Origin of the sequence: Pseudomonas sp. 67(2021), from assembly GCF_017491835.1 — a bacterium.
Taxonomy (GTDB): domain Bacteria; phylum Pseudomonadota; class Gammaproteobacteria; order Pseudomonadales; family Pseudomonadaceae; genus Aquipseudomonas; species Aquipseudomonas atacamensis.
In genome coordinates this window covers 1-56,910 of record NZ_JAFGYL010000015.1, presented here as the reverse complement: position 1 = coordinate 56,910, position 56,910 = coordinate 1, and the positions used below count along the sequence as shown (strand labels likewise).

General features: G+C 61.1%; 50 protein-coding genes (1 of these 50 only partly in view). 26 read left to right on the top strand and 24 right to left on the bottom strand.

The window, feature by feature from the left end; genetic code table 11:
• The 7 genes from J5M66_RS18380 to J5M66_RS18350 form a co-directional block, all read right to left on the bottom strand.
• Positions 1-813: the 5' portion of a DUF692 domain-containing protein gene (locus J5M66_RS18380; RefSeq protein ID WP_207808274.1), read on the bottom strand. The gene continues 75 nt to the left of window position 1, outside the view; only the first 813 of its 888 coding nucleotides appear in the window; the start codon lies at positions 811-813; the stop codon falls past the left edge of the window.
• A gap of 25 nt (positions 814-838) precedes the next feature.
• Positions 839-1,144 (bottom strand): DUF2282 domain-containing protein, encoded by a 306-nt coding sequence (locus J5M66_RS18375; protein WP_130901036.1) that lies wholly within the window; start codon positions 1,142-1,144, stop codon positions 839-841.
• 290 nt (positions 1,145-1,434) lie between these two features.
• Complete coding sequence (locus tag J5M66_RS18370; RefSeq protein ID WP_003222380.1) at positions 1,435-2,136, bottom strand: ABC transporter ATP-binding protein; 702 nt, start codon at positions 2,134-2,136, stop codon at positions 1,435-1,437.
• Complete coding sequence (gene livG, locus J5M66_RS18365; RefSeq protein WP_016771357.1) at positions 2,137-2,904, bottom strand: high-affinity branched-chain amino acid ABC transporter ATP-binding protein LivG; 768 nt, start codon at positions 2,902-2,904, stop codon at positions 2,137-2,139.
• A complete protein-coding gene (locus J5M66_RS18360) occupies positions 2,901-4,157 on the bottom strand; it encodes a high-affinity branched-chain amino acid ABC transporter permease LivM (protein ID WP_016771356.1) in 1,257 nt (418 codons plus the stop codon). The genes livG and J5M66_RS18360 overlap by 4 nt, the downstream gene beginning before the upstream one ends.
• Complete coding sequence (gene livH, locus J5M66_RS18355; protein ID WP_207808275.1) at positions 4,154-5,077, bottom strand: high-affinity branched-chain amino acid ABC transporter permease LivH; 924 nt, start codon at positions 5,075-5,077, stop codon at positions 4,154-4,156. Before livH ends, J5M66_RS18360 begins: the two co-directional genes overlap by 4 nt.
• Positions 5,078-5,306: 229 nt before the next feature.
• Complete coding sequence (locus J5M66_RS18350; protein WP_016771354.1) at positions 5,307-6,434, bottom strand: branched-chain amino acid ABC transporter substrate-binding protein; 1,128 nt, start codon at positions 6,432-6,434, stop codon at positions 5,307-5,309.
• 351 nt (positions 6,435-6,785) lie between these two features.
• On the opposite strand from J5M66_RS18350, the gene J5M66_RS18345 reads away from it, so the two are divergent.
• Positions 6,786-7,091, top strand: a complete 306-nt coding sequence (locus tag J5M66_RS18345; protein WP_016771353.1) for a DUF2288 domain-containing protein — start codon at positions 6,786-6,788, stop codon at positions 7,089-7,091.
• Positions 7,092-7,374: 283 nt separating this feature from the next.
• On the opposite strand, the gene J5M66_RS18340 is transcribed toward J5M66_RS18345, so the two are convergent.
• Positions 7,375-9,573, bottom strand: a complete 2,199-nt coding sequence (locus tag J5M66_RS18340) for a hypothetical protein (RefSeq protein ID WP_076566290.1) — start codon at positions 9,571-9,573, stop codon at positions 7,375-7,377.
• A gap of 196 nt (positions 9,574-9,769) precedes the next feature.
• On the opposite strand from J5M66_RS18340, the gene J5M66_RS18335 reads away from it, so the two are divergent.
• On the top strand, positions 9,770-10,666 hold the full coding sequence (locus tag J5M66_RS18335) for an NAD(P)-dependent oxidoreductase (RefSeq protein ID WP_207808276.1): 897 nt from the start codon (positions 9,770-9,772) through the stop codon (positions 10,664-10,666).
• On the opposite strand, the gene J5M66_RS18330 is transcribed toward J5M66_RS18335, so the two are convergent.
• Complete coding sequence (locus J5M66_RS18330; protein WP_207808277.1) at positions 10,557-12,839, bottom strand: EAL domain-containing protein; 2,283 nt, start codon at positions 12,837-12,839, stop codon at positions 10,557-10,559. The genes J5M66_RS18335 and J5M66_RS18330 overlap by 110 nt on opposite strands.
• A gap of 150 nt (positions 12,840-12,989) precedes the next feature.
• The gene (locus J5M66_RS18325) at positions 12,990-13,358 is read right to left on the bottom strand and encodes a YkgJ family cysteine cluster protein (protein WP_125925258.1); all 369 of its coding nucleotides are present in this window, start codon (positions 13,356-13,358) and stop codon (positions 12,990-12,992) included.
• A gap of 301 nt (positions 13,359-13,659) precedes the next feature.
• On the opposite strand from J5M66_RS18325, the gene J5M66_RS18320 reads away from it, so the two are divergent.
• A complete protein-coding gene (locus J5M66_RS18320; protein ID WP_073475856.1) occupies positions 13,660-15,009 on the top strand; it encodes an MFS transporter in 1,350 nt (449 codons plus the stop codon).
• A gap of 191 nt (positions 15,010-15,200) precedes the next feature.
• Here J5M66_RS18320 and rapA read toward each other — a convergent pair whose 3' ends face one another.
• A complete protein-coding gene (gene rapA / locus J5M66_RS18315; protein ID WP_122698354.1) occupies positions 15,201-18,047 on the bottom strand; it encodes an RNA polymerase-associated protein RapA in 2,847 nt (948 codons plus the stop codon).
• A 239-nt stretch (positions 18,048-18,286) separates the two neighbouring features.
• On the opposite strand from rapA, the gene J5M66_RS18310 reads away from it, so the two are divergent.
• From J5M66_RS18310 to ccoM, 3 genes are all read left to right on the top strand, one after another.
• Positions 18,287-18,628: a hypothetical protein gene (locus tag J5M66_RS18310; RefSeq protein WP_024011931.1), complete on the top strand. Its 342-nt coding sequence runs from the start codon at positions 18,287-18,289 to the stop codon at positions 18,626-18,628.
• A gap of 94 nt (positions 18,629-18,722) precedes the next feature.
• On the top strand, positions 18,723-18,884 hold the full coding sequence (locus J5M66_RS18305; RefSeq protein ID WP_016771347.1) for a hypothetical protein: 162 nt from the start codon (positions 18,723-18,725) through the stop codon (positions 18,882-18,884).
• Positions 18,885-19,033: 149 nt separating this feature from the next.
• The gene (gene ccoM, locus J5M66_RS27180; protein WP_016771346.1) at positions 19,034-19,147 is read left to right on the top strand and encodes a cytochrome c oxidase subunit CcoM; all 114 of its coding nucleotides are present in this window, start codon (positions 19,034-19,036) and stop codon (positions 19,145-19,147) included.
• Positions 19,148-19,927: 780 nt separating this feature from the next.
• On the opposite strand, the gene J5M66_RS18300 is transcribed toward ccoM, so the two are convergent.
• Positions 19,928-21,403: an inorganic phosphate transporter gene (locus J5M66_RS18300; RefSeq protein ID WP_016771345.1), complete on the bottom strand. Its 1,476-nt coding sequence runs from the start codon at positions 21,401-21,403 to the stop codon at positions 19,928-19,930.
• Between the two features lie 370 nt (positions 21,404-21,773).
• Positions 21,774-21,974, bottom strand: a complete 201-nt coding sequence (locus tag J5M66_RS18295; RefSeq protein WP_008080067.1) for a hypothetical protein — start codon at positions 21,972-21,974, stop codon at positions 21,774-21,776.
• A 631-nt stretch (positions 21,975-22,605) separates the two neighbouring features.
• Here J5M66_RS18295 and pcaR point away from each other — a divergent pair.
• From pcaR to pcaC, 11 genes are all read left to right on the top strand, one after another.
• Entirely contained in the window at positions 22,606-23,448 is an 843-nt protein-coding gene (gene pcaR, locus J5M66_RS18290; protein WP_016771343.1) for a pca regulon transcriptional regulator PcaR, read from the top strand.
• 293 nt (positions 23,449-23,741) lie between these two features.
• Positions 23,742-25,088 carry an MFS transporter gene (locus tag J5M66_RS18285; RefSeq protein ID WP_071174621.1) on the top strand — a complete coding sequence of 449 codons (1,347 nt, stop codon included), beginning with the start codon at positions 23,742-23,744 and terminating at the stop codon, positions 25,086-25,088.
• Between the two features lie 274 nt (positions 25,089-25,362).
• Positions 25,363-26,220 carry a CoA transferase subunit A gene (locus tag J5M66_RS18280; protein ID WP_024011937.1) on the top strand — a complete coding sequence of 286 codons (858 nt, stop codon included), beginning with the start codon at positions 25,363-25,365 and terminating at the stop codon, positions 26,218-26,220.
• On the top strand, positions 26,220-26,999 hold the full coding sequence (locus tag J5M66_RS18275; RefSeq protein ID WP_016771341.1) for a CoA-transferase subunit beta: 780 nt from the start codon (positions 26,220-26,222) through the stop codon (positions 26,997-26,999). Before J5M66_RS18280 ends, J5M66_RS18275 begins: the two co-directional genes overlap by 1 nt.
• Positions 26,996-28,201 (top strand): 3-oxoadipyl-CoA thiolase, encoded by a 1,206-nt coding sequence (gene pcaF / locus J5M66_RS18270; RefSeq protein ID WP_207808278.1) that lies wholly within the window; start codon positions 26,996-26,998, stop codon positions 28,199-28,201. Before J5M66_RS18275 ends, pcaF begins: the two co-directional genes overlap by 4 nt.
• Before the next feature lie 36 nt (positions 28,202-28,237).
• Positions 28,238-28,942: a protocatechuate 3,4-dioxygenase subunit beta gene (pcaH, locus tag J5M66_RS18265; RefSeq protein WP_123442969.1), complete on the top strand. Its 705-nt coding sequence runs from the start codon at positions 28,238-28,240 to the stop codon at positions 28,940-28,942.
• Between the two features lies 1 nt (position 28,943).
• On the top strand, positions 28,944-29,510 hold the full coding sequence (gene pcaG / locus J5M66_RS18260; RefSeq protein WP_207808279.1) for a protocatechuate 3,4-dioxygenase subunit alpha: 567 nt from the start codon (positions 28,944-28,946) through the stop codon (positions 29,508-29,510).
• A 262-nt stretch (positions 29,511-29,772) separates the two neighbouring features.
• The gene (locus J5M66_RS18255) at positions 29,773-31,068 is read left to right on the top strand and encodes an MFS family transporter (protein WP_122612593.1); all 1,296 of its coding nucleotides are present in this window, start codon (positions 29,773-29,775) and stop codon (positions 31,066-31,068) included.
• Positions 31,069-31,114: 46 nt separating this feature from the next.
• Positions 31,115-32,479, top strand: coding sequence for a 3-carboxy-cis,cis-muconate cycloisomerase (locus tag J5M66_RS18250; protein ID WP_207808280.1), 1,365 nt, complete (start codon positions 31,115-31,117; stop codon positions 32,477-32,479).
• Positions 32,480-32,490: 11 nt separating this feature from the next.
• A complete protein-coding gene (pcaD, locus tag J5M66_RS18245) occupies positions 32,491-33,282 on the top strand; it encodes a 3-oxoadipate enol-lactonase (protein WP_125925263.1) in 792 nt (263 codons plus the stop codon).
• A 10-nt stretch (positions 33,283-33,292) separates the two neighbouring features.
• Positions 33,293-33,685, top strand: a complete 393-nt coding sequence (gene pcaC / locus J5M66_RS18240; protein WP_024011942.1) for a 4-carboxymuconolactone decarboxylase — start codon at positions 33,293-33,295, stop codon at positions 33,683-33,685.
• A 132-nt stretch (positions 33,686-33,817) separates the two neighbouring features.
• Here pcaC and J5M66_RS18235 read toward each other — a convergent pair whose 3' ends face one another.
• The 5 genes from J5M66_RS18235 to emhA form a co-directional block, all read right to left on the bottom strand.
• A complete protein-coding gene (locus J5M66_RS18235; RefSeq protein ID WP_207808281.1) occupies positions 33,818-34,618 on the bottom strand; it encodes a methyltransferase domain-containing protein in 801 nt (266 codons plus the stop codon).
• Positions 34,619-34,892: 274 nt separating this feature from the next.
• Positions 34,893-36,152, bottom strand: a complete 1,260-nt coding sequence (locus J5M66_RS18230) for an OprD family porin (protein ID WP_207808282.1) — start codon at positions 36,150-36,152, stop codon at positions 34,893-34,895.
• A 378-nt stretch (positions 36,153-36,530) separates the two neighbouring features.
• The gene (gene emhC / locus J5M66_RS18225) at positions 36,531-37,991 is read right to left on the bottom strand and encodes an efflux RND transporter outer membrane subunit EmhC (RefSeq protein WP_016771333.1); all 1,461 of its coding nucleotides are present in this window, start codon (positions 37,989-37,991) and stop codon (positions 36,531-36,533) included.
• Positions 37,988-41,152, bottom strand: coding sequence for an efflux RND transporter permease subunit EmhB (gene emhB, locus J5M66_RS18220; RefSeq protein WP_110600001.1), 3,165 nt, complete (start codon positions 41,150-41,152; stop codon positions 37,988-37,990). Before emhB ends, emhC begins: the two co-directional genes overlap by 4 nt.
• Before the next feature lie 3 nt (positions 41,153-41,155).
• Positions 41,156-42,313 carry an efflux RND transporter periplasmic adaptor subunit EmhA gene (gene emhA / locus J5M66_RS18215; protein WP_016771331.1) on the bottom strand — a complete coding sequence of 386 codons (1,158 nt, stop codon included), beginning with the start codon at positions 42,311-42,313 and terminating at the stop codon, positions 41,156-41,158.
• Positions 42,314-42,579: 266 nt separating this feature from the next.
• On the opposite strand from emhA, the gene emhR reads away from it, so the two are divergent.
• Positions 42,580-43,212 carry an efflux system transcriptional repressor EmhR gene (gene emhR / locus J5M66_RS18210; RefSeq protein WP_130927006.1) on the top strand — a complete coding sequence of 211 codons (633 nt, stop codon included), beginning with the start codon at positions 42,580-42,582 and terminating at the stop codon, positions 43,210-43,212.
• A gap of 211 nt (positions 43,213-43,423) precedes the next feature.
• On the opposite strand, the gene J5M66_RS18205 is transcribed toward emhR, so the two are convergent.
• From J5M66_RS18205 to J5M66_RS18195, 3 genes are read right to left on the bottom strand one after another with little or no spacing between them, the layout of a single operon-like run.
• Positions 43,424-44,473: an alkene reductase gene (locus J5M66_RS18205; RefSeq protein WP_016771329.1), complete on the bottom strand. Its 1,050-nt coding sequence runs from the start codon at positions 44,471-44,473 to the stop codon at positions 43,424-43,426.
• A gap of 28 nt (positions 44,474-44,501) precedes the next feature.
• The gene (locus J5M66_RS18200; protein WP_016771328.1) at positions 44,502-45,668 is read right to left on the bottom strand and encodes an MFS transporter; all 1,167 of its coding nucleotides are present in this window, start codon (positions 45,666-45,668) and stop codon (positions 44,502-44,504) included.
• A gap of 34 nt (positions 45,669-45,702) precedes the next feature.
• Positions 45,703-46,005: a metalloregulator ArsR/SmtB family transcription factor gene (locus tag J5M66_RS18195; protein WP_016771327.1), complete on the bottom strand. Its 303-nt coding sequence runs from the start codon at positions 46,003-46,005 to the stop codon at positions 45,703-45,705.
• A gap of 168 nt (positions 46,006-46,173) precedes the next feature.
• Here J5M66_RS18195 and J5M66_RS18190 point away from each other — a divergent pair, with 168 nt between their 5' ends.
• Positions 46,174-46,752: an ACP phosphodiesterase gene (locus J5M66_RS18190; RefSeq protein WP_024011949.1), complete on the top strand. Its 579-nt coding sequence runs from the start codon at positions 46,174-46,176 to the stop codon at positions 46,750-46,752.
• A gap of 125 nt (positions 46,753-46,877) precedes the next feature.
• On the opposite strand, the gene J5M66_RS18185 is transcribed toward J5M66_RS18190, so the two are convergent.
• Positions 46,878-47,669, bottom strand: coding sequence for a lysophospholipid acyltransferase family protein (locus tag J5M66_RS18185; protein WP_073475829.1), 792 nt, complete (start codon positions 47,667-47,669; stop codon positions 46,878-46,880).
• Complete coding sequence (gene olsB, locus J5M66_RS18180) at positions 47,669-48,424, bottom strand: L-ornithine N(alpha)-acyltransferase (RefSeq protein WP_016771324.1); 756 nt, start codon at positions 48,422-48,424, stop codon at positions 47,669-47,671. Before olsB ends, J5M66_RS18185 begins: the two co-directional genes overlap by 1 nt.
• 153 nt (positions 48,425-48,577) lie before the next feature.
• On the opposite strand from olsB, the gene J5M66_RS18175 reads away from it, so the two are divergent.
• From J5M66_RS18175 to J5M66_RS18155, 5 genes are all read left to right on the top strand, one after another.
• Positions 48,578-49,456 (top strand): acyl-CoA dehydrogenase family protein, encoded by an 879-nt coding sequence (locus J5M66_RS18175; protein WP_207808283.1) that lies wholly within the window; start codon positions 48,578-48,580, stop codon positions 49,454-49,456.
• A gap of 181 nt (positions 49,457-49,637) precedes the next feature.
• Entirely contained in the window at positions 49,638-50,717 is a 1,080-nt protein-coding gene (locus J5M66_RS18170) for a serine hydrolase (protein ID WP_207808284.1), read from the top strand.
• Positions 50,714-51,010 (top strand): amidase, encoded by a 297-nt coding sequence (locus J5M66_RS18165; RefSeq protein ID WP_125917729.1) that lies wholly within the window; start codon positions 50,714-50,716, stop codon positions 51,008-51,010. Before J5M66_RS18170 ends, J5M66_RS18165 begins: the two co-directional genes overlap by 4 nt.
• A 170-nt stretch (positions 51,011-51,180) precedes the next feature.
• Positions 51,181-51,771, top strand: a complete 591-nt coding sequence (locus tag J5M66_RS18160; RefSeq protein ID WP_039762684.1) for a YceI family protein — start codon at positions 51,181-51,183, stop codon at positions 51,769-51,771.
• 1 nt (position 51,772) lies between these two features.
• Complete coding sequence (locus J5M66_RS18155; RefSeq protein ID WP_122505781.1) at positions 51,773-52,930, top strand: phosphatidylserine/phosphatidylglycerophosphate/cardiolipin synthase family protein; 1,158 nt, start codon at positions 51,773-51,775, stop codon at positions 52,928-52,930.
• A gap of 132 nt (positions 52,931-53,062) precedes the next feature.
• Here the strand turns inward: J5M66_RS18155 and bglX are convergent, their stop codons facing one another.
• The gene (gene bglX, locus J5M66_RS18150; RefSeq protein WP_207808285.1) at positions 53,063-55,354 is read right to left on the bottom strand and encodes a beta-glucosidase BglX; all 2,292 of its coding nucleotides are present in this window, start codon (positions 55,352-55,354) and stop codon (positions 53,063-53,065) included.
• Between the two features lie 258 nt (positions 55,355-55,612).
• On the opposite strand from bglX, the gene J5M66_RS18145 reads away from it, so the two are divergent.
• Together J5M66_RS18145 and J5M66_RS18140 are read left to right on the top strand one after the other, a co-directional pair.
• Positions 55,613-56,221 carry a LemA family protein gene (locus J5M66_RS18145; RefSeq protein WP_024011957.1) on the top strand — a complete coding sequence of 203 codons (609 nt, stop codon included), beginning with the start codon at positions 55,613-55,615 and terminating at the stop codon, positions 56,219-56,221.
• Positions 56,222-56,234: 13 nt separating this feature from the next.
• Positions 56,235-56,910: TPM domain-containing protein (locus J5M66_RS18140; RefSeq protein WP_207817495.1), on the top strand; the 676-nt coding region annotated here is incomplete at its 3' end.

The window sequence follows — 56,910 nt, the reverse complement described above, 5'->3', positions numbered from 1 at the left end:
CACCTGGTTATCGCGTTCGATCAGCGTCGCTACCGGGCCGATACGTTGCAGCACTTGCCGGTACAGATCCCAGACGGACTGATCAATAGGCGCGCCGTGATCGTCAATCAGCAAGCGATCGCCGAGGTTGTCGCAATCTTCAGCGAAGCCGGCCAGATGAATCTCGCCGACCGCGTGCAGCGGTAACGCATCGAGGTAGGCCAAAGGATCGCGCTGATGATTGATGCACGACACGTAGACATTATTGACGTCGAGCAACAAGCCGCAGCCGCTGCGGCGGATCACTTCGGCGATGAACTCGGCCTCGTCGATCGTCGAGTGCGCAAATCCCAGATAGGTCGCCGGGTTCTCCAACAGCATCGGTCGTTTCAGAGTGTTCTGCACCTGGTCGATGTGCGCACACACGCGGTTCAGTGTCGGCGTGTCGTAAGCCAGTGGCAGCAGGTCATTGAGGAACACCGGGCCGTGGCTCGACCACGCCAGATGTTCGGAAAAAGCTTGCGGTTGATAGCGCTCGATCAGCTCGGCGAGGCGGTTGAGGTGCTGGCTGTCCAGCGGGCCTTCGCCACCGATCGACAGGCCCACGCCGTGCAATGACAGCGGGTACTGTTGGCGAATCAGACCGAGGAAATGATGAAACGGGCCGCCGGCCACCATGTAGTTTTCGGCGTGGACTTCGAAGAAACCGAGGTCCGGTACGGAGCCGAGCACTTCGAGGAAGTGCCCGGTCTTGAGCCCCAGCCCGGCGCGGGCAGGGAGCTCGGTGCGAGCTGCCTGAGTGCGCGGCAGGGACGGTTCGTGATGACTGAACATGGGCGTCACTCAGGCAGGCCGTGGATCAGGACTTGGCTTTGAAGGCTTCGAGCTGACCGAAGCCGGTCGGCGAGGTTTTGCTTTCGGTGGTGGCGCAGGTGCCTTTCGGAACGAGCTTCCAGGCGTTGGCCTGGTAGTCCATTTTCGCCGTGCCGGCGCAGGTAGTCCCGGCACCTGCGGCGCAATCGTTCTTACCCTTCATGGCCACGCCGAAGCATTTTTCCATGTTGGCATCGGCGGCATGGGCGGTGGAGACAGTGGCGATGCTCAGAGCGGAACCGAGGGCCAGAACCAGGGCGGTAGCGGACAGGGTACGGGTAGTCGCAGTCATGATGTTTCTCCAGTTTTTATCAGGGTTTCTGCAAGCGGTTTGCGCTTGCTTGTCCCTCTAGAGAACGGGTGGGGGGATGCGTTACAGGCGGGGCGAGAAATTTATAAAAAATTTCGGATTCAGCTGTATCCCTGTGGGAGCGAGCCTGCTCGCGAAGGCGGTTTGTCAGGCACCCATAATGTTGAATGACAGAGCGCTTCGCGAGCAGGCTCGCTCCCACAGGATTACCTTGGTGGTGCTCAGGAAACAAAAAACGGCCCGAAGGCCGTTTTTTTGTGCAGCGATAACACTCAACCGCCGAGGTACGCCTCGCGTACTTTCGGATCGGTCAGCAGCGCTTCACCGGTGCCTTGCATGACCACGCGGCCGTTCTCCAGAACGTAGGCGCGGTCAGCGATTTTCAGCGCCTGGTTGGCGTTCTGCTCGACCAGGAACACCGTCACACCGTCCTTGCGCAGCTGTTCGATGATGTCGAAGATCTGCTGGATGATGATCGGCGCCAGGCCCAGCGATGGCTCGTCGAGCAGCAGCAGCTTGGGCTTGCTCATCAGCGCGCGGCCGATGGCGAGCATTTGCTGTTCGCCGCCGGACATGGTGCCGCCGCGCTGGTTGAAGCGCTCTTTCAAGCGTGGGAAAAGTCCGAGAACCTTGTCCATCTGTTCCTGATAGTCGCCCTTGTCGGTGAAAAATCCGCCCATCGACAGGTTTTCTTCAACGGTCAGACGGGCAAACACCCGACGCCCTTCCGGGACCACGGCGATGCTCTTGCGCATGATCTGCGACGAGTCCTGGCCGACCAGTTCCTCACCCATGTAGCGGATGCTGCCGCTGTGGGCCTGCGGCGAACCGCACAGCGTCATCAGCAGCGTGGATTTGCCGGCACCGTTGGCGCCGATCAGCGTCACGATTTCGCCCTGACGGACTTCGACGTTGACGCTGTGCAAGGCCTGGATCTTGCCGTAGAAGGTGGAAACGTTTTCGAACTGCAGCATTTACGCTTCCCCCAGGTAGGCTTTGATCACTTCAGGATTGTCGCGGATCTGTTCCGGCGTGCCGTCGGCCAACGGTGTGCCCTGGTTGATCACGACGATGTGGTCGGAAATGCTCATGACCAGTTTCATGTCGTGTTCGATCAGCAGCACGGTGACGTTGTGCTCTTCGCGCAACACACCGATCAGCGCCTTGAGGTCTTCGGTTTCCTTCGGGTTCAGGCCGGCGGCTGGTTCGTCGAGCATGAGAATCCGCGGACGGGTCATCATGCAGCGGGCGATTTCCAGACGCCGTTGCTGGCCGTAGGCGAGGGTGCCGGCGGTGCGGTTGGCGAACTCTTTGAGGTTGACCTTTTCCAGCCAGTACTCGGCAAATTCCATCGCCTCGCGCTCGCTTTTGCGGAACGCCGGGGTCTTGAACAGGCCGGACAGGAAGTTGGTGTTCAAGTGACGGTGCTGGGCGATCAACAGGTTCTCGACGGCAGTCATGTCCTTGAACAAACGCACGTTCTGGAAGGTACGCACCACGCCTTTGAGGGCGATCTTGTGGCCCGGCAGGCCCTGGATCGGCTCGCCGTCGAGCAGGATGCTGCCGCCGGTAGGCTGATAGAAGCCGGTCAGGCAGTTGAACACGGTGGTCTTGCCGGCGCCGTTCGGGCCGATCAGTGCAACTACCTGTTTTTCCTTGACGGTCAGCGCCACGCCGTTGACCGCGAGCAAGCCGCCGAAGCGCATGCTCAGATTTTCGACTTTAAGGATCTCGCGGCTCATTTGCGCAACTCCATGTGTGGGCGTTGCATCGGCAGCAGACCTTGTGGACGCCAGATCATCATCAGCACCATCAGCGCACCGAACATCAACATGCGGTATTCGCTGAACTCACGCATCATTTCCGGCAACAGGATCATCACGATCGCCGCCAGAATCACGCCCAGTTGCGAGCCCATGCCACCCAATACGACGATGGCGAGGATGATCGCCGACTCGATGAAGGTGAACGACTCGGGCGTCACCAGGCCCTGACGCGCGGCGAAGAAGCTGCCGGCGAAACCGGCGAACGCAGCACCGAGGGTGAACGCGGAGAGCTTGATCACGGTCGGGTTCAGGCCCAGCGCACGGCAGGCGATTTCGTCTTCACGCAGTGCTTCCCACGCACGGCCGATCGGCATGCGCAGCAGACGGTTGATCACGAACAGCGCGGCCAGTGCGAGCAACAGCGCAACCAGGTAAAGGAAGATCACCTTGTTGATCGAGTTGTATTGCAGGCCGAAATACTCGTGGAACGTCTGCAGGCCTTCGGCGGCTTTGCGCTCGAAGGTCAGACCGAAGAACGTCGGTTTCTCGATGTTGCTGATGCCGTTCGGGCCACCGGTGATGTCGGTCAGGTTACGCAGGAACAGACGGATGATCTCGCCGAAACCCAAGGTCACGATCGCCAGATAGTCGCCGCGCAGACGCAACACCGGGAAGCCCAGCAGGAAGCCGAACGTCGCCGCCATCAGGCCGGCAATCGGCAGGCAGATCCAGAAGCTCAAGCCGTAGTAATGCGACAGCAGCGCGTAGCTGTAGGCGCCGACGGCGTAGAAACCGACGTACCCCAGATCAAGCAGACCGGCCAGACCGACAACGATGTTCAGGCCCAGGCCGAGCATCACGTAGATCAGGATCAGCGTTGCGATATCCACCGCGCCACGGGAGCCGAAGAACGGCCAGACCAGGGCGATCAGAATCAGCGCAATGATGAAATAGCGCTGGGTGGTTGGCAGGGTCAGGAAGTTGCTGGCCTTGGCCGGGATCAACGGCATGCCCGGCGAGGAGCGCCAGGCCTTGCTGATCTGCTGGTTGAACAGCACGCGCAGGAACATCAGCACCGAGCAGATCGCGATGGTCGCGAGTACCGCAGGGCTGGTGTTGTGCACTTCCAGATTGATGCCGACGATGGTCAGTTTCAGACCCAGTACCGGGTAGGCCACCGCCCACACCAGCAAGGCACTGAACAGTGCCTGTTTAAGATTCCTAGTCATACTTTCTCAACCTCCGGACGGCCCAGAATGCCGGTCGGACGGAACAACAGCACCAGAACCAGCAGGCCGAACGCAACGACGTCCTTGTACTGGTCGCCGAAGATATCGGCACCGAACGCTTCCGCTACACCGAGCACCAGGCCGCCGAGCATGGCCCCGGGGATGCTGCCGATGCCGCCCAGTACCGCAGCGGTGAAGGCCTTGAGGCCGACGAGGAAACCGGCGTTGGGGTTGATCACGCCGTATTGCATGCTCAGCAGCACTGCGGCAACGGCGGCCAGCGAAGCACCGATGACGAAGGTCAGGGCGATGATGTTGTTGGTGTTGATGCCGAGCAGGTTGGCCATCTTGATGTCCTCGGCACAGGCGCGGCAGGCGCGGCCCAGACGGGAACGGGAGATGAACAGGGTCAGGCCGAGCATGGCGATCAGGGTCACCACGAACACCACGATCTGCATGTAGGAAATCAGCACTTCTTGTGCGCCACCCGGACCGAAGGCGAAGTTGCCCGGGATCAGGTTGGGGATAGCTTTGTCCTTGGAGTCTTGCGCCAGCAGAACGGTGTTCTGCAGGAAGATCGACATACCGATGGCAGAAATCAGCGGGATCAGACGGTTGCTGCCGCGCAGGGGGCGGTAGGCGATCCGTTCGATGCTGTAACCGTAGGAACTGGTGACGACGATGCTGGCGATGAACGCCGCGGTCATCAACAGCGGGACACTGTCGAGTCCCATCATGGTCAGCCCGGCGATGGCGATGAAGGCCACGTAGGAACCGATCATGTACACCTCGCCGTGGGCGAAGTTGATCATTCCAATGATGCCGTAGACCATCGTGTAGCCGATGGCGATCAGGGCATACATGCTGCCAACGTTGAGGCCGTTAACCAGCTGTTGGAAGAAGTGATAGAGGTCAGGCATTACAGCGCTCCTAAAAACCTGTACGCATTTCACTGGTGGAGTCATTTTCCCGCCCGGCCCCGTGGATCTCTATCCACTTCGAATCCGGGTTTTGCCAGCGAACCGCTGATGACGGTTTTGAGATTTTCAGGTGGGTCGACTGGCGGATCACGCCAGCGCGGCCCATACATTCGCAAAACAAAGCCCACGGCACGCCGTGGGCTTTATTGGCAGTCAGTCGGGCAAGGCCTTACTGAGGCGAAACTTCGGTTTTAGGTTTGCCGTTGTGCCACTCGTACACGACAAATTTGAAGTCCTTCAGGTCGCCCTTGTCGTCGAAGCTCAGGTCGCCGGTCGGGGTCTTGAACGAACCGGCGTGGATGGCTTCAGCCACTTTGGTAGCGTCTTCGGACTTGGCCGCCTTGATGCCTTCGGCAATCACGGTCACTGCCGAGTAGGACGGGAACACGAACGGACCGCTCGGATCTTCCTTCTTGGCTTTGAACGCGTCAGCCAGGGCAACGTTGGCCGGATCCTGGTCGAAGGATTTCGGCAGGGTCACCAGCAGGCCTTCGGACGCGTCCTTGGCGATCTGGGTGATCGAGTCGTTACCCACGCCTTCCGGACCCATGAAGCGGGCTTTCAGGCCTTTTTCCTGAGCCTGGCGCAGGATCAGGCCCAGCTCCGGGTGGTAGCCGCCGTAGTAGACGAAGTCGACGCCGGCTTGCTTGAGCTTGGCGATGATGGCGGAGAAGTCCTTGTCGCCGGCGTTGACGCCTTCGAAGACAGCAACCTTGGTGCCTTTCTTCTCGAGGGTCGATTTCACCGCGGTGGCGATGCCTTCACCGTACTGCTGTTTGTCGTGCAGCACGCCAACCACTTTCGGTTTCACGTGATCGGCGATGTAGTTGCCGGCGGCAGGGCCCTGGGCGCTGTCGAGACCGATGGTGCGGAAGATCATTTTGTAGCCACGGGCGGTGATGTCCGGGCTGGTGGCAGCCGGGGTGATCATGATCACGCCTTCGTCTTCGTAGATGTCCGAAGCTGGCTGGGTGGAGCTGGAGCACAGGTGACCGACCACGAACTTGACGCCGTCGTTGACGACCTTGTTCGCTACCGCTACCGCTTGTTTTGGATCGCAGGCATCGTCGTATTCAACGGCTTCGAGTTTCTTGCCGTCGACGCCGCCCTTGGCGTTGATCTGCTCGATGGCCATTTTCGCGCCACTGAACTGCATGTCGCCGTACTGGGCTACTGGACCGGTTTTTGGACCGGCGATACCGATTTTGATGGTGTCAGCTGCGAACGAATGGCTGGCAACCCCGGCCAGAACCATAGCGGCAAACAGTTTGGAAATCTGCTTAGTAGCCTTAGTCATAGTGCTCCACTCTTACTGTTGTATTTTTTAGAGTTCTGGCGCCGTAGCAGCAGAACCGGGTCAGATATCTTTGCGATACCCTCCGGAAAATGCCCCGGCAACTGTACCGGTACAGTGTAGAGCGCCGCTTGATCAACTGGGAAGCGGGCGCCACGGGGCAAAACTTGGGGGTGTCGCATTTTTGAATGAAAGAGACAGAATTGCGGCGGGGCAATCGGGGGCATATATCCCAAAAGGCAGCATTCCCTGGCGTTCCTGCTCTTTTCGTTCGGTGAAGCGATTTGCAACCGGGTTTTTCTGACGGACCACCGACGTTATCATTCGCGTCGATTTCTTTTCCGGACAGCTCCCATGAATCAAGAACCTAGCACCCTCTATGCCAAGCTGCTTGGTGAAACGGCATCTATTACCTGGAAAGAGCTGGAGCCGTTCTTCGCCAAGGGTGCCCTATTGTGGGTCGACCCTGACCTCGATTTGATCGCCGCCGCCGAGGCCGTGGCTTCGGATGAAGGCGAGAAAGTCGCGGCCTGGCTGGCCGACGACAAGGTCGCCAAGCTGTCTGAAACGCGGGCACTGGATATTTTCGAACGTGATCCGCAGCTGTGGGCCGTGGTGGTTTCGCCGTGGATTCTGATCCAGGAAAGGGCGGCCGTTTAATTGCTCGCACTCTTTTGGTGCCTCGACTGCCGCGCCGCAAGCGTGTAGCGGAGTAGCGTGATGGCACCTTGCCGTGGAGAAATGCCACGCCTCACGGTGACGTAAACGTAACGGGAACAGCTTCTAGAGCGGCCTGAGGGTCGCTTAATTGTTTCTGGATGTTGGGAGGCCTGAGATTTTCGGCGAATTAGCCGGCCCCTTCGCGAGCAAGCTCGCTCCCACAGGGCAATGTATTCCAAATGTGGGAGCGAGCTTGCTCGCGAAGGGGGTTACTCGGTTTTGATCAGACCGAGTAAGTCTTCCCGGTATGGTTATTCAGCGAAATCACCTTGGTCTTGCCAATCCGGTGGCGGTAGATCTCGCGCAGGTACTTGATCGACTTCTTCACGCAATCACGCGACAGGCGAATGTCATTGATCGAGACGAACTTGTCCTTGTCGTTGATCAGCTCACGGTATTTCTTTTCGTACATCGGTTTGATCGCGTACCAGTTGGTATCGAGGATCTTCGCCGGGTTTTCGAATTCGTTGAGCAGGTCGTCGATCCGCTCTTCGTCGAAGTCTTCCTGAATGATGAAGTCGAGAATCGAGTTATCCAGCGTCTCGTCGAAACGGTACGGATTCTTCGCAAAGCAGCGCTTGATGAACGCCACGATCAAGGTCAGGAAATCGTCCGACAGGCACGGGCTTTTGGCGATCAGGGTGGTCAGCGACAGGTTGGCCGAAGCGCCGATCACCAGCGCGTAGCGCTTGAGTGTGGTGTTGGGGAACAGGCTGTTGAGGTGGGTCTTCAACCGGTTCAGGTCCATGTACGACAGCTTGTAGTCTTTCGGCAGCGAGACGATCGACACCACCGACGAGCAGTTCTTGAAGAAGTGCAGGTCGTGCAGCGCTGCCGCGTCGTAACCGGAGTTCTTGTACTGCTCCAGCGAAGCGCGATAACGCTTGGATTCGATCGGCAGCAGGCTGATGCCTTCGATGGCCTGAGTGACCTTGTTGAAGTGCGGCAGGTCGATCGAGCGGAAGAACAGGTCATCGATGTTCAGGCGCTGCGGCTCTTTATCGAAGACCTTGAACTTGTCGCTGCTCGGCGGCGGGGTTTCCGGTACCACCGATTCGGCGTAGGCAATCGCCACCGGCCCGGCCAGACTCATGAACAGGTCGTTGGCGTCCAGGCGGATGGTTTCGCCGATGTCGATGCCGGCGCGGCGGAAGTAGTTCTGGTCGTAGTCAGTAGTGACTGCCTGCGCCGTCAGAATGTTGAAGATCTGCTGCGAGATGTACTGGTTAGCGTGCTTCTCCATGGCATTGACATCAATGTTCTGGATATTGCCGTCATCGCTCTCTTCGGCGTAACGCATGATGTCGTTGGAGATCAGCATCATCGCGTTCCACGGGCGAATACGCCCCATCACGCTGGCTTCGCTGCTGTCTTCGTTGGCGAAGTTGTAGGAGAAATCCCACTCCTCCGACAGGTATTTGCACAGCAAGCGCCCGGCGTTGATGTGCAGCGCCTCGGACATTTCGCTGCGGTGGTCGGAAATGTTCGGCAGCACGCAGATGCCGCTGGTGAAGATCGGCTCGAACACAAACGAATGGCCGCTCTTGCCGTCATGCTCGTCCATCGGCTTGGTGTCGAAGGTCTTGTTCATGTACGAGTGCTGCTGCGCCAGACCAAACTCCGAGGCCATGCCCGAACCGGTACCGCCGCCGGCACTGAAGATCGAGAAATACAGGCGCGACTGGTTGGCCTTGATCCCGCAGCTGTCGATCAGGTACGAGTGGATCATTTTCCAGTCGGGGCTGGAGAAGCGCTGGGTGTCCTTGTTGAGGATGATCTTCGCCAGGTACTGGCCGAGGATCGGCGCGTTACCGGCGCCACCGGCGTGGACTTCGGACAAGTCCATGATCTTCATTTTGCTGTAGTCGCGCAGGAAGCCGCTTTTCTCGCCCTTGCGCGAGAAACGGATGCGCCCGGCGATGTCCTTGTCGAGGTCGCCGAGCATCACCAGCGGTTCGACCAGAAACACCGGTTTGGTCGATTTGCTGGTGCCGATGCGCAGATTGTTCTTGATCCACTGCGCCGGGCTGTAGCCCTTGTCGGCCAGACGCCGGTCGGTCGGGCGATCTTCGTTGTTGAATTCGTTGAGGTAGAACTTGCGCGCGTTGTACACCAGCTCCGCCACGTCGAGGGCGATGTTGGAGCCGCAGCGACCGAGGCCGATCAGGCACACCGAGGGAAATTCCTGATCGTTGTGCTGCTCGTTGTCGCCTTCCTGATGCGCCGGGCGCGGGAACACCGAATCGCGCAGGCCGTCGAGGTTATCGAGGATGCGGTCGGTGTTGGTTTCGGTGAAGTACAGATATTGCTGCGTCGACAGCGGACGCGAAGGCGGCGTCGGTCTGGATAATGACGCGCTGTTCGCGGCGGGGCTCAGGGTCAGATCGGCTGTTGCACTGGCGGGGTTGTTTTTAGAGGTCATGGTGCGCCATTTACCTGGACTGGGTTGGCCCGCCGAACAGTGCCGGCGAACCTCACGGAATAAGATCTCGCGTCTTGTGTGCGCGAATACGGCCCGGGCGTCGTAGTGCTGGCTGGTCTGATCGCCGGGCGGAATCCTTTCCTGATCGTTGATGAATCGGCCATGATTCGGTGATCTTTAATCGAAAAGAGGCGAAATGATGTCAACGCTACCTTCGTTGGGGTTTGCCGGAATCGGCCTGATGGGCCTGCCGATGTGCCGGCGTCTGCTGGCGGCGGGTTACCCGCTGACAGTGTGGAACCGCAACCCGGACAAGTGTGCACCGCTGGTTGCGGCCGGCGCCCGCCAGGTATCGAGCCCGGCTGACCTGTGCGCACACGCCGACATCGTCATGCTGTGTCTGGCCGACACTGCCGTGGTGCGTGAGGTGGTGTTTGGCGCTGGCGGCGTTGCCGAAGGTGCGAAAAACGGCCAGCTTTTGGTGGATTTCTCCAGTCTTCAACCGACCGCGACTCGCGAGATGGCCGCAGATCTGGCCGAGAAAAGCGGCATGGGCTGGCTTGACTCCCCGGTGTCCGGCGGTGTGGCCGGCGCCGAGGCTGGCAGTCTGGCGATCATGGTCGGTGGTGCAGCGGCAGATCTTGAGCGCGTGCGCCCGGTACTGCTCAGCCTCGGTCAGCGCGTCACGCACATGGGCGGCATCGGTGCCGGCCAGGTGACCAAGGCCTGCAACCAGATGATCGTCGCCTGCAATGCGCTGGTGATTGCCGAAGTGGTGGCGCTGGCCGAGCAGGCCGGGGTTGATGCCAGTCTGATCGCCGAGGCGCTGGCCGGTGGCTTTGCCGATTCCAAGCCCTTGCAAATCCTTGCCCCGCAAATGGCCGAGAGCCGTTTCGAACCGATCAAGTGGCACGTGCGCACGCTGCTCAAGGATCTCGACACGGCGGTGAAATTTTCCCGCGAGCAGGGCTCGGCGACGCCAATCAGCGGATTGGCCGCACAATTGATGCGCCTGCATGGGGCGCAAGGCTTTTTAGCGAAGGATCCAGCGACACTGGTGCAAATGTATCGCGCGCCAGACTCAACGGATTGACCCCGAGCACGGGTTTGCGCTGATTGATTTCATCGAGCACCGCGCGCAATTCGTCCAGCGGCACCGGGCGGCTGAGCAGATAACCCTGAATGAAGTCGCAGCCCGAACGCTCGAGAAACTCGTATTGCTCCAGGCTCTCGACGCCTTCGGTGACCACCTGCAGATGTAGGGTGTGCGCCATGACGATGATCGCCTGGACGATCTCCATGTCCGCCGTGGCGGTGGGGATGTCGAGGATGAACGAGCGGTCGATTTTCAGGGTGTTCAGCGGCAGACGCTTGAGGTAGGCCAGCGACGAATAGCCGGTGCCGAAATCATCGATCGACAGCGACACACCGAGGGCGCGGATCTGCCGCAACAGCACCAGAGTGTTGGCGATGTTGCCCATCAAGGCGTTTTCGGTGACCTCCAGTTCCAGGCGTTCCGGGGCAACGCCCGCCGTGTGCAAGGCGTGCTCAATCTCCTCGGCGAGCTCTTCCCGCGCCAGATTCAGCGGCGAGCAGTTCCAGGCGATTTTCAATTCGGCACAACCATGCCGCGACAGCTCGCCGAGATCCTTGCAGGCGCGGCGCAGCACCCAGTTGTCCAGTTCGGCGATCAGCCCGTTGTTCTCGGCGATACCGATGAAGCGATCCGGTGTGAGCAAACCGTGAACCGGATGCTGCCAGCGAATCAGCGCCTCGAGCTTGGTCACGCGTCCGGTTTTCACTTCGAAGATCGGCTGGTAGTAGAGCATCAGCGCGTTGTCTTGCCGCAGCGCACTGCGCAGTTCCTCTTCCAGTTGCAGCTCGAAACTGGCGCGGGTCTTCAGGCTGGAATTGAAGAAGTGCAGACCGTTGCGCCCGGCGCCCTTGGATTGGTACAAGGCCAGGTCGGCGTGTTTGAGCAGCTCTTCGCAAGTGGTGCCGTCTTCGGGAAACAGGCTGATGCCGATGCTGGTGGTCATCACCATGCGCCGGCCGGCCAGTTCGATCGGCTCTTTCATCTTGTGCATGATGCGCTGCGCCATACCGCGCGCCTCTTCGCGGTCACGCAGGCTGATAAGGATGCAAAACTCGTCGCCGCCGAACCGCGCGACCACGTCTTCATGGCTGCGTACCGAGCTTTTGATGTGCTGGGCGATGACTTTGAGCAGCGCGTCACCGGCGTCATGGCCGAGGCTGTCGTTGATGCGCTTGAAGTGGTCGATGTCGAGAAACATCACCGCGAGCATGCCGCCCTCGCTGGTTTTCTGGCTGAGTTTTTCGGCGAACATCTGGTTGAAACCACGGCGGTTGATCAGGTTGGTCAGCGCGTCGTAATTGGCCGCTTGCTGCAAGGACATGCGCGCCTGATCGAGTTGACTGAGCAAGGCGTTGACCCGGCGCAGGTCGTTTTCCTTGTTCTGCAGTTTCTTGTCGGCGAGGGCGGCGCTGATCGCACTGCCGAGAATCAACAGGATGATCAGCGCCACGGTCAGGCCAAGTTGCAAATGGCCGGTTTCACTGCCGCTCGCTGCCAGGGCACCTTCGGGAAGCACCAGATCCAGCGCAGCCATGCCGGTGAAGTGCATGCTGATGATGCCGGCGCCGAGAATCAGCGCCGCGCTGTACTTGAGCAATTGATGCGCCACGCCACTGCCTTCGCTCAAATAGCGCGCCACCCACAGCGCGGTGAAACTGGCGCCGATGGCAATCAGCACCGACAGCGCGAACAGCCCTGGCTGATAGTAGGCGGTGGCGCTCGACTTCATCGCGGCCATGCCGACGTAATGCATGCCAGCGATGCCCAAACCGATGACACATGCGGTCTTGAGGCAATGCAACGCGCTCGGCTGCACCTCACTGAGGGTATGCATGGCCAGCCAAGAGGCGAGCAGGGCGATCAGCAACGACAAGAGGGTAATGCCGAGGTCGTACTGAATATCGATGGGGGTCTGGAAGGCCAGCATGCCGATGAAGTGCATGGCCCAGATGCCGCCGGCCAGGCAGGTCGCGCCGATCCAGCGCCAGATTCGCCGCGACCCCGGGTCTTCGGCATGCACCAGGCGCTCTGCCATGTCCAGGGTGGCGAAACTCGCAGCGCAGGCGACCAGATAGGCCACCATCACCAGCAAAGGATTGTGGCTGCAATCGAGGAGAATCTGCCCGCTCGCCGGCAGCTCGGCAACAAACTGCAAACCAAGCCACTCCATAGCATGCCCCGTCTCGGATTCATCTGGCCCGTGCGTCAATCAACGCAGGCGAATGAAAGCAGTATAGAGGCGGTTTTCCGGCTGCAAGCCGTAGTGGCACATTGGTGGTAATGATTTTGCCATTAGTCTCATAGCGATTCGCGCTAAGGCTCAGGCAATGCGCTCCAGGGGCAGGTCGTTCCAGTGTGGCGGCAAGGGTGGCAGGCCGTGGGCGGCGCGGGCCTTGTCGCAGTCCGGGTTGTGCTCTCCGTTCTCCCACGACGCCTCGAACTCGCGGCAGGTGCTCGAGCGCTTGTCGTAGATCGTGCAGGCCACAGCGCTGCCGACCTCACCCGCCAGCGACATGCAACGCGCCGGTTTGCGATCGGTGCCGATCATTGCCACCCGGCTCGGAGTGATCTGCGCGACCAGTTCATCGGGCACCGTCCCACCAGCGGATGAGCACTCACCCCAGAAAAAAGACACGCGAAAGTGGGAACAGCAGGCACCGCAATTCAGACACGGACTGGCTTCGGACATGGGCGGGGGTATCAAAGGGGTTGATCGGAAGATCCGGACGGATCCGGCGGCCATTCTAGGCTTTGCCATGCCGTTGGGAAGGGGGGCGCGAAACTATTTTTTTGTCGCCGGATTTTGCCGCAAAAGCCCCGTACGGCGGGGGATTCCAGACTTATCAAGGGCTTACGTTTCGTTACAGTGCGATGGGTCGATATCAGGCTGACGAATGATGACAGACAGCCCCCGCGCGGCTGACTAGATTGCAGGTTCCGGGCTCGACGCGCTGGCAGTGAAGCCCTCATAACAATAAAGAGACGGACCCATGCAGAACTCGACCCAAGCGGCGAATGCCTGGCGCATTCTGTTCCTGCTGTTCCTCGCCAACCTGTTCAATTTCTTCGACCGCACCATCCCGGCGATCATCATCGAACCGATCCGCATGGAATGGCACCTCAGCGACTTTCAGCTGGGCATCATCGGCACTGCGTTCACCATCGTTTACGCGATTGCCGGCCTGCCACTCGGGCGCATGGCTGACACCGGTTCACGCAGCAAACTGATGGGCTGGGGCCTGGCGACCTGGAGTGCGCTGACTGCGGTCAACGGCATGGTCGGCAGTTTCTGGAGTTTCCTCATCGTGCGCATGGGCATCGGCATCGGCGAAGCCAGTTACGCACCAGCGGCCAACTCGCTGATCGGCGATCTGTTCCCGGCGCACCGTCGGGCGCGGGCGATGGGTATTTTCATGCTTGGCCTGCCGCTGGGGCTGCTGCTGGCGTTCTTCACCATCGGCGCAATGGTCAAGGCGTTCGACAGCTGGCGCGCGCCGTTCTTCATCGCTGCCGTGCCGGGGCTGATCCTCGCGGTGTTCATGTTCTTCATCAAAGAGCCGAAACGCGGCGCAGCGGAAACCGTGCAGGTCTCGCAAGAGAAAGTCGACAAACCGATCCGCCGCGTCCTCGCCGTGCCGACCTTCCTGTGGCTGGTGATGGCCGGGCTGTGCTTCAACTTCGCGACCTATGCCTGCAACTCGTTCCTGGTGCCGATGCTGCAGCGCTATTTCCTCATGCCGTTGCAGGAGGCGGCGGTGGCCACCGGCGTGATCGTCGGCGTCACCGGACTGGTCGGGCTGACCCTCGGCGGCTGGATTGCCGACAAGATTCATCAGCGTTTCGCCAGTGGGCGGCTGCTGTTTGCCGCGTTCAGTCTGATCATTTCGACGTTGTGCACAGCCTGGGCGCTGCATGCCGGGCGCATCGAGATCGGTGTGTTCGTCGCGGTGTTCAGCGTCGGCTGGCTGTTCGCGTACAACTTCTATACCTGCGTGTACACGGCGATTCAGGATGTCGTCGAACCACGCCTGCGGGCCACCGCGATGGCGTTGTTTTTCGCCGGTCTGTATTTGCTCGGCGGCGGGTTGGGGCCGGTGGTCGTGGGTGGTCTGTCGGATCACTTCGCGCATACGGCAATGCTGGCCGCAGGGGCTGAGCAGATGACCGAAGCGTTCAAGGCTGTCGGCCTGCACGACGCGATGTACCTGATCCCGGTGGCGCTGTTCCTGACGATGGTCTTTCTGTTTCTGGCATCGCGGTGTTTTGTTCGCGATGCGCAGCGGATGAAGGAGGGATTGGTGGCGGTGGTTGAGCCAGAAATTTCTGCGGCGACTGCCTGACCGTTTTCGCGAGCAGGCTCGCTCCCACATGATCGTTCCCACGCTCTGCGTGGGAATGCCTCAAGGGACGCTCTGCGTTCCAGCTTCGGTAGGGACGCGGAGCGTCCCGGGCTGCATTCCCACGCAGAGCGTGGGAACGATCGGCCCGCATCACTGCGGGCCTCTTGGTTTTCAGCGGTGAAGCGGGGCGGTTAGCCCGCCACCAGCACCCGAATCGCTTCCAGGCGCAGCGCCGCTTTGTCGAGCATCGCCAGACCCTGCTCACGCTGAGTGCGCAACGCCTCCAGTTCGCTGTCGCGCACGGTCGGGTTGACCGCTTGCAACGCGGTCAGGCGCGCCAGTTCTTCGTCGGTGTCGGCGGCCAGACGACGGCGCGCTTCGGCCACACGCTCGGCGTGCCGCGGGGCGATCTTTTCTTCGCCGGCGTTGATCCGTGGCGTCAGCTGATCGCGCTGGGCCTGGATGAACTTGTTGGCGCTGGCACGCGGCACGCTTTCCAGCTGATCGTTGAGGGTTTCGAACGACACCCGTGGCGACAGGTCATTGCCATTGGCATCGAGCAGGCAACGCAGCGCCGCCGGTGGCAGGTAGCGACCCAGCTGCAGCGAGCGCGGTGCGACCACTTCGCTGACGTAGAGCAGTTCCAGCAACACGGTGCCCGGTTTCAGCGCCTTGTTCTTGATCAGCGCGACGGCGGTGTTGCCCATCGAACCGGACAGCACCAGATCCATGCCGCCCTGCACCATCGGGTGTTCCCAAGTGATGAACTGCATATCTTCGCGCGACAGCGCCTGATTGCGGTCGTAGGTGATGGTCACGCCTTCGTCGTCGCCCAGCGGGAAACTGGCGTCGAGCATCTTCTCGCTCGGCTTGAGGATCAGGGCGTTTTCCGAATGGTCTTCGCTGTCGATGCCGAAGGCGTCGAACAGGGTTTCCATGTAGATCGGCAGGGCGAACTGGTCGTCCTGCTCGAGGATCGCTTCTACCAGTGCTTCACCTTCGCCAGCGCCGCCGGAATTCAATTCCAGCAGACGGTCGCGGCCGGTGTGCAGCTCGGCTTCGAGACGCTCACGCTCGGCGCGTGCTTCGTCGATCAGCGCTTGCCACTCGCCGTCATCGGCTTCTTCGAGCAGCGGCAGCAGGCGTGGGCCGAACTGATGCTGCAAGGCGTTGCCGGTCGGGCAGGTGTTGAGGAAGGCGTTGAGCGCTTCGTGGTACCACTGGAACAGGCGCTGTTGCGGGCTGGTTTCCAGGTACGGCACGTGCAGTTCGATGATGTGCTTCTGGCCGATCCGGTCGAGACGGCCGATGCGCTGCTCGAGCAGGTCCGGGTGCGACGGCAGATCGAACAGCACCAAGTGGTGAGCGAACTGGAAGTTGCGACCTTCACTGCCGATTTCCGAGCAGATCAGCACTTGCGCGCCGAACTCTTCATCAGCGAAGTAGGCGGCGGCGCGATCACGCTCGAGGATGTTCATGCCTTCGTGGAACACCGTGGCCGGGATGCCGGAACGCACGCGCAACGCGTCTTCCAGGTCCATCGCGGTTTCGGCGTGGGCGCAGATCACCAGCACTTTGGTGCGCTTGAGCATTTTCAGCTGATCGATCAGCCACTCGACGCGCGGATCGAATTTCCACCAGCGCTGTTCTTCGTCGGCGTCCGGCTGCGCCTGGAAGCTGACTTCCGGGTACAGCTCGGCGTGTTCGCCCAGCGGCAGTTCGAGGTATTCGTCGGGGCACGGCAGCGGATACGGATGCAGTTTGCGCTCCGGGAAACCCTGCACAGCGGCGCGGGTGTTGCGGAACAGCACGCGGCCGGTGCCGTGGCGATCGAGCAGTTCACGCACGAGGCGGGCGCTGGCTTCAGTATCGCCATCGTTGACGGCGGTGAGGAGGGCTTCGCCTTCGTTGCCGAGGAAACCGTGAATGGTCTTGTGCGCTTCGGCGGAGAGACGGCCCTTGTCGAGCAGTTCCTGCACCGCTTCGGCGACCGGGCGATAGTTGTCGCTCTCGGCGCGGAACGCGGCCAGGTCGTGGAAACGGTTCGGGTCGAGCAGGCGCAGACGGGCGAAGTGGCTGTCCTGACCGAGTTGTTCCGGGGTGGCGGTGAGCAGCAGCACGCCGGGGATGACTTCGGCCAGTTGCTCGACCAGCGAATATTCCGCGCTGGCCTTGTCTTCATGCCAGACCAGGTGGTGCGCTTCGTCGACCACCATCAGGTCCCAACCGGCAGCGAACAAGGCGTCCTGTGCCTTCTCGTCATCGACCAGCCACTCCAGCGCGACCAGCGCAAGTTGCGTGTCTTCGAACGGGTTGGTGGCATCGCTTTCGATAAAGCGTTCTTCGTCGAACAGCGCGACCTGCAGATTGAAGCGGCGGCGCATCTCCACCAGCCACTGATGCTGGAGGTTTTCCGGGACCAGGATCAGCACGCGGTTGGCGCGGCCCGAGAGCAGTTGGCGATGGATGACCAGACCGGCTTCGATGGTTTTACCCAGACCTACTTCGTCCGCCAGCAATACGCGCGGGGCGATACGGTCGGCGACTTCGCGGGCGATGTGCAACTGGTGCGCGATCGGTTGCGCACGCACGCCACCCAGGCCCCACAGCGAGGACTGCAACTGGCGGCTGGTGTGTTCAAGAGTGTTGTAGCGCAGGGAGAACCACGGCAGCGGGTCGATCTGCCCGGCGAACAGGCGGTCGCTGGCCAGACGGAACTGAATGAAGTTCGACAGCTGGGTTTCCGGCAGCGTGACGACTTCGTTCTGCCCGTTGAGGCCGTGATAGACCATCAGCCCGTCGACGTCGTCGACCTGCTGCACGGTCATCTTCCAGCCTTCGAAATGGGTGATGGAGTCGCCCGGCGAGAACCGCACGCGGGTCAGGGGCGCATTCCGTAGCGCGTACTGGCGGGTTTCGCCAGTGGCCGGGTAAAGCACGGTCAGCAAGCGGCCGTCCTGTGCCAGAACGGTGCCTAAACCAAGCTCTGCTTCGCTGTCACTGATCCAGCGTTGCCCCGGTTGATACTGCTGCGCCATGCTGCCTGACTCCCACCTTGAAAAAGCGGGCTATCTTAACGGAATGCAGGCTTCAGGGCCAAAGGAATAGGAGCAGCGGCAAGCTTTTAGCTTCGAGCTGCAAGCCGAAGCCGAGGCGTCATGTGTCGCTTTTTTCAAGCGGCAGGGCACCTGTCAGTGTCTACCAGGTCACAAGTTTGCGACAGGCGGCTCAAGGCGCCTGCACCCCAGCCGATAGCCTGCAGACAGGAGACCTTTATATGTTGCCACCGATGCTCCCCTTGAGCGCCGTGCCGATCACTTCCCAGCAGGATCCGATCCGCCAGCGGCCGGACATCCCGCCAGTGGTGCCGGTGCAGGAAAGCTCCAACGAAAGCACGATCGATCTGCAGAAGCGTGATCCGGAAGAGGATCGTCTGCTGGCGCGCGAAGAACAGCGTCGTCAACAGGAACGTGACCGCCGACGCCGCGAGGCGGATGAAGATCCTGAAGAGCATCTGGCCGTGCCGGGTACCGAGTTGAACGCCGACAACACCGTGCCGGTGGTGCCGTTGATAGACGATCAGCCGCGTCAGGGCTTGTGGGTCGATATCGAGATTTGAGCAGTGACTGGTCATCGCCAGCGCCAAGCGGCATGATTGGCGCAATCCTGTCGGTGACGGCAGCTGTGATCTCTTCTGCGATGTGCCGGACGCCATGAGCCAAGACGACAAACTGATCGACCTCAGCACTGAACGCGCCAAGCGTGTGCATGACCTCAACGAAAAGCGCCTGAACGAAGTGCGCCAGGCTTTCGAGCAGGCGATGCCGTTGGGAAAAGCCAAGAAAAAGTCGAAGAACAAGCCGAAAAAGCGTTGATCTCCCGCTGCATTGGTTGATGCAGATCAGTTATTTCCCCTCCTTTATTTCCCTTCGTTGCGGATATTGATCCTGGTCAATATGTGCGCCTGTGTGTTTGTTAATTTGAATCCATCGCAGCAAAGCAAAGCAGGGCCGGGAGGTCAGTCATGTTTTTCGATAACGTGGTGTTTGCCGGGGTTCTCACGGTGGGGCTCATGGTGCTGTTTTTTGCAGGGTTTGGATTTTTTATCTGGAAGGATGCGCATAAGCGGCGCAAGTGAGTTCTTCTGGATTTGATGGGCACGCAAGGCATTTTGGGGCGACTTCGGTTGCCCCTTTTTTTTGTGCCTTGGCGGCCTGTGGGCCGACCAGGCTCTGGTTGGTTTGGGTGAATATCCGGTTTTTGCGGTGCTGCGGCTGGCGGTTTCGCCCTTACGGCGAGGCACTTTTTCCAGACGCCGAAAAAGTACCCAAAAAGGCTTGCTCCTACGTTCGGCCCTCGCAGGCTCGGGTTCCTTCGCTCCGGGACTGATCCGGGCGCAGCGGCTCCGGTTTGCTTCGCTGCACCTCCTTCCGCTGTGTCTGGCTGCGCCAGACGGTCGCTGCGCTCCCACGCCCGGATCAATCCCTCCACTCAGCCTTCCGACGTCGCCGGTGGATCAAGATCAAAAGCGTTACTCGAGCTTGCGCTCATTGTTGAGTGGGGCGGCTTTGCCGCGGGCAGCTGCGCTGCTTTGCTTTTGCTTTTGCTTTTGCTCTTGTGGGAGCGAGCCTGCTCGCGAAGGCGGCCTGACAGCCGACCTGTTCTTGAAGTGGTACCCAATCCAACTGTAGGAGTTGCCGAAGGCTGCGATCTTTTGATCTGGCTTTTGCGTTGGCTTTTGATCTTTTTGCCAATTCGGCAGGCTTCGTTACGGGATCGGTCGACGTCTGAAAGAGTGAACGCTGTAAGAGCGAAAGCATAAGCAGCCGTTACGGTAGCAATGGATATGCTCCCATTCCCCAATAACAAAAAAGGCGTGATCCTCACGAATCACGCCTTTTCAATCAACAGCTAACGATCAACTACCCAAAGCCTTGGAAGCCAACCAGAACAATCCGGCCGACAGCGCCACGGTCGCTGGCAAGGTCAACACCCAGGCCAGCAAAATGGTCTTGACCGTGCCACCCTGCAGGCCGCTTTTGTTGGCAACCATGGTCCCGGCAACACCCGAAGACAACACGTGAGTGGTCGACACCGGCAGGCTGAAAATGTTGGCCATGCCGATCAGGCTGGCTGTGGTGATCTGCGCCGACATGCCCTGGGAATAGGTCATGCCCTGCTTGCCGATCTTCTCGCCAATGGTCAGCACCACACGCTTCCAGCCGACCATGGTGCCCAGGCCCAGTGCCAGGGCGACCGCCAGAATCACCCAGAACGGGGCGTATTCAGTGGTGGTGGTCAGGTCTTTGCGCAGCTTGTCGAGGTCAGCCTTTTCACGGGCTTCGAGGCCTGGCAGCTTGCCGACTTTCTTCGCCGTGTCGTCCAGGCAGAGCAGGTAGCGACGCACTTCGATGCGGCTGTCCGACGACAGCGAATGATAGTCCGCTACACCTTTGAGGGTGTGCAGCAGGGCGGTGATGGTCGGTTCGGTCTGCTGCGGGTTGCAGCGGAATTTCTCCGGCAGGTCGCCTTCCACGCTCTTGCCCAGGGCCAGGAACTCACCCAGCGAATCGGCGTTGCGCTGGTAGAACTGGCTCAGGTGCAGGGTCGCGTCGCGGGTGCGTTCGATCTGGTAGGTGGTGCTGTTCAGGTCGAGTACGAACTGTGCCGGGACGATACCGATCAGCACCAGCATGATCAGGCCGATGCCTTTCTGGCCGTCGTTGGAACCGTGCACGAAGCTGACGGCCATGGCCGAGATCACCAGGACCAGACGGTTCCAGAACGGTGGGTGCTTTTTGTCGTCGATCTTGCGGCGCTGTTCCGGCGTCTTGTGCATCTTCGACAGCGGGCGCCACCATTTCAGGCCGATCAGCACCAGCGCGGCGATGAGGAAGCCGGCCATCGGCGAGAACACCAGCGAGGCGCCGATGTCGATCGCTTTCTGCCAGTTCACGCCATCTCTCAACGGAATGTCGTTGATCAGCGCGTTGGCCAGGCCGACACCGAGGATCGAGCCGATCAGGGTGTGCGAGCTGGAAGCCGGGATACCGAAGTACCAGGTGCCCAGGTTCCAAGCGATTGCCGCGGCGAGCAACGAGAACACCATCGCCAGGCCATGGCCGGTGTTCACATTGATCAGCAGCTCAACCGGCAGCAAGTGGACGATGGCATACGCCACGCCCACGCCGCCCAGCAGCACGCCGAGGAAATTGAACACACCGGAAAAGAACACCGCCAGGTGTGGCGGCATGGCTTTGGTGTAGATAACAGTGGCTACCGCGTTAGCGGTGTCATGAAATCCATTGATGAACTCGAAGGCGAGGACAAACGTCAGGGCGAGCAAGAGGCTCACAAGCACCCAAGCATCCAGTCCGCTGAATAAATCGATCATGAAGGTTTTCTGACCCGGTCGTAAGGGGGCGCGATTATGCCAGAAAAGACAGGAAATCGATGCCCCGTCTGCTCACTGGTCACACCCTTCTTCGATTTAATTTGTTGCAGGGCGTGAAAACCAAGCAGCACGCAGGGTTTTTCAACCCTTTGATTTTATTGAATAAAGAAGATTTTTAAGCCAGTTTTTCTGATATATCAAAGGCTCAAACGCTTGTCTGAAATATCTCTGAATCCTGTGGGACGCTCGTTCATAAGCCGCAGAACAGCGATGCAGCCGCTGCCCGCGGTTAGCGGGCGCGCGAGGTGTCGTCTTCCACCGCGCTGTGGCTCGGGCGGACGTCGACTTTCGAATGCTCAACAACCGTGGCTCATGGCTCTTCGGCTTTGAGTTCCTTTTCGATCTTTTCGATTTCCTGCTTGAATACCTGATCCTGAACGGTAGGGCGCTTGCGCCATGCCTTGCGTTCCGGTTCCGGCTGAGCGGCGTAGGTGGTGACTTCCCCGCCGTAAACTTCCTTGTAACGTTGTTCCTGGCGCTCTAGTTCCGCGCGCAGTTCGTCTTTTGTCACGGTGCTACCTGTATGAGTTGAATTGAATATCCGGTGAAACACACTGCAACGAGTCAATTGCGCGCCCCCGCCAGTCATCCACAGCCCGATCGGGCGCGGAGACATTGCAGAGGCGATCAAGACTTCCGTGTTACAGGCGGCTACGGCACCAGATAAAAACTGACGCAGCATCAGTTTCCTGTTTCAGCGAGCGCTGGCGTTGCATGTGTGATGGGCGCCGGGCGCTGGCCGGAGCTGAGACGAAGGACCTCGTTTCAGCAAGTCGCGGGCTTTTGATTAAAGCGCCGCGACTAGGGTGCATTATAGCGGCCGATTCGGGAATGACTATCTTTGCCAAGTTAAAAACGGTTCTGAATGTGTGATGGTTTTGTTGCTGGCAACTTTTGCCGCTAGTTAGGTGTAAAGACAGCGTTATAGAACCGGCGTTCTGTTTTTGGCGCCATTAACTAGAACAACTAAGTTGCGAGCAGAATCGCTAAAGCTGCCTCAAGGATGAAGAGGAGGGCGGGAGTCTGGATTGCGATTATCGGTCAGCGGTTCGATAATCGCCCAATGTTGGCGCCCCGGTGCTTGTGCATCGCGCGGCGAGCCGTTTGACTAGGCATCGATGCGTGCCGGACAAGGACAAGAAATGAACGATCAAATGCGCAACTCCTTCACCTCGGTGGCGCCGCCCATTGTCGCCTCGCCGGCCAAGCGCATTCAGGCGCTGACCGGTGATCCGGATTTCATGACGTCCCTGGCCCGTGGTCTGGCCGTGGTGCAGGCGTTTCAGGAACGCAAACGCCACCTGACCATCGCGCAGATAAGTCATCGCACTGAAATCCCTCGCGCCGCCGTGCGCCGTTGCCTGCACACGCTGATCAAGCTCGGCTACGCCACCACCGACGGCCGCACCTATTCGCTGCTGCCGAAAGTGCTGACCCTCGGCCATGCCTATCTGTCCTCGACGCCGCTGGCGGTCTCGGCCCAACCGTATCTGGATCGCATGAGCGAGCAACTGCACGAGGCCTGCAACATGGCGACGCTAGAGGGCGATGACATTCTCTACATCGCGCGTTCGGCGACCACTCAGCGATTGATCTCGGTCGACCTTTCCGTCGGCGGGCGTCTCCCTGCCTATTGCACGTCGATGGGGCGCATTCTGTTGGCCGCGCTGGACGACACATCCCTGGGCGAATACCTGGACCACGCCGAACTGGTGGCCAAAACCAGCCGCACCATTCATACCCCCGACGCTTTGCTCGAATGTTTGCAGCAGGTGCGTCAGCAGGGCTGGTGCATTGTCGATCAGGAACTGGAACAGGGGCTGCGCTCGATCGCCGTGCCGGTGTACGACGCCTCCGGGCAAGTGGTCGCCGCGCTGAATGTCAGCACCCACGCCGGGCGGGTCAGTCGCGCCGAGCTGGAGCAGCGCTTCTTGCCCGGCCTGCTCAGCGCCAGTCGCGACCTCAGTGCGCAGCTGTTCGCCTGAGGAAGCTGTTCGATAAACGCACAGTGTTGCGTTTATCGAATTGACGCTAAAACCCTCGGATCATTAATGTCGCGGCAGCGTCATCCGGCGCTGATGTGAATGAGCTCGCCGGACTGTCGACCCCATAATAATGACAAGAGGCAACTCACCATGCGCTCGCTCCCCGACTGTCTGTATCCCACCCGTTGTTGCCGGGTTCACCGCAACGCCTGATTACAACCTTCTATTCTTGTGACCGTGCCTTCCTTTGGCCGGCCGCCGTTCGACTGCGTTTTTTGCGTGGAATAAAAATAATGAACCAGCCTCAGTCCGCTGTGGGTAACTGCCTCGATGTGCAGACCTTCATCAACGCCCAACCGATCTCGCGCTATCAGTGGCGGGTGGTGATCCTGTGTTTCCTGATCGTATTTCTCGACGGCCTAGACACCGCCGCCATGGGCTTCATCGCCCCGGCGCTGTCGCAAGACTGGGGCATTGATCGCGCCAGCCTAGGCCCGGTGATGAGTGCTGCGCTTATCGGCATGGTCTTTGGTGCGCTCGGCTCTGGCCCTTTGGCTGACCGCTTCGGGCGCAAAGTCGTACTCGTCGGCGCGGTGATTCTGTTCGGCGGCTTCAGCCTGGCCTCGGCGTACAGCACCAACGTCGAACAACTGCTGGTGTTGCGCTTCCTCACCGGCCTCGGTCTCGGTGCGGGCATGCCCAACGCGACGACGCTGCTCTCGGAATACACACCCGAGCGCAAGAAGTCGCTGCTGGTGACCAGCATGTTCTGCGGCTTCAACCTCGGCATGGCCGGCGGCGGTTTCATCTCCGCGAAGCTGATCCCGGCGTTCGGCTGGCACGCGCTGCTGCTGATCGGCGGGATCCTGCCGCTGATCCTCGCCGTGGTATTGGTGTTCTGGCTGCCGGAATCGGCGCGCTACCTGGTGGTGCGCAACCGTGGCACCGACAAAGTACGCAAGACCCTCGCGCCGATCGACCCGGTCACCGTCGCCCAGGCTGCGAGCTTCAGCGTGCCGGAGCAGAAAACCGTCAAGGCGCGCAACGTCTTTGCGGTGATTTTCTCCGGTACATACAGCACCGGCACGCTGCTGTTGTGGCTGACTTATTTCATGGGCCTGGTGATCGTGTACCTGCTGACCAGTTGGCTGCCGACGCTGATGCGCGACAGCGGCGCGAGCATGGAACAGGCCGCGTTCATCGGTGCGTTGTTCCAGTTTGGCGGCGTGTTGAGCGCGGTCGGGGTGGGCTGGGCGATGGATCGCTTCAATCCGCACAAGGTTATCGGCATTTTCTACCTGCTGGCCGGAGTGTTTGCCTACGCCGTGGGGCAGAGCCTGGGCAACATCACCTTGCTGGCGACGCTGGTGCTGGTGGCAGGCATGTGCGTTAACGGCGCGCAATCGGCGATGCCATCATTGGCCGCGCGGTTCTACCCGACTCAAGGCCGCGCGACCGGGGTGTCGTGGATGCTCGGCATCGGCCGCTTCGGCGCGATCCTCGGCGCGTGGATGGGCGCAACCTTGCTTGGCCTGGGCTGGAATTTCGAGCAGGTGCTGACCGCACTGGTGATCCCGGCCGGTTTGGCGACGGCGGCGGTGTTGATCAAAGGCATGGTCAGTCATGCGGATGCGACCTGACGCAGACCCACGATCGTTCCCACGCTCCGCGTGGGAATGCCTCAACGGACGCTCTGCGTTCGGCTGTACAGGGACGCGGAGCGTCCCCGGCTGCATTCCCACGCGGAGCGTGGGAACGATCATTAGGGAAGCAACAATCCGTTCGATAAACGAACACTCAGTCGATTATCGGATTGTTTGGCGAATTTCCCGAGCTTAATCTTCAGTGACTCCGGCGCTGAACCTCGCGCCTTTTTATCACTGGCGATTCCTTACAAGAACAGGAGCCCGCTCCATGGCTGAGATCCTTTCGCTGCACGACGCAGTGAAGCAATTCGTCAACGACGGCGATACCGTCGCCCTCGAAGGCTTCACTCACCTGATCCCTACGGCAGCGGGTCATGAAATCATTCGTCAAGGCAAGAAAGATCTGACGCTGGTGCGGATGACGCCTGACCTGATCTACGACCAACTGATCGGCGCCGGTTGCGCGCGCAAACTGATTTTCTCCTGGGGCGGCAACCCGGGTGTGGGCTCGCTGCACCGCCTGCGTGACGCGGTCGAGAAACAGTGGCCGCACGCGCTGGAAATTGAAGAACACAGCCACGCCGACCTCGCCAACGCCTACGTCGCCGGCGCGTCCGGTCTGCCGTTCGCGGTGCTGCGTGCCTACGCCGGCTCCGACCTGCCGAAGGTCAATCCGCTGATCAAAACCGTGACCTGCCCGTTCACCGGCGAAGTGCTGGCGGCAGTGCCATCGGTGCGTCCTGACGTTACCGTGATTCACGCACAAAAGGCCGACCGCAAAGGCAACGTGTTGCTCTGGGGCATTCTCGGTGTGCAGAAAGAAGCCGCGCTGGCCGCCAAGCGTTGCATCGTCACCGTGGAAGAAATCGTCGACGACCTCAACGCACCGATGAACGCTTGCGTACTGCCGACCTGGGCCTTGAGCGCGGTCTGCCATGTGCCGGGTGGCGCGCATCCGTCCTACGCTCACGGTTACACCGAGCGTGACAATCGTTTCTATCAGGCGTGGGACCCGATCGCTCGCGACCGTGAGACGTTTACCGCGTGGATCAACGAATACATCCATGGCTGCGCTGACTTCAGCGAATTCCAGGCCAAATTGGCCGCTGCTTCGGAGGCCAAGTAATGACTTACACCACCAATGAAATGATGACCGTCGCGGCGGCCCGGCGCCTGAAGAACGGCTCGGTATGCTTCGTCGGCATCGGCCTGCCATCGAAAGCCGCCAACCTCGCGCGGCTGACTTCATCGCCAGACGTGGTGCTGATCTACGAATCCGGCCCGATTGGCGCCAAGCCGAGTGTACTGCCTCTGTCGATCGGTGACGGTGAGCTGGCCGAGACCGCCGACACGGTGGTGCCGACCGGTGAGATTTTTCGCTACTGGCTGCAGGGCGGGCGCATCGACGTCGGTTTCCTCGGCGCCGCGCAGGTCGACCGTTTCGGCAACATCAACACCACCGTGGTCGGCGACTACCATGCGCCGAAAGTGCGTCTGCCGGGTGCCGGTGGCGCGCCGGAGATTGCCGGTTCGGCGAAAAGCGTGCTGATCATCCTTAAACAGTCTGCGCGTTCGTTTGTCGACAAGCTCGATTTCATCACCTCGGTCGGTCACGGCGAAGGTGGCGATTCGCGTAAACGTCTCGGCCTGCCGGGCGCCGGGCCGGTGGGCATCATCACCGACCTGTGCATCATGGAACCGGAGGAGGGCACCCACGAATTCGTGGTCACCGCGCTGCATCCGGGCGTGACCCGCGAGCAAGTGGTCGCCGCCACCGGTTGGGCGATTCGTTTTGCCGACTCCGTTGAAACCACCGCTGAGCCGACCGAAGTCGAGCTGACGGCGCTGCGTGATCTTGAAGCGCGCACCGCTGCCGCCCACGGTCAGGCACCGGGAGAAGCATGATGCGTGACGTGTATATCTGCGACGCGATTCGCACCCCTATCGGCCGCTTCGGTGGCGCACTGTCCGCCGTGCGCGCCGATGACCTCGCCGCCGTGCCGATCAAGGCCCTGATGGAGCGCAATCCATCGGTGGACTGGAACGCCGTCGATGAGGTGTTTCTCGGCTGCGCCAACCAGGCCGGCGAGGACAACCGCAACGTTGCGCGCATGGCGCTGCTGCTGGCGGGGCTGCCGGACAGCGTGCCCGGCGTTACGCTCAATCGCCTCTGCGCTTCGGGCATGGACGCGATCGGCACCGCATTCCGTGCGATTGCCAGCGGCGAGATGGAGCTGGCGATTGCCGGCGGCGTCGAGTCGATGTCCCGCGCGCCATTCGTGATGGGCAAGGCCGACGCGGCGTTCTCGCGCAACATGAAACTGGAAGACACCACCATCGGCTGGCGTTTCATCAACCCGCTGATGAAGGCGCAGTACGGCGTCGATGCCATGCCGCAGACCGCTGACAACGTTGCCGACGACTACAAGGTTTCGCGCGAAGATCAGGACGCCTTTGCCTTGCGCAGCCAGCAACGTACCGCCGCCGCTCAAGCCGCCGGTTACTTTGCTGAAGAAATCGTCGAAGTGCGCATCGCCCACAAAAAGGGCGAAACCGTGGTCAGCCAGGACGAACATCCGCGCGCCGGCACTACGATTGAAGCGCTGGCCAAACTGAAGCCAGTCAATGGCGCGGACAAAACCGTCACCGCCGGCAATGCCTCCGGGGTCAACGATGGTGCTGCTGCGCTGATTCTGGCGTCAGCCGAAGCGGTGAAAAAACACGGCCTGACGGCTCGCGCAAAAGTGCTCGGCATGGCCAGCGCCGGCGTCGCACCACGGGTGATGGGCATCGGCCCGGTGCCGGCGGTGCGCAAACTGACCGAGCGCCTCGGCGTGGCGGTCAGCGATTTCGACGTGATCGAACTCAACGAAGCGTTTGCCAGCCAAGGTCTGGCGGTACTGCGTGAACTGGGGCTGGCGGATGACGCGCCGCAGGTCAACCCGAATGGCGGCGCGATTGCCCTCGGTCATCCGTTGGGTATGAGCGGTGCGCGGCTGGTGCTGACCGCCCTGCATCATCTGGAAAAAACTGGCGGCAAGAAAGGTCTGGCGACCATGTGCGTCGGTGTTGGCCAGGGTCTGGCTCTGGCCATCGAACGTGTCTGACGCGCTGCGGCACTTACAAGAACTGAGGAAAGCGAAATGACTGACAAGCCTGGTTACCGTCGCCCACAGGCAGGCACTCAGCCTGACTACCTGCACCCGACGTATCAATCCACCAACCTGCGCTCGCCGTCCAAGCCGTTGGTGCAGCTGCCGCACTCGCTGTCGGAAATCACCGGGCCGACCATCGGCGCCGAACACGTTGCCGAGAAGGACAATGACCTGACCGCACAGCACGACGGCGAACCGTTGGGCGAGCGCATCATCATTCACGGCCGCGTGCTCGACGAAGACGGCCTGCCGGTGCCGGGGATTCTGGTGGAGATCTGGCAGGCCAATGCCGCCGGCCGCTACAACCATGCCCGCGACCTGCACGACGCGCCGCTGGACCCGAACTTCACCGGCACCGGCCGCACCGTCACCGATGCCGATGGCTGGTACCAGTTCCAGACCATCAAGCCCGGCGCCTATCCGTGGGGCAACCACCACAACGCCTGGCGCCCGGCGCACATCCACTTTTCCCTGTTCGGGCCGAGCATCCTTACGCGTCTGGTCACGCAGATGTACTTCCCCGGCGACCCGCTGCTGGCGTATGACCCGATCTACAACTGCGTGCCGGACACTTCGGCCAAGGAACGCCTGATCGCTGCTTTCGATCTGGAAAAAACCATTCCGTCCTACGCCCTCGGTTACCGCTGGGACATCGTGCTGCGCGGCCGTGAAGCCACGCCGATGGAGAAATAAGATGACGCTCTATGCGACCACTTCCCACACCGTCGGGCCGTATTACCACATCGGCCTGACCTGGCTGAACCGCGAAACCCTGGCCAGCGAGCTGACCCTCGGCGAGCGCGTGGCGATCACCGGCCAGGTGGTCGACGGCAACGGCGATGTCGTCAACGATGCCATGCTCGAAGTCTGGCAGGCCAACGCCGCTGGCAAGTACGACCACCCGGAAGATCAGCAGGACAAACCGCTCGACCCGAATTTCGAAGGCTTCGGCCGAGTGCCGGTGGATGCCGAAGGGCGCTTCCGTTTCACCACGATCAAACCGGGCACCGTGCCGGGGTTGAAAGGCTCGACTCAGGCGCCGCATCTGGTGGTGCTGGTGTTTGCTCGTGGTCTGGTCAAGCATTTGCTGACGCGGATTTATTTCGAGGGCGAACCGGCGAACGTTGCTGACCCGTTGCTCGAGTGCGTGCCGGCGGAGCGTCGCCAGACGTTGCTGGCCAAGGCGGATGCGTCGGGTGTGTACCAGTGGAATGTAGTTCTGCAGGGCACCGATGCCGAGACGGTGTTCTTCGATTATTGAGAGAACACCCCAAATCCCCTGCAGGACAGAGTCCCTGTGGTGAGGGGATTCATCCCCGCTGGGCTGCGAAGCAGCCCCAAAAACCAGTCGGCGCGGTATTCAGATGAACCGCGTGTATCTGATTTGCGAGTGCTTCGCACTCGAGCGGGGATTAATCCCCTCGCCACAAAGGCTGATCCAGACGTGGGTGATGATCCGATGCGGAACGGGACTGTTGCAAAGTATGTCTAGACTGTGACTGTCCCTATCGAGTGAAAAAACAATGACAACCACCACCTCCCACTACACCGGCGAAGAGCGCAGCAAGCGCATCTTTGCCATCGTCGGCGCTTCCTCCGGCAATCTAGTCGAGTGGTTCGACTTCTACGTCTACGCCTTCTGCGCGATCTATTTCGCCCCGGCGTTTTTCCCCTCCGATAACCCCACCGTGCAACTGGTCAACACCGCTGGCGTGTTCGCTGCCGGGTTCCTGATGCGGCCGATTGGTGGCTGGATTTTCGGCCGGGTCGCTGACAAGCACGGGCGCAAGAACTCGATGCTCATCTCGATTCTGATGATGTGCTTCGGCTCGTTGCTGATCGCCTGTCTGCCGACCTACAAGGACATCGGCGTCTGGGCGCCGGTGCTGTTGCTGTTCGCGCGTTTGCTGCAAGGTCTGTCGGTGGGCGGCGAGTACGGCACCACCGCGACCTACATGAGTGAAGTCGCGCTCAAGGGCCAACGCGGTTTCTTCGCCTCGTTCCAGTACGTGACGCTGATTGGCGGGCAGCTGCTGGCGGTGTCGCTGGTGGTGGTGTTGCAACAGTTCCTCACTGAAGAAGACCTGCGTGCCTACGGCTGGCGGATTCCGTTCGTGGTGGGTGCGGTGGCGGCGCTGATTTCGCTGTTCCTGCGTCGTTCGCTGAAGGAAACCACCAACGAGGAAACTCGCGCACACAAAGACGCCGGCAGCATCACTGCACTGTTCCGCGATCACAAAGCGGCGTTCATCACCGTGCTCGGCTACACCGCTGGCGGCTCGCTGATTTTCTACACCTTCACCACCTACATGCAGAAATACTTGGTGAACACCGCCGGGATGCACGCCAAGACCGCCAGCTACATCATGACCGGCGCGCTGTTCCTGTATATGTGCATGCAGCCGTTGTTCGGCATGCTCGCCGACAAGATCGGCCGACGTAACTCGATGCTCTGGTTCGGCGCGCTCGGTACGCTGTTCACTGTGCCGATTCTGCTCAGCCTGAAAAGCATCAGCAGCCCGTTCCTCGCCTTCGTGCTGATCACCCTGGCGCTGGCGATTGTCAGTTTCTACACCTCGATCAGCGGTCTGGTAAAAGCCGAGATGTTCCCGCCGGAAGTCCGCGCGCTTGGTGTCGGCCTGGCTTACGCGGTGGCCAATGCAATCTTCGGTGGCTCGGCAGAGTTTGTGGCCCTGAGCCTCAAGGCCGGCGGCATGGAAAACGCCTTCTACTGGTACGTCACGGCGATGATGGCGGTGGCTTTCCTGTTCAGCCTGCGGTTGCCCAAGCAGGCGAAGTATTTGCACCACGATCTGTAAACCCATGTGCGCGGGCTGCGAGGCCCGCGCCAGGCAAGGACTGTTTATGACTCAGCGACCGGGCAATCAATTGTTCGATGCCTACTTCACCGCCCACGATATGCGCGAAGTGTTCTGCGATCAGGGCCGGGTGCAGGCGATGCTTGATTTCGAAGCGGCGCTGGCCCGGGCCGAGGCGCGGGTCGGGCTGATTCCTTCATCGGCCGTGGCGCCGATTGCCGCAGCGTGCGAAGCCGGTCTGTATGACTTCGCAGCGCTGGGCGAGGCGATTGCCACAGCCGGCAATTCGGCGATTCCACTGGTCAAGGCTTTGGGCAAGCAGATCGCTTCGAGCGATGCCGAAGCCGAGCGCTATGTGCATCTGGGCGCGACCAGTCAGGACGTGATGGATTCCGGGCTGGTCCTGCAATTGCGCCAGGCGCTGGCGCTGATCGAAGACCAACTGGCGCAACTGGCCGACTCGCTGGCCGCTCAGGCGCAACGCTTCGCTACCACGCCACTGGCCGGGCGCACCTGGCTGCAACATGCCACGCCGGTGACTCTCGGTATGAAAATCGCCGGATGGCTGGGCGCCGTCACGCGCAGCCGACAGCGTCTACAGGAGCTGAAACCGCGTCTGCTGGTGCTGCAATTCGGTGGCGCCTCCGGCACGCTCGCGGCGCTGGGGGCACAGGCGTTGCCGATCGCCAAAGCATTGGCCGAAGAGCTGCAACTGACCCTGCCCGAGCAACCGTGGCACACCCAGCGTGATCGCATCGTCGAATTCGGCGCGGTGCTTGGCCTGATCGCCGGGAGCCTCGGCAAATTCGGCCGCGACATCAGCCTGTTGATGCAGACCGAAGCAGCGGAGGTTTTTGAGCCTGCGGCACCGGGCAAGGGCGGTTCGTCGACCATGCCGCACAAACGCAACCCGGTCGGCGCGGCGGTGCTGATCGGCGCGGCCACGCGGGTGCCGGGGCTGGTGTCGACGCTGTTCAGCGCGATGCCGCAGGAACATGAACGCAGCCTTGGTTTGTGGCATGCCGAATGGGAAACCCTGCCGGAAATCTGCTGCCTGGTGTCCGGTTCGCTGCAACAGGCGCGCTTGCTGGCCGACGGTCTGGAGGTCGACGCGGCGCGCATGGCCCGCAACCTCGAACTGACCCAAGGCCTGGTGCTGGCCGAAGCGGTGAGCATCGTGCTTGCCCAACGCGTCGGCCGCGACACCGCACATCATCTGCTCGAACAATGCTGCAAACGTGCAGTGGCCGAGCAACGCCATTTGCGTGCGGTGCTCGCTGACGAGCCGCAAGTCACCGCCGAACTCAGTGGCGCTGAACTCGATGATCTTCTGAACCCCGCGCATTACCTTGGCCAGGCGCGAGTCTGGGTCGAGCGCGCGGTGGCTGAACACAACGCTTTGACTGTCTGAAGGAGAGGGCTGTGGCTTTCGTTCAACTCGCCGATGGCGAACTGCACTATGAAATTGAGGGCCCGGCGGAGGCGCCGGTGCTGGTGCTGTCCAACTCGCTGGGCACCGACCTGCACATGTGGGACGCGCAAATGCCGGCGTTCACCGAGCATTTCCGCGTGCTGCGTTTCGACACGCGCGGCCATGGGCAATCGCTGGTCACCGAGGGGCCGTACAGCATCGAACAACTCGGTCGCGACGTGCTCGGTCTGCTCGATGCGCTGCATATCGAGCGCGCACATTTCTGCGGGTTGTCGATGGGCGGGCTGATCGGTCAGTGGCTTGGGATCAATGCCGGGCATCGTCTGCACAAACTGATCGTCTGCAACACGGCGGCAAAAATCGGCGATCCGTCGGTATGGAATCCACGCATCGAAACCGTGTTGCGCGACGGCCCGGCGGCGATGGTCGCACTGCGTGATGCCTCGATTGCGCGCTGGTTCACCCCGGACTTCTCGGCGGCCCATACCGAGGCGGCGAAGAAGATTACCGACATGCTTGCCGCAACCAATCCACAAGGCTATGCGGCCAACTGCGCGGCCGTGCGCGATGCCGATTTCCGTGAACAACTGGCTTCGATCAACGTGCCGTTGCTGGTGATTGCCGGCAGCGAAGATGCGGTGACGCCGCCGTCCGGCGGCCACTTCATCCGCGACCACGTGCGCGGTGCCGAGTACGCCGAGTTCCGTGCGGCGCATTTGTCCAACGTGCAGGCCGGTGCCGCTTTCAGCGACCGTGTGCTGGCGTTTTTGCAGGCTCAGTGAGGAAGAATTTGTGGACGAGAAACAACGTTACGACGAAGGCATGCAAGTCCGCCGCGCGGTGCTGGGCGATGCCCACGTCGATCGCAGCCTGACCACGCTGACCGAGTTCAACTCGGAATTCCAGGAGATGATCACCCGCCACGCCTGGGGCGACATCTGGACCCGCCCGGGCCTGCCCCGCCATACCCGCAGCCTGATCACCATCGCCATGCTGATCGGCATGAACCGCGAGGGCGAACTGAAACTGCACTTGCGCGCGGCAGCCAACAACGGCGTCAGCCGTGGCGAGATCAAGGAAGTGATAATGCAGAGCGCAATTTACTGCGGCATCCCGGCGGCGAACGCGACGTTTCATTTGGCGGAGTCGGTGTGGGATGAGCTAGGAGTCGAATCCCGGGATTGATGGCGCCCGAAATTACGCCTTCGCGAGCAAGCTCGCTCCCACATTGGAGTTGTGTCGATCACAAAACAAATGTGGGAGCGAGCCTGCTCGCGAAAGCGGCAGACGCCGTGATGTGTTAATCAGCACATGCACTCAAACCCTGGCGACAATAAATATCCGCTTGAACGCAAACAACGTATGCCCATCCTCCTCTTGCGGATAATGCTCATGCACCCGCATCAGGTAGTGATAGATGAATCGCGCCTGCTGCGCTGAATCCAGCGCCTGCATGACTGGTCTTAACGCCGAAACCTTGATCCAGTCATACACCGGCGATTTGCCGTCGACCACTTGCAGTTGTTCGGTCTCCCAAATGTCCAGCGACGCGGTCATTGGCGCGAGCAGACGGTAGTAGTCCTCCAGCGTCAGTAGCGGCCGCGCGGCCATGCGCCGGCGCAGTTTCGGCGTGCCCAATGGTGCGCCCCCGGGGCCGGCGTCATCCAACGTTTGCAGCATCAACCGATACCACAACGCATCGCGCCAATCCGGCATGTGCGCTGCGAGGCAGCCGCCAGGATTCAAATAGCCGAGCAGGCGCGGCAGCAAGGTTTCGTGGTCATCGAGAAAATGCAGCACAGCGGCGGCGAACAGCAGATCCGCCGGCTGCTCAGGCTGCCAGTCCAGCAGATCAGATTGTTTCCACAAGGCCTTGATCGGCAGGCCTCGGGCCTCGTCGAGCATCTGCGCCGAGCTGTCGATGCCCTGCAATCGCGCACGCGGCCAACGCTTGGCCAGCAACTGCGTAGCGATGCCGGTGCCGCAGCCCAGATCGTAAATGCGTTGGGGATTTTGCAGTTCGATACGGTCGAGCAATTCGTTGACCGGACGTTGTCTGAGACGGGAAAACTGTTGGTACGCCTTGGCGTCCCAATCGGTGGTGCGGCGCGTGATCATGAGGTGATCCTCCGGTGATCAAATGGTGTCTTCCGATGACAACCTGGTGCACAGCTGGAGACCGACTACTAAACGGAAGCGTGAAGGGTTGGAGCACCTGAGTCCTTCAGGTTTGCTCACTGTAACTGTCGCCCGCAAAAGCGCTACATGGCCTGACCAATGGCACAAATCCCTCATGTAGGAGCTGCCGCAGGCTGCGATCTTTTGATCTTGTGGTTAAGAAATCAAAATCAAAAGATCGCAGCCTTCGGCAGCTCCTACACATGATCGGTGGTTAGAGAAGGCTGATCGGGTAGCTGACGATCAGGCGATTTTCATCGAACTCGTTGTTGCTGAAGTCGCGGCGCATGGTCGAGTTGCGCCATCTGACGTTCAAATCCTTCAAAGTGCCGCTCTGCACCGTGTAACCGAGTTCCGATTCGCGACCCCATTCCTTGCCGTCGGTGATTGTCCCGGTGTGCACGTTGTCGCCGCTGATGTAGCGGTTCATCAGGGTCAGGCCGGGGATGCCCATGGCGGCGAAGTTGTAGTCGTGGCGCAGCTGCCAGGAGCGTTCCTGAGCGTTGTCATAACTGGCGTTGTAGCTGTCGTTGGCCAAGGTGCCGCCGCTGGTGCCGTTGACGCGCATCCACGCGCTGTCGCCGGTGAGTTTCTGCAGGCCGAGGTAGAACGTGTTGCCGCCGTACTTGGCCGAAAACATCCCGTACCAGGTCTTGTTGTCCAGATCGCCGGCACGCGCGCTGCCATCTTCCTTGCCGTAGAAAAAGCCGAGGTTGGCGCCCAGCGTCCAGTCGCCGAGCGGCTGACTGTGCAGCACATTGAGGTACTGCTGGCTGTAGATGTCCTTGAGTTGCGCGTTCCACAGGCCGATCTGTGTGCGCTTGTCGTTGAACAGAAATTCGCCGCCCTGGAAGTTGAAACGATCAGAGGTGAACGCGGCTTTGCCGGTCATCGACATGTCGCTCATGCTGCTGTCGTCGCGCGGGCTGTTGGCGCGGAACTGGCCGCCATAGAGTGTCAGGCCGGCGATTTCCTTCGAGGTGATCTGGCCGCCACGGAAGGTCTGCGGCAGCGAACGACCGTCGTCCGAACGCAGGATCGGCAGCACCGGCATCCACTCACCGACCTTGACTTCGGTCTGCGAAAGCTTGGCCTTGAATGCGACGTTGGTGCGGCCGAAGTTGTCCGCCGGGCGCCCGTCATGGTCCAGCGGCAACAACTGCGTGCCGCCCGTGCCTTTACCGCCATCGAGCTTGATCGAATACAGCCCGAGTATGTCCATGCCGAAACCGACCGTGCCTTGGGTGAAGCCGGATTTGGCGTCGAGGATGAAACTCTGCGTCCACTCTTCAGCCTTGCCCTGAGTCTTGGTCGGGTTGGTGAAGTTGCGGTTGATGTAGAAGTTGCGCAGGTTGAGGTTGACCTTGGCGCCTTCAACGAAGCCGCTTTCTTCAGCGCTGGCTGGCAGGGCCAGACCGGCGATGGCCAGGGCGATCACAGCGGGCAATGCGTAGGGCACAGGGAAAACTGTCATGGACTTGGGTCTCTCTTGTTTTTTTAGGGCGAACGGCTGCGCTGCGGCCGGTTTTCGGGGTGCAGACTTGGAAAGTATTCAGGGGTGAAACGATGGCAATCAGCCGGACGGGGCAGGGCGCGGGAGCATGGTGTCGAACCTGTCGTTATTGGTTTTGTGGAGCGAATGGTGCGGGGGGCGGATGTTGGGATTCAATTGGGAAAAGCGGGTTTTGGGCGATTATCGAACAGCATTGAAGATCAAAAGATCGCAGCCTTCGGCAGCTCCTACAGGGCAACGCATTTCAAATGTAGGAGCTGCCGAAGGCTGCGATCTTTTGATTCTCAGGCAACAAAAAGCCCACCAATCGGTGGGCTCCTTGTATTCAGCCGATGATGATCAGAACAGCTTCATCTTCGGCGCTTCTTCTTTCAGCGCTTCGTTCTGCGCGGTCTGCGCATTCCAGCCACCGCCCAGTGCCTTGTACAGGTTGACCGCACTGGTCAGCTGCGCGAGGCGGTCGGTGATCAACGCTTGTTGTGCGCTGAACAACTGACGCTGGGCATCGAGGAAGGTCAGGTTGCTGTCGACGCCGATGCGGTAGCGACGTTCGGCCAGGCGGTAGTAATCCTGGTTGGCCTGAACGAAGTCACGCTGCGCTTGCAGCTGCTCGGTGTAGGTCTGGCGGGCGGCGAGGCCGTCGGCGACTTCCTGGAAGGCCGTTTGAATCGACTTCTCGTAGTTCGCCACGCCAATGTCCTTCTGGATCTTGGCGTAGTCGAGGCTGGCGCGCAGGCTGCCGGCGTTGAAGATCGGCAGGTTGATCTGCGGCTGGAACAGCCACGTCCCCGAGCCACCCTTGAACAGACCGGACAGATCCGGGCTCAGGCTGCCCGCGTTGGCGGTCAGGCTGATGCTCGGGAAGAACGCTGCACGCGCCGCGCCGATGTTGGCGTTGGCCGCCTTCAGGTTGTACTCGGCCTGGAGGATGTCCGGACGACGTTGCAGCAGGTCCGAAGGCAGACCGGCCGGCACATCGCTGAGCAGATCATCGGACAGCGGTTTGGCCGTTTGCAGGTTGGCCGGAATACCGGTGCCGAGCAGCAGGGTCAGGCTGTTTTCGTCCTGCGCGACCTGGCGGGTATAACGCGCCAGTTGCGCCCGGGCGTTTTCCACGGAAGTGCGCGACTGCGCCAGATCCAGCGCCGAAGCCACACCGACTTCGTTGCTGCGGCTGGTCAGTTTGTAGCTTTCTTCGAAGGCACCGAGGGTGTCCTGCGTCAGCTTGAGCAGTTCCTTGTCCGCCTGCCAGGTCAGGTAGGCATTGGCGACGTTAGCGACCAGACTGATCTGCGTACTGCGGCGTGCTTCTTCAGTAGCGAAGTACTGTTGCAGCGCTTGTTCGCTCAGGCTGCGCACCCGACCGAACAGGTCGAGTTCGTAGGCGCTGACGCCCACGGTGGCGGAATACGAACTGCTGATCATCGACTCGCCGGTCTGCGAGGCACGGGCCGGCAGACGCTGGCGGCTGCCGGCGGCATTGGCCGACACTGCCGGGAACAGGTCGGCGCGCTGGATGCGGTACTGCGCCGCGTAAGCGTCGATGTTCAGCGCCGCGACACGCAGGTCGCGGTTGTTTTCCAGGGCGACCTGGATCAGCTGTTGCAGGGCCGGGTCATGGAAAAACTGCTTCCAGCCCTGTTCGGCAGCGGCTTGCGCCGGAGCCTGGGCCGGCGAGTACGCCGGCCCCTGCGGGTACTGGCCTGCGACCGGAGCCTCAGGCTGCTGATAGTCAGGTATCAGCGAGCAACCGCTCAGCACGAAGGCGGCGACTGCGATGGAGAGTAGCGACTTGCTCATTGGCCAGCCTCTTTAGGAGTTTCAGTAGTGTCATCCGCGTCGGTCTTTTTGCGCTGACCGATGGACGACACAGTAACGAAGAACAGTGGGACCCAGAAGATCGCCAGGATCGTGGCCGTGAGCATACCGCCAATCACGCCGGTACCGATCGCGTGCTGACTGCCTGAACCGGCGCCGGTGGAAATCGCCAGCGGCACAACACCGAGAACGAAGGCCAGCGAGGTCATGATGATCGGGCGCAGACGCATGCGGCAGGCTTCAATCGCCGCTTCACGCAGGCTGCGTCCCTGTTCATGCAGTTCCTTGGCGAATTCGACGATCAGAATGGCGTTTTTAGCCGCCAGACCGATGGTCGTCAACAAGCCCACCTGGAAGTACACGTCGTTGGACAGACCGCGCAGGCTGGTGGCCATCAGTGCACCGATGATCCCCAGCGGTACCACGAGCATGACCGCGATCGGAATCGACCAGCTTTCATACAGCGCCGCCAGACACAGGAACACCATCAGCAGCGACAGGGCGTACAGCGCTGGCGCTTGCGAGCCGGACAGACGTTCCTCGTAGGACAGACCGGTCCAGGAGATACCGACACCGGACGGCAGCTTCTTGGCAATCGCTTCGACTTCAGCCATCGCTTCACCGGTGGAGTAGCCCGGCGCCGGAGCCCCGAGGACCTCGACCGCTTCCACACCGTTGTAGCGCGCCAGCTTCGGCGAACCGTAGACCCACTCGCCCTTGGCAAATGCCGAGAACGGAACCATGGTGCCTTCGGCGTTGCGCACGTACCACTTCTTCAGGTCTTCGGGGCTCATGCGCGAGTCCGGTTGGCCCTGCACGTAGACTTTCTTCACCCGACCACGGTCGATGAAGTCGTTGACGTAGCTACTGCCCAGCGCGATCGACAGGGTGTTGTTGATGTCGCTGATGGTGATGCCGAGGGCACTGGCCTTCTCGTCGTCGATTTCCAGTTGGAACTGCGGCTCATCGTTCAGGCCGTTCGGACGCACCTGGGTCAGCACCTTGCTTTGCGCCGCCATGCCGAGGAACTGGTTGCGCGCTTCCATCAGTTTTTCGTGACCGATACCGGCGCGGTCCTGCAGGAATACGTCGAAACCGGTGGCGTTACCCAATTCCAGAACCGCTGGCGGGGCGAAGGCAAACACCATCGCGTCGCGGAAGCTGAAGAAGTGTTGCTGGGCACGCGCAGCGAGATTAAACACGCTGTTGTCGGCGTTACGTTCGCCCCACGGCTTGAGCATGATGAACGCCATACCCGAGCTCTGACCACGGCCGGCGAAGTTGAAGCCGGTCACGGTGAACACCGAAGCCACCGCGTCCGCCTCACCGCCGTCCTTGTTCGGACGCAGCAGGTACTCACGCATTTCATCCACCACCACCTGCGTGCGCTGGGCACTGGAACCGGCCGGGGTCTGCACCTGGGCGAACAGAACGCCCTGGTCTTCTTCCGGGAGGAACGCGGTCGGGATGCGGGTGAACAGCCAGATCATGCCGACGACGATCAGCAGATACGCCAGCAGGTACGGCGCCTTGCGGGTCAGCATGTTGCCGACGCCGCGCTCGTAGCTGCGTACGCCACGGTCGAAGTTACGGTTGAACCAGCCGAAGAAACCTTTCTTCGGGGTACCGTGCTCGCCTTTCGGAATCGGCTTGAGCATGGTCGCGCACAGCGCCGGGGTGAAGATCAGGGCAACCAGTACCGACAGGGCCATGGCCGACACGATGGTGATCGAGAACTGCTTGTAGATCACACCGGTGGAGCCGCTGAAGAATGCCATCGGCAGCAGTACCGCCGAGAGCACGAGGGCGATACCGACCAGTGCGCCCTGGATCTGGCCCATGGACTTCTTCGTCGCTTCCTTCGGTGACAAGCCTTCTTCGCTCATCACCCGCTCGACGTTTTCCACCACGACGATGGCATCGTCCACCAGCAGACCGATGGCCAGCACCATGCCGAACATGGTCAGGGTGTTGATGCTGAAACCGGCGGCTGCGAGGATGCCGAACGTACCGAGCAGTACCACGGGCACGGTCATCGTGGTGATGACGGTGGCGCGGAAGTTCTGCAGGAACAGGAACATCACCAGGAACACCAGCGCGATCGCTTCGACCAGGGTGTGCACCACGCCTTTGATCGACTCGGTCACCACCGGGGTGGTGTCATACGGGAACACCACTTCCATGCCTTGCGGGAAGAACGGCTTGAGGCTGTCGATGGTGTTGCGCAGCGCTTTGGCGGTATCGAGGGCGTTGGCGCCGTTGGCCAGTTTCACCGCCAGACCGGAAGCCGGGCTGCCGTTGAACTGGGCACTGATCGCGTAGTTCTCACCGCCGAGGCCGACTTCAGCCACGTCTTTGAGGCGAACCTGCGAACCGTCCTTGTTGACCTTGAGCAGGATTTCCTTGAACTGCTCGGCGGTCTGCAGACGGGTCTTGCCGATAATCGTCGCGTTCAGTTGCTGGCCCTGCACGGCAGGCAAGCCACCGAGCTGACCGGACGACACCTGGACGTTCTGCGCAGCAATGGCGTTCTTCACGTCGACCGGGGTCAGGTTGAAGTTGTTCAACTTGGCCGGGTCGAGCCAGATACGCATCGCGTACTGCGCACCGAAGACCTGGAAGTCACCGACACCGGCGGTCCGCGAGATCGGGTCCTGCATGTTCGACACGATGTAGTTGGACAGGTCGTCCTTGGTCATGCTGCCGTCGCGCGACACCACGCCGATCACCAGCAGGAAGTTCTTCACTGCCTTGGTCACGCGGATACCCTGTTGCTGCACTTCCTGCGGCAGCAGCGGGGTGGCCAGGTTCAGCTTGTTCTGGACCTGGACCTGCGCGGTGTCGGAGTTGGTGCCTTGCTCGAAGGTCGCGGTGATGGTCATGCTGCCGTCGGAGTTACTTTCCGACGACACATAACGCAGGTTGTCGATACCGTTGAGCTGTTGCTCGATGACCTGCACCACGGTGTCCTGCACGGTTTGTGCGGACGCGCCCGGGTAGGTCACCTGAATCGCAATGGCCGGTGGCGCAATGCTCGGGTATTGGTTGATCGGCAATTTCAGGATCGAAAGTGCCCCGACCAGCATGATCACCAGGGCGATTACCCAGGCGAAAATCGGACGGTCGATGAAGAATTTTGACATGGGTTACTCCCCTTTGCCGCCGGCGGCTTTGTCAGCTGCCTGTGCGGGGGCCGGGTTCTTGGTGCCGACGTTAGTCGCCTCGGTCGCTTTGACCTCGACGCCCGGTTTGACGTACTGCAGCCCTTCGGTGATCAGACGATCGCCGGCTTTCAGGCCGTCTTCGATCAGCCACTGGCTGCCGACGGTGCGGCTGGCCTTGAGCTGACGCAGCTCGACCTTGTTGTCGGCGCCGACGACCAGTGCGGTCGGGGTGCCTTTGAGGTCGCGGGTCACGCCTTGTTGCGGCGCGAGGATCGCTGCGCTGTTGACGCCGGCTTGCAGCTGGGCGTGAACGAACATGCCTGGCAGCAGGGTGTGATCGGGGTTGGGGAACACTGCGCGCAAGGTTACCGAGCCGGTGGTCTGGTCAACCGAGACTTCGGAGAATTCCAGCTTGCCGTCGAGCTTGTACTGGCTGCCGTCTTCCAGGGTCAGCTTGACCGCAGCGGCGTTGTCGCCAGCCTTCTGCAGACGGCCGCTTTCCAGTTCGCGGCGCAGTTCCAGCAGTTCCACCGACGATTGGGTCACATCGACGTAGATCGGATCGAGCTGCTGAATCACTGCCATCGCATCGGCCTGACCATTGCTGACCAGTGCGCCTTCGGTGACCGAAGAGCGGCCGATACGGCCGGAAATCGGCGCGTAGACCTTGGTGTAGCGCACGTTGATCTGCGCGCTCTGCAACGATGCTTCCGATTGCAGGCGGTTGGCCAGTGCGGTGTCGTATTCCTGACGGCTCACGGCTTGTTCGTCGACCAGTTGCTTGTAGCGGTCGGAAATCGACTTGGTCGAACGCAGCTCGGCTTCGGCGCTTTTCAGCGTAGCTTCATAGACCGACGGATCGATCTGATACAGCTGCTGGCCGGCTTTGACGTCGGCGCCTTCCTTGAACAGACGCTTGAGAATGATGCCGTTGACCTGCGGGCGAACTTCCGCGATGCGGAACGCACTGGTGCGGCCCGGAAGCTCCGAGGTCAGGGTAAAGGCTTGTGGTTGCAGGGTGACGACGCCGACCTGAGGAGGCGGAGCGGCTGGGGCCGCTTCTTCCTTTTTACATCCGCTGAGCAGCGATGCCAGGGCGACGGCAGTGACCAGAGCGGTAACAGCTGGCTTGAATTGCATGAAGATCCTCGGGTCAGGCGCGCAAGAAGCGCACAAGAAGTGTGAAAGAGTAAAAATCGGGCACCGGGTGGATAAGTAGCTTGCTAAGTAATATACTTACGTTCATGGTTGTTTGTAAACACCTGCGCCGCGTACCCACCCTGATACAAAAGTCGTCGCAAGGTTTGAAATTGTAGGCCGGGGAGTCGATTCACGAGAGATCGCCCCCTCTTTATTCAGCGGATATTCAGCCATCCCTGAAACATCCTGTTTGAGGTTTTACTGCCATGGTCCGTCGTACCAAAGAGGAAGCTCAGGAAACCCGCAGCCAGATCCTGGAAGCGGCCGAGAAAGCCTTCTATGAAAGGGGGGTTGCCCGCACCACCCTGGCGGACATCGCGACCCTCGCCGGCGTGACGCGTGGCGCCATCTACTGGCATTTCAGCAACAAGGCCGACCTGGTCCAGGCCATGCTCGACAGCTTGCACGAACCGCTGGATGAACTGGCCAAGGCCAGCGAAAGCGAAGACGAACCGGACCCGCTGGGCTGCATGCGGCAGTTGCTGATTCATTTGTTTCATCAAGTTGCACTGGACCCGAAAACCCGGCGCATCAACGAAATTCTGTTTCATAAGTGCGAATTCACCGATGAAATGTGCGATCTGCGCCAGCAGCGCCGGACGGCTAGTCTCGATTGCAACCTGCGCATCGGCCTGACCCTGCGTAATGCGGTGAATCGCGGCCAGTTGCCGGAAAATCTCGACACTGCCCGCGCGGCGATCAGCATTCATGCCTACATCGACGGCCTGCTGTACGGCTGGCTGCTGGCCCCGGACAGCTTCGAACTGCACGCCGAGGCTGAACGCTGGGTCGACACCGGGCTGGACATGCTGCGCCTGAGCCCAAGCCTGCGCAAATGAAACAAAATGCGCAATTGCCCGGCAGGATGTCAATCAGCCGCTATGGCCGATTATTGCGGCGGGGAGTTTAAACGTAGCCAGCCGTGGATTTTGTAGGGAAATTGTGTCGCTGTTGTGAAACGGTGTTCGCAGGCTCTTACCCTGCGCCAACAGCAAAAAGCCCCTGACTCTCACAAGTCCGGGGCTTTTTCATTTCTGCGCTACAGCGTGATTACAAGGTCGGATAGTCGATATAACCGACCGGACCTTTACCGTAGAAAGTCTCCGGATGCGGCTCGTTCAACGGCGCATCGGCCTGCAAACGGGCCGGCAGATCCGGGTTGGCAATGAACGGCACGCCGAACGCGACCGCGTCTGCCTTACCGCTGGCCAGCCACTCATTGGCGCTTTCCTTGGTGAACTTCTCGTTGGCAATGTACGGGCCACCGAACGCTTCTTTCAATTGCGGGCCGAGGCTGTCGGCGCCTTCTTTTTCGCGCGAGCAGATGAACGCGATGCCACGCTTGCCCAGTTCACGGGCGACGTAGGTGAAGGTTTCGGCGAGGTTGTCATCGCCCATGTCGTGGGAATCGGCACGCGGTGCCAGGTGCACACCAACGCGGCCGGCGCCCCAGACTTCGATCGCGGCGTCGGTCACTTCCAGCAGCAGGCGCGCACGGTTTTCCAGCGAGCCGCCGTACTGGTCGGTGCGCTGGTTGGTGCTGCTTTGCAGGAACTGGTCGAGCAGGTAACCATTGGCGCCGTGGATTTCCACGCCGTCGAAACCGGCGGCCTTGGCGTTCTCGGCGCCGGTGCGGTAGGCGTCGACGATGTCGGCGATTTCAGCAGTTTCCAGGGCGCGCGGGGTTGGGTAGTCGGCCAGTGGGCGCACCAGGCTGACGTGGCCCTTTGGCTGGATGGCGCTTGGCGCAACCGGTGCTTCACCGTTCAGGTACGAAGGGTGAGAAATGCGGCCAACGTGCCACAGTTGCAGGAAGATCTTGCCGCCGGCGCCGTGAATCGCCTTGGTCACGTTGGCCCAGCCACGCACTTGATCGTTGGACCAGATGCCCGGGGTGTCCGGGTAGCCGACGCCCATCGGCGTTACCGAAGTGGCTTCGCTGAGGATCAGGCCGGCCGAGGCGCGTTGTACGTAGTATTCGGCCATCAGCGCGTTCGGCACACGACCTTCGTCGGCGCGGCAGCGGGTCAGCGGGGCCATGATGATGCGGTTGTTCAGCTCGATGTCGCCGAGTTTGATCGGGTCGAAAATAGTCGCCATGTCTAAAACCTCTTGAATGGAAAGTTGATCAGTTGGATGCAGGCGCCAGCTCGGCATTGCCGTTCTGGCGGAAGGTAATCAGGGTCACCAGCAGGGCAAGTACGGCCAGCGCGGCGGCGGCCAGTGGCACGCTGGTCAGGCCGTAGCCGTGGGCGATGACGCTGCCGCCGACCCAGGCGCCAAGCGCGTTGCCGACGTTGAAAGCGCCGATGTTCAGGGTCGAAACCAGGTTCGGCGCAGCCTTGCCGAAGGTCACCACATTGACTTGCAGCGCCGGCACAGCGGCGAAACACGCGGTGGCCCAGAGGAACAGGGTGATCTCGGTCGGGATCAGCGCGACGCTGGTCCAGCTCAGCACCGTGGAAACCACGGCCATGGCGATGAACACGCCGATCAGCGTGGCGGCCATGCCTTTGTCGGCGAGTTTGCCGCCGATGATGTTGCCGACCGTCAGGCCCAGACCGATGAGCATCAGGGTCCAGGTCACGCCACGTGGCGACACACCGGTGACTTCCCCCAGCAGTGGGGCAACGTAGGTGAACAGGGTAAACACCGAGGCGGCGAACAGCGCGGTCATGCTCAGCGACAGCCAGATGCCGGCGCCTTTGAGGGCGGCCAGTTCGGCGCGCATGTCGAGTTTCTCTTCGTCACGCTTGGCCGGCAGAAAGCGGATCAGGCCGATCAGCGCGATCACACCGATGACGGTTACCGCCCAGAAGGTCGAACGCCAGCCGGCTTCCTGACCCAATGCGGTGCCCAGCGGTACGCCGAGCACGTTGGCCAGGGTCAGACCGGTGAACATCAGGGCGACCGCGGAGGCACGTTTGTTCGGCGCGACCAGATTGGCCGCCACCACCGAGCCGATGCCGAAGAACGCGCCGTGACACAGCGCGGTGACGACCCGGGCAAACATCAGCACGTTGTAGTCGCTGGCGATGGCGCAGAGCAGGTTGCCGACAATAAAGATGCCCATCAACGCCACCAGCGCGGCCTTGCGCGGCAGCTTCGCGGTGGCCAGCGCCATGAACGGAGCACCGATTGCCACGCCCAGGGCGTAACCGGTGACCAGCCAGCCGGCGCCGGGAATCGACACGCCGAGGTCCGCCGCCACGTCGGGCAGCAGGCCCATGATGACGAACTCGGTGGTGCCGATGGCGAAGGCGCTCAGGGCGAGGATGAGAAGCGAAAGGGGCATGCAGGTTTCCTTGTCGGCTGGCTGACGTTAAGGGTCAGAGCTCTTTACTGAGGGTGCTGAGAAACGCCTGGATGACGTCCTCGTTACGTTTGAAAAAATGCCACTGCCCGGCCTTCTGGCTGCTGATCAGCCCGGCCCGTTGCAACGTCGCCAGATGCGCGGAAACGGTCGATTGCGACAGGCCGCAACGCTGATCGATCTGCCCGGCACAGATGCCGTACTCGTGGTTGTGCAACTGCTCGGGGAATTCGCCTTTCGGGTCTTTCAGCCAGTTGAGGATGTCTCGCCGTACTGGGTGCGCCAGGGCTTTTATTATTTCGTCGAGGTCGAGGTTCATGGCTTGGGCTCGTGGTGGCAGTAGCGATATATCGCGATGGAGCGAACTTTAAATCGTTGGATCGCGATATACCAATATGAATTCGGTCTGACGAACGCGTAAATCGCTATATCGGGTTATAACGATACGAGGGTGCTGGAGGAGCGAGCGCAGTGCTAAGCTGCGCCCATGAACTATCTCGCGCATTTGCATCTCGGCGGCCAGCGCCCCGGTCAGTTACTCGGCAGCCTGTATGGCGACTTCGTCAAAGGTCGGCTGCAAGGCCAGTTCGACCCGGAAGTGGAGGCGGCGATTGCGCTGCATCGGCGCATCGACGTCTTCACCGATCGCCATCCACTGGTCGACATTGCTTTGGGGCGCTTCAGCGAAACGCGGCGGCGCTATGCCGGAATCGTCCTCGATGTGTTTTTCGATCATTGCCTGGCGCGGGACTGGACGCTGTATGCCGACCGGCCGCTGGAGCAGTTCACCGCAGACGTCTATCACGTGCTGTCCCGCGAACGACAGTTGCCGGAACGGCTGGCAAAGATCGCCCCGCACATGGTCGCCAACGACTGGCTGGGCTCGTATCGCGAATTCGAGGTGCTGGAGCAGGTGCTGCGCGGGATCTCGCGGCGCCTGACCAGGCCGGAGGAATTGGCCGGGGCCATGGCGGAGTTGCGGCGGTTGTATGAGCCGCTGAGTGAAGATTTCAGCCTGTTTTATCCGCAACTGCAGGATTTTGCAGTGCAATCACATACAACCTGAATCCCTGTGGGAGCTGGCTTGCCAGCGATAGCGTCGGCACATTCAACTTTGATGTTGATTGATCGACCGCTTTCGCGGGCAAGCCCGCTCCCACAGGGGACCAAGGTGATTTGGGGATTTGTGTTTCAGGCAGCGATTGCCGGGCGCATTGGCGATTGTCGGGTTTCCGGAATCGATCCAAACAACACCTTTTGCACCGCCTGCTGCGCTTCGAACGCCAGCGCCGCGCGCTCGCGGCCCTGACAGGCAATCGGCTTGAGCAGATGCACCTCGACATCGCCGCAGTCATGGCTGAACAGGCGCATCAGGTGCGAGAGCAGGTCATCGTCACCAATGAACGGCGCCAGCGTATCGATTTCGCCGTCACGCAGATAACGAATCGCCACCGGTTGCAGCATCACTTCGGAATCGATCGCCGCCGACAGCAGGCGACCATGAAAAGTGCGCAGCGAACGGCCATCGGTGGTGGTGCCTTCAGGGAACATCAGCAGCGCATGTTCGGTTTGCAGATGGCGGGTCATCTGCTTGCGGATCAACTGGCTGTCGCCCGATCCACGGCGGATGAACAGGCTGCCGGCCTTGGCTGCGAGCCAGCCGGCCACCGGCCAGGTGCGCACTTCGGCCTTGGACAGAAACGACAGCGGCGTGAGCATGCCCAACAGCGGAATGTCGGTCCACGACACGTGATTGCTGACCCACAGCATCGGCTGTTTCGGCAGCTCGCCATGCACGCTCACGCGAAACGGCAGGGCATTGCTCAGCCGCGCCATGAAGAAGCGCGACCAGCGCTGCCGCCGCTCCATCGAGTGGGCCAGACCGATACGTTCGAACACGCCGAACACGCTGGCCATGGTCAGCCCCAGCGTCACCACCAGCAGCACTCGCGCGATTCGCGCGTACACCCGCAACCGGCTCATCACACCGCCGCCTTGAAGTGCTTGGCGTAGCGCGGGCAGAGTTCGTCGCGCTTGAGCAGGATGAACACGTCGGCGACCTGGAAGTCTTCGTCCCAGCACGGCTCGCCGCAGATCTTCGCCCCGAGGCGCATGTAGGCCTTGAGCAGCGGCGGCATTTCGGCGATGACGTTAGACGGGATATCCAGCGTCGGCAGCGGATTTTTCGGCTCGGCGCGCAGGTGTTCGGTACACAGGTAACGTTCGCGCAGACGCTGCATGATCGCGTGGGCCTGAATGCCGCCGTCCTGCATCGGGATGCTCGCGCAACCCATCAGATAGCTGTAGCCGCCTTGATTGAGCACTTCGGCCAACTCGCCCCAGAGCACGGCGATGGTGCCGCCGTTGCGGTACGCCGGATCGACGCAGGTGCGGCCGATTTCCAGGATCGGGCCTTGCAGATGCGCCAGGCCATGCAGGCTGAATTCCTCTTCGCTGTAGAACTTGCCGAGGCTGCTGGCAGCGGTGTGATCGAGCAGACGCGTGGTCGCCACCAGGCGCCCGGTGTTCAGATCACGCACGCCGATGTGGCTGCAGTGAACATCATAATCATCCATGTCCAGACCCAGTTCCGCGCCTTTGAGTTTGGCGTTGAACTCGCCGCTGAAGACGGCGAAGCGCAGGGCCTGGGCTTGCTGCAAGGCTTCGGCGCCGATCAGGCGTTCGGCTTGCAGGCGGCGTTCATTGCCGGTGTCGCTGATGCGGGCGATTTGCGTCATGTGAATCTCCGTACGGGCCTTTAACCCGTCGTGGGTTGCAGCCGATCGACTTTCTTTATGCAGCCGTGTTGTGCAAAGTCAGGCTATGTAGCCCCGGTGTCATCGCCATGAACGTTCGGTGATGCTTATATGACAGCCCACGAGGAGGCGCCCATGCCCTGGACAGATCTGCTCCACCGCCGTGAACGCTTGCCCGCCGCTGCTGATCTGGCCGAGGGTTTTGCAACGTTGTTGCAGGCGCTGGGCAACGTCACGCCGTTCGAATTGGCGGTGGCCGGCGGGCGGCGAATGGCCACGCCGGGGCTGGCGTTTCTGGTCGGTTATCAGGCGGCGCTGCGCATGTTGTGGCCGAGCGCGCCGCTGAGCCTCGGCGCCTTGTGCGCGACCGAACAACGCAGCCTGCGCCCGGCCGATATGCAAACGCGGCTGCGCGATTTGCGCTTGAGCGGGCGCAAGGATTTCGTCACCGCCGGCGACGCCGCCGACTGGTTATTGGTGGCTGCGCGCAGTGAGGAGCCGGGCGAAACACCGCGCCTGAGTCTGGCGGCGGTGTATCCCGGCGAGCCCGGCGTCAAGGTGGAAAAACTGCCGGCGTTGCCGTTGATGCCGGACATCAGCCACGGCCGCCTGCATCTGGACGGCGCCCTGTGCGAACTGCTCGCCGGCGACGGTTGGGACGCCTACGTCAAACCGTTTCGCAGTCTTGAAGATGTCTATGTGCTCAGCGCCATGACCGCGTGGTTGTACGGCGTCGGCCAGGACAGCGACTGGCCGCAGGCCCTGCAATTGCGTTTGCTGGCGCTGCTGGCCGGGTGCGCCGAGGCCAGCCGGCAGGCGCCGAACAATCCGGCGGGGCATGTAGTGCTGGGCGGATTGTTTGCGCAGTTTGAATCACTCAAGACCGAGGTAGATCAGGCGTTGGTGCAGGGTGATCCTGCGTGGGCGGCGATGTGGCAGCGTGATCAAGGCGTGATGCAATTGGCTGCAGGGGCCCGGGCCAAGCGCTTGGCCAAGGCTCTTGCGTTGGCCTGACTGGCCTCATCGCGGGCAAGCCCGCTCCCACAGGTTTCAAAGGTGTTCATGAAATGTGTGTTCACTTGGGACCCCTGTGGGAGCTGGCTTGCCAGCGATGGCAATTTCATGGACGACCAACATCTAAAATTTGTCATAAACCCCGACTAGGCTCAGCAGGTTCATTCCCAGAGCGCCCACCATGTTCAAAGGCCTGTCGCTGTTCCTGCTGCTGATCAGCCTCACCGTCCGCGCCGAACAATGGCCCGGCGAGCAATGGCCCATCGCCCCGCAGATCACCGGCCCGGCTGCCCTGGCACTGGGAAACTACGCCTTCGCGCCCCGTAACGACGCCACCCGCGAAGGCATCCGCACCGACGCCTTGCTGATCATCCGCGACGGCCAGATCATCTACGAACGCTACGCCGCTCCGACCACTGCACAGACCCCGCACTTGACCTGGTCGATCAGCAAAAGCCTGCTGGCCGCCGTCCTCGGCGTGGCCTACGGCGAAGGCCGGTTCAAACTCGACGATCCAGTGCTGAAGTTCTACCCGGCGCTGGAAAAACACCCGGCGATCACCCTCGGCCATCTGCTGAACTGGGCTTCCGGTCTCGATTGGCAGGAGGACTACGAATACGCGCCGCTGAAATCTTCAGTGGTGGCGATGCTCTACACGCGAGGCCATCGCGACATGGCCGCGTTCACCGCCGCACACGACAGTTATGCCGCAGCGGGTCTGGCTTTTCGTTATTCCAGCGGTGACAGCAATCTACTCGCCGCTGCCCTGAAAACCATGGTCGGCCCAGCACGTTATGCCGTCTATCCGTGGACAGCACTGTTCGAGCCGTTGGGCATTCGCCACGCCGTGTGGGAAAGCGATGCCAGCGGCACCTTTGTCGCCTCGTCCTATGCCTATCTCACCGCGCGGGATCTGGCGCGGGTTGGTCTGCTGATGGCGCGCGGCGGGCGCTGGAACGATCGGCAGTTGCTGCCCGAGGATTGGGTGGCATTCAATCTCAAGCCCTTTGCCGGCTACAAGGCGCAGCAGGACGAAGCCGTGCCCGGCGGCCATTGGTGGCTCAATCGCCCTGTCGATGGCGCACCATCACCATGGCCCGACGCGCCACCCGACACCTTCGCCGCCCTCGGCCACTGGGGCCAGGCGCTGTACGTGATGCCCAGCGAGAAACTGGTGATCGTGCGTTACGGCGATGACCGTGATGGCAGCTACCAGCACAACGAATTGCTCAAACGCGTGTTGCAGGCGGTGCGGCGATGAAGCGCTTTCTATTGTTGCTGCTGATCGTGCTGCTCGGCTGGGGATGGTATGAACGCGAAAACCTCTGGGCTTTCCCGGACATCATCAGCGCCTACACCGCCAAGGAATATTGCTCGTGCCGTTATGTGATGAACAACGACGCCGGGTATTGCCGTGGCTATGTGAAGCAATGGCTGCCAACCAGCGGTTTTACCGATGACCCGTCGAGCAAAACCGTCACCGTCAACGGCATGGGCCGCAGTAACAGCGCGCAGTGGCTGAGCGAACGCCAGGGCTGTCGCCTGAATCCTTGAATTATCTGGTCTCCGCTGTGGGAGCGAGCCTGCTCGCGAAATCGTCGCAAGCCGCAATACATGCTGTGCGGGGAGCATTGCATTCGCGAGCAGGCTCGCTCCCACAGGGCTTGCAATAACTTGGCGGGCGGTTAAGGTTCGTGCAGGTTTATCGCCCCCACGAGTGTTCAATGTTCAACCGCTCCCTCTATACAACCTTCGCCAGTCTGCTGTTGACCGCCGCTGCGCTGCCGGCCCAGGCCAATTGGTACCTGGACGGCGAGTCGTCGCGGCTGTCGTTCGTCAGCACCAAAAATGCCAGCGTATCGGAAGTGCAGCGTTTTCTGGTGCTGCACGGCAAGGTCGACCCCAACGGTCGCGCCGAGGTCGAAGTCGAGCTCGAATCGATCAACAGCGGCATTCCGCTGCGCGATGAGCGCATGCGCAAGGAGCTGTTCCAGATCGAGCAGTTTCCCGCAGCCACTATCACCACGCAGATCGACTTGCGCCCGATCAACGATCTGGCCCCCGGCGCGCAGCTGGAGTTGCGCCTGCCGCTGACCGTCAGCCTGCACGGCAAGCAGCACGAATACCCGGCCGAGTTGCTCGCCACGCGTCTGGATGATCGGCGTTTTCAGGTGGTGACACTGGAGCCGCTGGTGATCAACGCCGAGGATTTCGATCTGGCGCCGGGCCTGGAAAACCTGCGCAAACTCGCCGATCTGTCGGCGATCAGTCTGTCGGTGCCGGTGGGTGCGGTGCTGATTTTCACGGCGCGCTGACATGCGCGGTGCGGTGTTCCCCTGGCGTGACGGCAACCGTTTCGAACTGTTGATCGACGGCCCGCAGTTCTTTCCCCGGATGCTCGAGCACATTGCCGGGGCAAAAGAGCAAATCGAACTGGAGCTGTACCTGGTCGAGGCCGGCGCCTGCGCCGAAGCCATCGTCCAGGCACTGGTCGCGGCGGCCGAGCGCGGCGTGCGCGTGCGTTGTCTGTTCGATGATTACGGCAGCCTCGCGTTCACGCTGCATCTGCGCCAGCGCCTGACTCAGGCCGGGGTCGAGCTGCGTTTCTATAATCGCCTGAGCTGGCGGCGCTGGGTCGGCAATTTCTATCGTGACCACCGCAAATTGCTGCTGGTCGACCAATGCCTGGCCGTGGTCGGCGGCACCGGCGTGACCGATGAATTCTGGACGCCGGGCCATGATGTCAGCGAGTGGCACGAGGTGATGGTCGAGATCAGCGGCCCATTGGTGATCGATTGGCAATTGCTGTTTGATCGCCAGTGGATCGCCAACCGTTACCGCCGCGCCTGGCGCCCGGCCGCGCATTTTGGTCTGCCACGTTTGCCACGCGTACCGGACAAGGGCGAGGGCATGGGCCGCGTGGCCTACGCTGACGCCCGCCAGCACCGCGACATTCTGCAATCGCTGTTTCGCGCGCTGAACAGCGGGCAAAAACGCATCTGGATGGCCACGCCGTACTTTCTGCCGACCTGGAAAATCCGCCGCTCGCTGCGCAAAGCCGCTGCACGCGGGGTCGATGTGCGGCTGTTGCTGACCGGGCCGCGCACCGATCACCCGTCAGTGCGCTACGCCGGGCACCGCTACTACCCGCGCCTGCTCAAGGCCGGGGTGCAGATCTTCGAATACCAGCCGTGCTTCCTGCACCTGAAAATGGTTCTGGTGGACGAATGGGTAAGCATCGGTTCGTGCAACTTCGATCACTGGAATCTGCGTTTCAATCTGGAGGCGAACCTGGAGGCGCTGGACCCGGCGTTGACGGCAGCGGTGGAGGCGAGCTTTGTGAAGGACTTCGGCTTGAGTCAGCTGGTGAGTCTGGAGGAGTGGCAGCGCCGACCGTTGTGGCGGCGGGTCAAGCAGCGGGTGTGGGGCTGGGTGGATCGGTTGGTGGTGAATATTCTCGATCGACGCGGATAGCGGGGACACCCAAAACCACTGTGGGAGCTGGCTTGCCAGCGATGAGGCCATCACATTCAACATATCAGTTGACTGTCAGGCCGCCATCGCTGGCAAGCCAGCTCCCACAGGTTTATGTGTTACCTGAAAAAATTACAGCAATTCAAAGCTCTGCTGCGTCACCTCCTGCGAATCCAGGCCGATCTGCACGTTGAACTTGCCAGGCTCGGCTGCGTATTTGAGCTGGGCGTTGTAGAACTTCAGGTCTTCCTCGGTGATGGTGAAGTGCACGACTTTCTGTTCGCCGGCCTTGAGCATGATCTTCTGGAAGTTCTTCAGTTCTTTCACCGGGCGGATCATCGAACCGGTGACGTCCTGGATGTACAACTGCACCACGGTTTCGCCGTCACGCTTGCCGGTGTTCTTGACCATGACGCTGGCGTCGAGCTTGCCGCTGGCGTTGAGGGTGGTCGATGACAGCGCCATATCGCTCAGGGCGAAGGTGGTGTAGCTCAGGCCATAACCGAACGGAAACAGCGGGCCGGTGGTGTCATCGAAATACTGCGAGGTGTAGTTGCCCGGTTTGCCCGGCGTGAACGGCCGGCCGATGCTCAGGTGGTTGTAGTAGGTCGGGATCTGGCCCACGGAACGCGGGAAGGTCACCGGCAGTTTGCCCGACGGGTTGTAGTCGCCGAACAGCACGTCGGCGATGGCGTTGCCGCCCTCGGTGCCGCTGAACCAGGTTTCCAGAATCGCATCGGCCGACTGGTTCTCTTCGAGAATCGTCAGCGGACGGCCGTTCATCAACACCAGCACCAACGGCTTGCCGGTGGCTTTCAGCGCACGGATCAATTCGCGCTGGGTTTGCGGGATGTTCAGGTCTGTGCGGCTCGAGGATTCGTGGGACATGCCACGGGACTCGCCGACAGCGGCGACGATCACGTCAGCATCCTTCGCCGCTTTCACCGCTTCGTCGATCAGCACGCTGGCCGGGCGCGGGTCATCGACCACTTCCGGGGCATCGAAGTTGAGGAAGTTCAGGTAGTCGAGGACCTTCTTGTCGCCCGTGATGTTGGCGCCACGGGCGTAGATCAGGTTGGCCTTGTCGCCGATCACCGCACTCATGCCGTCGAACAAAGTGACCGATTGCGCCGGGCGCCCGGCGGCGGCCCAGCTGCCCATCATGTCGATCGGCGCTTTTGCCAATGGACCGACCAGCGCGATTTTCGCGTCTTTCTTCAGCGGCAGGGTTTCGTTGTGGTTCTTCAGCAGCACCAGACTGCGCCGCGCCACTTCGCGGGCCTCGGCGCGGTGCAAGCGACTCTCGGCGTAGGTATCGGCCGGGTCATCCTCGGCCTTGCCGATGCGCAGGTACGGGTCCTTGAACAGGCCCATGTCGTACTTGGCCGCGAGCACTTCGCGCACAGCGTTGTCGATGTCTTTCTGTTCGATCTCGCCGGACTTGAGCAACCCCGGCAGTTCTTTGCCGTAGAGGGTGTCGTTCATGCTCATGTCGATGCCGGCCTTGATCGCCAGCTTCGCCGCTTCGCGACCGTCGCGAGCGACACCGTGCTTGATCAGTTCGAAAATCGCGCCGTGATCGCTGACCGCCAGGCCTTTGAAGCCCCAGTCCTTGCGCAGCAGATCATTCATCAGCCAGGTGTTGGCCGTGGCTGGAATGCCGTTGATCGAGTTCAACGCCACCATTACACCGCCAGCGCCGGCATCGATCGCGGCGCGGTAGGGCGGCAGGTAATCCTGGTACATCTTCACCGGGCTCATGTCGACGGTGTTGTAGTCGCGACCGCCCTCGACCGCGCCGTACAGGGCGAAGTGCTTGACGCTGGCCATGATGCTGTCGGCAGCGCTCGGGGTCTCGCCCTGATAGGCCTTGACCATGACTTTGGCGATGCGCGAGGTCAGGTAAGTGTCTTCGCCGAAACCTTCGGAACTGCGGCCCCAGCGTGGATCGCGGGAGATATCCACCATCGGCGCGAAGGTGATGTCGAGGCTGTCGGCGGCGGCTTCTTTAGCCGCAACGCGACCGGACTGGCCGATGGCGTCCATGTCCCAGCTCGACGCGAGGGCCAGCGGAATCGGGAAAATCGTACGGTGACCGTGGATCACGTCGTACGCGAAAAACATCGGAATCTTCAGGCGACTGCGCATGGCAGCGTCCTGCATCGGACGGTTTTCCGCGCGGGTGATCGAGTTGAACGTGCCGCCGATGTTGCCGCCAGCGATTTCCTTGCGGATCAGCTCGCGGGGCATTTCCGGACCGATGCTGATCAGGCGCAACTGGCCGATCTTTTCGTCGAGGGTCATTTGTTTCATCAGGTTGCTGATGAAAGCGTCCTTGTTTTCCAAAGGTACCGGGGTCGTGGCGGCCAGTACCTGATGACTGGCCAGGCTGACGAACAGACCCAGCAAACACAGCTTCTTCATGAATTTTTTCTCTAGAGCCCAAACGGTGATGCAACACCGGCCAGCCAAAATGTAGGGAGCGACTATTGTTGTTCGGGTGCCGGCGCAAAATCCTGAGCCGGAAAACCGCAGCCGACAGCGGCAACGTGAACGCGAAGGGCACTTTTTAGCCGATTAACCCGTCGCATGCCAGTGGCGGCGCCGATTATGCCCCAACCGCTGGCCGGGAATGCCCAGCGCTCGGTTTTTAAATCAAATGTGTCATGGAGCATCACTGCAATGAATATCAGCTCAACCTCCCGTTCACGGTTACAGATCGCCACGTTGCTGGTGTTCGCCACGCTGTTGACCGCGTGCGGCATCAACAATATCCCGACCCTCGACGAACAGGCCAAAGCCGCCTGGGGTCAGGTGCAGAACCAGTACCAGCGCCGTGCCGACCTGATCCCCAATCTGGTGGAAACCGTGAAGGGCTACGCGGCCCACGAACAGGAAACCCTGACCGCAGTGATTGAAGCGCGAGCCAAGGCAACGTCGATTCAGGTCGATGCCAGCACCCTCGACAATCCCGAGAAGCTCAAGCAGTTCCAGCAGGCGCAGGATCAACTGACCGGCGCATTGAGCCGCTTGATGGTGGTCTCCGAGCGCTACCCGGATCTGAAGGCCAACCAGAACTTCCTCGCCCTGCAATCGCAACTCGAAGGCACGGAAAACCGCATTGCCGTGGCGCGTCGCGATTTCATTCTGGCGGTGCAGAAGTACAACACCGAGATCCGCACCTTCCCCGGTCGCCTGTGGCACAGCGTGATGTACAGCGATCTGCCGATGCGCGAGACCTTCGAAGCCACCACGCCCGGCGCGGAGAAGGCCCCGGAAGTGAAATTCTGATTCGAGGTTGCCCATGCGTGTGTTGAAACTGGGCCTGGTGCTGATGCTCTGGCTGTTCGCCGTCAGCGCCCGGGCCGAATTGACGTTTCCGCCGCTGAGCGGGCGCGTGGTCGATCAGGCGCAAATGCTCGAGCCATCGATTCGCGCGCAACTGAGCCAGCAATTGCAGGCGCACGAGCAGGCCACCGGCGAGCAGTTGGTGGTGGTCACGCTGCCGGATCTGCAGGGCACCACCATCGAGGATTTCGGCGTTCAGCTCGGTCGGCACTGGGGCATCGGCCAGAAGGACAAGAACAACGGCGCCTTGCTGATCGTCGCCCGTGACGAGCGCAAACTGCGCATCGAAGTCGGCTATGGCCTGGAGGATCGCCTGACCGATGCGCAGTCGTCGGTGATCATTCATCAGGTCATCACGCCGGCGTTCAAGGCCGGCAACTTCAGCAAAGGCATCAGCGATGGCGTTGCGGCGATGCTGGTGGTGCTCGGTGGCAATCCGCTGGACGAACCGTCGACCGTGTACGAATCCAGCGGCGACCCGGCGGATGATTTCATCTCGCGGCACCCGACGCTGTTCATGTTTCTGGTGATGCTGTTCATTCTGACGGTGTTTGTCTGCCAGATGCTCGGTATCCTGCCTGCCGGCCGGGGCGGCTCCGGAGGAGGGGGCGGCTTCGGCGGTGGCGGCGGAT

Bases quoted from the DNA above. Each gene is read 5' to 3' on its own strand.
- J5M66_RS18375 (WP_130901036.1), bottom strand. From the start codon at position 1,144: ATGACTGCGACTACCCGTACCCTGTCCGCTACCGCCCTGGTTCTGGCC.
- J5M66_RS18370 (WP_003222380.1), bottom strand. From the start codon at position 2,136: ATGCTGCAGTTCGAAAACGTTTCCACCTTCTACGGCAAGATCCAGGCC.
- livG (WP_016771357.1), bottom strand. From the start codon at position 2,904: ATGAGCCGCGAGATCCTTAAAGTCGAAAATCTGAGCATGCGCTTCGGC.
- J5M66_RS18360 (WP_016771356.1), bottom strand. From the start codon at position 4,157: ATGACTAGGAATCTTAAACAGGCACTGTTCAGTGCCTTGCTGGTGTGG.
- livH (WP_207808275.1), bottom strand. From the start codon at position 5,077: ATGCCTGACCTCTATCACTTCTTCCAACAGCTGGTTAACGGCCTCAAC.
- J5M66_RS18350 (WP_016771354.1), bottom strand. From the start codon at position 6,434: ATGACTAAGGCTACTAAGCAGATTTCCAAACTGTTTGCCGCTATGGTT.
- J5M66_RS18345 (WP_016771353.1), top strand. From the start codon at position 6,786: ATGAATCAAGAACCTAGCACCCTCTATGCCAAGCTGCTTGGTGAAACG.
- J5M66_RS18340 (WP_076566290.1), bottom strand. From the start codon at position 9,573: ATGACCTCTAAAAACAACCCCGCCAGTGCAACAGCCGATCTGACCCTG.
- J5M66_RS18335 (WP_207808276.1), top strand. From the start codon at position 9,770: ATGATGTCAACGCTACCTTCGTTGGGGTTTGCCGGAATCGGCCTGATG.
- J5M66_RS18330 (WP_207808277.1), bottom strand. From the start codon at position 12,839: ATGGAGTGGCTTGGTTTGCAGTTTGTTGCCGAGCTGCCGGCGAGCGGG.
- J5M66_RS18325 (WP_125925258.1), bottom strand. From the start codon at position 13,358: ATGTCCGAAGCCAGTCCGTGTCTGAATTGCGGTGCCTGCTGTTCCCAC.
- J5M66_RS18320 (WP_073475856.1), top strand. From the start codon at position 13,660: ATGCAGAACTCGACCCAAGCGGCGAATGCCTGGCGCATTCTGTTCCTG.
- rapA (WP_122698354.1), bottom strand. From the start codon at position 18,047: ATGGCGCAGCAGTATCAACCGGGGCAACGCTGGATCAGTGACAGCGAA.
- J5M66_RS18310 (WP_024011931.1), top strand. From the start codon at position 18,287: ATGTTGCCACCGATGCTCCCCTTGAGCGCCGTGCCGATCACTTCCCAG.
- J5M66_RS18305 (WP_016771347.1), top strand. From the start codon at position 18,723: ATGAGCCAAGACGACAAACTGATCGACCTCAGCACTGAACGCGCCAAG.
- ccoM (WP_016771346.1), top strand. From the start codon at position 19,034: ATGTTTTTCGATAACGTGGTGTTTGCCGGGGTTCTCACGGTGGGGCTC.
- J5M66_RS18300 (WP_016771345.1), bottom strand. From the start codon at position 21,403: ATGATCGATTTATTCAGCGGACTGGATGCTTGGGTGCTTGTGAGCCTC.
- pcaR (WP_016771343.1), top strand. From the start codon at position 22,606: ATGAACGATCAAATGCGCAACTCCTTCACCTCGGTGGCGCCGCCCATT.
- J5M66_RS18285 (WP_071174621.1), top strand. From the start codon at position 23,742: ATGAACCAGCCTCAGTCCGCTGTGGGTAACTGCCTCGATGTGCAGACC.
- J5M66_RS18280 (WP_024011937.1), top strand. From the start codon at position 25,363: ATGGCTGAGATCCTTTCGCTGCACGACGCAGTGAAGCAATTCGTCAAC.
- J5M66_RS18275 (WP_016771341.1), top strand. From the start codon at position 26,220: ATGACTTACACCACCAATGAAATGATGACCGTCGCGGCGGCCCGGCGC.
- pcaF (WP_207808278.1), top strand. From the start codon at position 26,996: ATGATGCGTGACGTGTATATCTGCGACGCGATTCGCACCCCTATCGGC.
- pcaH (WP_123442969.1), top strand. From the start codon at position 28,238: ATGACTGACAAGCCTGGTTACCGTCGCCCACAGGCAGGCACTCAGCCT.
- pcaG (WP_207808279.1), top strand. From the start codon at position 28,944: ATGACGCTCTATGCGACCACTTCCCACACCGTCGGGCCGTATTACCAC.
- J5M66_RS18255 (WP_122612593.1), top strand. From the start codon at position 29,773: ATGACAACCACCACCTCCCACTACACCGGCGAAGAGCGCAGCAAGCGC.
- J5M66_RS18250 (WP_207808280.1), top strand. From the start codon at position 31,115: ATGACTCAGCGACCGGGCAATCAATTGTTCGATGCCTACTTCACCGCC.
- J5M66_RS18235 (WP_207808281.1), bottom strand. From the start codon at position 34,618: ATGATCACGCGCCGCACCACCGATTGGGACGCCAAGGCGTACCAACAG.
- J5M66_RS18230 (WP_207808282.1), bottom strand. From the start codon at position 36,152: ATGACAGTTTTCCCTGTGCCCTACGCATTGCCCGCTGTGATCGCCCTG.
- emhC (WP_016771333.1), bottom strand. From the start codon at position 37,991: ATGAGCAAGTCGCTACTCTCCATCGCAGTCGCCGCCTTCGTGCTGAGC.
- emhB (WP_110600001.1), bottom strand. From the start codon at position 41,152: ATGTCAAAATTCTTCATCGACCGTCCGATTTTCGCCTGGGTAATCGCC.
- emhA (WP_016771331.1), bottom strand. From the start codon at position 42,313: ATGCAATTCAAGCCAGCTGTTACCGCTCTGGTCACTGCCGTCGCCCTG.
- emhR (WP_130927006.1), top strand. From the start codon at position 42,580: ATGGTCCGTCGTACCAAAGAGGAAGCTCAGGAAACCCGCAGCCAGATC.
- J5M66_RS18205 (WP_016771329.1), bottom strand. From the start codon at position 44,473: ATGGCGACTATTTTCGACCCGATCAAACTCGGCGACATCGAGCTGAAC.
- J5M66_RS18200 (WP_016771328.1), bottom strand. From the start codon at position 45,668: ATGCCCCTTTCGCTTCTCATCCTCGCCCTGAGCGCCTTCGCCATCGGC.
- J5M66_RS18195 (WP_016771327.1), bottom strand. From the start codon at position 46,005: ATGAACCTCGACCTCGACGAAATAATAAAAGCCCTGGCGCACCCAGTA.
- J5M66_RS18190 (WP_024011949.1), top strand. From the start codon at position 46,174: ATGAACTATCTCGCGCATTTGCATCTCGGCGGCCAGCGCCCCGGTCAG.
- J5M66_RS18185 (WP_073475829.1), bottom strand. From the start codon at position 47,669: ATGAGCCGGTTGCGGGTGTACGCGCGAATCGCGCGAGTGCTGCTGGTG.
- olsB (WP_016771324.1), bottom strand. From the start codon at position 48,424: ATGACGCAAATCGCCCGCATCAGCGACACCGGCAATGAACGCCGCCTG.
- J5M66_RS18175 (WP_207808283.1), top strand. From the start codon at position 48,578: ATGCCCTGGACAGATCTGCTCCACCGCCGTGAACGCTTGCCCGCCGCT.
- J5M66_RS18170 (WP_207808284.1), top strand. From the start codon at position 49,638: ATGTTCAAAGGCCTGTCGCTGTTCCTGCTGCTGATCAGCCTCACCGTC.
- J5M66_RS18165 (WP_125917729.1), top strand. From the start codon at position 50,714: ATGAAGCGCTTTCTATTGTTGCTGCTGATCGTGCTGCTCGGCTGGGGA.
- J5M66_RS18160 (WP_039762684.1), top strand. From the start codon at position 51,181: ATGTTCAACCGCTCCCTCTATACAACCTTCGCCAGTCTGCTGTTGACC.
- J5M66_RS18155 (WP_122505781.1), top strand. From the start codon at position 51,773: ATGCGCGGTGCGGTGTTCCCCTGGCGTGACGGCAACCGTTTCGAACTG.
- bglX (WP_207808285.1), bottom strand. From the start codon at position 55,354: ATGAAGAAGCTGTGTTTGCTGGGTCTGTTCGTCAGCCTGGCCAGTCAT.
- J5M66_RS18145 (WP_024011957.1), top strand. From the start codon at position 55,613: ATGAATATCAGCTCAACCTCCCGTTCACGGTTACAGATCGCCACGTTG.